Genomic DNA, 54,012 nt, shown 5'->3' with positions numbered 1-54,012 from the left:
CGATTAATGCAAAAATAAAACTGCTAGATTCAGGATCTTCGGAATCCCGATTTCTAGCAGTTTATTGTTTCGGAGATATCGGCTGTCAAAATTCACTATTTCCCGACAGCCCCTTTTTTAATGATGTAAATGCCTTATTTTAATGATCACATGATTTAACGAATGTTATGGTTGTTGGTGATACAACGTTTCCCATTCATCCCGCAGGATCCCATAACTAACGGAATCATAGTATTCGCCCTTGACGATTCGCGCTTTGCGATAAACAGCTTCTTTTTTCAATCCCAGCTTTTCAGCTAATGCCATCATCCGCTGATTGCCGGACCATGTCGTTAAGCCGATTCTCACCAGTTTTTCGTTTGCCCGAAGTATTTCGTCAATCCAAAGTTTAAGCGCTTTATAACCAATGCCGTGTCCCCAGTAGTTTTCATTAAAAATAACGATCCCAACTTCCAGCCAGTTCGTTTCAATGGATTTCCAATACCAGTTAACTTGGCCAATCAGCGCATTTGTTTCGGCATCGACAATCAGTTTTTTATTTTGCAGTGCATTGTCATCGCCGGCAATTAGTCTTTCTTTTAATGTATTGATTGAAGCCTCGTGTTCTGATGCCGTGGCTTGCTTAAAATAGGGACCATTATACTGATGATAAGTGTTGGACGGATGTGTGCATTTGCGGTATGCTTCAAGGTCGTCAAGGGTTAAAGGTCTTAATAGCAATTTTACATGTGATTGCATGTTGGGGACTCTCCTTCTCTTATTTTCTACTGATTTTGGAACGCTTTTTAACAGTCGAATTTACATCTGCATGCTGTGCCACCGTTTCTTCTGTGCGTTTCAACATGCGGTAAGCAAATAAATAAATGAGCTGTATCGCGGCGACACTTGCGAGCCAAAACATGGTAAAGCGCATAAAGAATTCAAGGGGCATCATCTGGAGCAGCCGGTCTTTGGACGGATCGAGCAGCCAAAGATCATTGTAAAAGAGCATCTCATGAAATTTAACAAATGCCCAGTTAAAGTCCATAAAGTACATTGCGCCGAGTGATAATAAGCTTAGCAGTGCTGCGCCAACGCTGATTGGCAGAAAGCGATAACGTGCTTTGCCTTTTAAAAAGATGATATTGAGAATTAACACTGCAAAAAAAGCGGTCTTAAGTTGTTTGAGCAATTTTCGCGCATGTCGGATGAGATTCATAATATCGGTGAGATGTGCTTGTTCTTTCGCGTTAAAATACTCGACCTCGCTGTCATTAATGGTCACTTTGACATGTAAATCACCTGAGGCATCATCAATATAGGTGACCAGTGCATGGGTGACGCGAACCAGATCTTCATCTGAAATATGAACGATATCTTGAACGTTGTAGGTTTGAAAACCCGTTATAAAGAAAGACTCGTTGAGTGCAAATCCTTCGAAGAGCATCATAAAGGTGAGTAGGGTTAATAAAATGCCTGTGACGGTTGAGAGACATAAAGGCAGTATACGTTTGATCATATGAGACTCCTTTGGCTGTATTTATAGCAGATATTGATGAATAATAAACAGTATCGTGATATGAACGGGATAAAAAGCATAAAAGAGGTAACGCGGTAGAGCTGGAGGTCCCTGCTTGCCATTGTAGCGACTGAGCAGCGGCAAAGTGAGTAATGCAAAGAGCTGAACCCAGAGATGAAATCCCTGAGGACCGCCTGGGGTTCCGGCTGCCATAAGTGTCATAGCCTCAATGACGATATAAACCAAAAGCATGTTGAGCGATGCCATGCGAAAGTGATTACGGTGTTTATGAAAGCCAAAGATTAGCAAGACGACGATAAACTGTCCGTCAAACTGTAGATACGTTGCGATCAGCATTGGAACTAAGAGCGCGAGGATACGCGTCAAAGAAGTCGTTGCACGATCGGTGAGAACAATGGCGATAAGGCCTGCAAGCAGGGAAAACATAATATTAAAGGGGCCGTAACCAAAATAAGCATTGTAGGGCCACATGGTCAGCAGCCCGAAAAATAAAAGCCTGAGCATATATTTTTTAACGTCTTTTGTGTAGTGATAGCCCTCTGCGATGAAATAGGCCATGATGGGCATTGTTAATCTGCCAATGATTCGATACAGTGCAACTGACGGGAAAAAAACGGCGCCAATATGGTCAATTACCATGGCAAATATGGCAATCAGTTTGAGCTGATTGCCGGAAAGACTAAATGAAGATGGCATATTGCCTCCTGAGGTGTGTGACTTTAACGGAACCATTATAACATATTGAAGGGTTTGGTACGCAATATTTTCGCAGGTAACAGCAGGTAATCTTTGATATAATGGAGAGAGCATCAGAAAGAGGTGAACCATGTTAAAAATACTCATTGGGGAAGCGAAAACAGGAAAGAGTTACCGAATTTATGAAGAATTGATAGAAGCTGTCCGAGCGGGACGCGGACATGAATGCATGCTTATTGTACCGGAGCAGTTCACGCTTGAGGCAGAGAAGCAATTGCTTGAGCAGGGAGCGCTGAACGGTTTTATCGGACTCGAAATATTGAGTATCAAGCGTTTAACACATTTTGTATTTGACGAACTTGGAGGAGCCCGGGAAACCGTCATCACAGCACTTGGTCAGATGATGCTGCTAAAACAAATTTTTGAAACCGAAAAACAGGCACTGACTTATTATCGCCGTGCTTTTGATAAGCGCGGGATGCTTCAAAGGTGTTTTGATTTTATAGAAGAGTTAAAACAAAATCGCATTGAACCGCATCAGTTGACGGAAGCGGTTGAAACGGTTCAGAACGATCCGCTTTTAAGTGCAAAACTAGCAGACTTGGCATTCATTTTTAATGCCTATGAAGCAGCGAAGACATCGCAGTATTTCGATGGTGCCGATGTGTATGAACACTTGCTGACAAAGCTGCCGCAGTCACAGAATTTAAAACAAAAGCAGATTTGGATTGACGGTTTTGATAGCTTTACCGTGCAGGAACTGGCGGTCATTGAAGGATTGTGCCGAACGGCGAAGCACGTTACCGTAACGTTGACGGCATTGCCGGATGCGCCGATGGAAACGTTTGCCCATACGCAGTCTGTGTTCCAAAAGCTAATGCATTTTGAAAATGTGACGGCAGAAGTTGAAGCGATGAAAAACGTCTACATGCACGACGATCTGCGTCATTTCAGTTTGCATGCGATGACGTACCCCATTACGCCATATAAAGCGCCGGCTGATCATATTGCAATTCATGGTGCACAATCCCAAGCATCCGAAATTGTATGGATTGCAGAAACACTTTTAAAACACATGCGAACGGGTCAATACAATTGGCGCGATTTCGCGGTGCTCACCAATGATCTCGACGGCTATCAAATGACGGTTCATCGTATTTTTGAACAATACGGCATACCGCACTTTATCGATGTCAAGCGGCCTATTCTCAATCATCCGGTCGTTCATTTCATGACGAATATCTTTGAAGCTTTTCAAATGAATTTTAGACAGGATACCGTGATAAAATTGCTGAAGACGGGGTTCTTTGAATGGTCAGCGACAGAGACAGCGGTATTTGAACACTATATTGTTGAACACGGTATTTATGGGAAACGCCTGTTTCAGCCATTTGAAAAAGTGTTGTCTGAGCAATATAATCTTGAGATGCTAAATGCACTGAGATTAAAACTGACAGAACCACTTGATCAATATCGAAAGCAGTTAAAAAATGCTGAAACCGTTCGACAGCAGTTAAAGCTGCTCTTTGAACTGATGCAGCTGCTGGCGATACCGGACAAGATTCAAAATGCGGTACAAGTCTTTACTGACAAAGGGGATTTAGAACAGGCACAAATCTTTGCGCAGGTATGGAATGCGGTGATTAACGTCTTTGAACAGTTGGATTCGCTGATTGGCAGTGAAACGATGGCGCCTTCTGCACTATGGGAACGATTGGAAGTCGGCCTGGAAAATGTTGAAATCGGCCTTCTGCCGCTTTCAGAACAGCATGTGCTCATTGGCTCACTTGATCGTTCTCGTACACATCCCGTATCCATACAATTTCTTGCCGGGATTAACGACGGCATATTGCCGGAGGCAGGTGCGGATCAGCAACTGTTGCAGGAACACGAAAAACAGCGCGTCAACGACATCGGACTGCGCTGGCTCTCAGATCAGCAGATGTTTATCAAAAAAGAAAATTTCAATATTTACCAAGCGTTGACGAGACCTTCGGAAAAGCTGTATTTAAGCTATGCACTGGCGGATAAAAAAGGTGCTGCCCTAAGGCCTTCTTATTTGATTGCAAAGTTCAAATCGCTCCTGCCTCTGTGTGAGCAGACCTCAGAGCCTTATGGTCATCTTAAGACGCTCGATAATATTGCATCACCAGAAGGAACTTACGGCGTACTCGCTGAGCAAATGCGACTGCATTTAGATGGACAGACGATTGATCCCGTTTGGTATAAAGTCATGGGCTGGTACCGTCAAAATGCCCCCAATGTCTCAGAAAGACTTTTAGAAGCGGCTGCACACCATCATCACGTCCAGAAGTTGGCGGATGATGAAATAAAGCTGCTCTATGAGCAACCGTTGAAGAGCAGTGTTTCGGGACTGGAGCAATATGTTGCATGTCCTTTTAAATATTTTGTCGATCAAGGCCTTAAGCCAAAGCGTATTAAGCCATTTGAAATTACGTATCCCGATGTTGGGATACTCTTTCATAAGGCGCTTGAGCGATTTGGAAAAACGGTTTATGATCAAAAACTAATTTGGGAGCAGCTTTCACAGGCGCAATGTGATCAGATGATTGATGCAATTATCGGCGAAATGGTCTCGGCAGAAATTTACCAATCAAAATTTCAGTACAAAGCTCTGATTCGAAAACTCGGTCGTGTGGCAAAACGCGCTGTTTGGACATTGACGACGCAGTTAAAACAAGGGACGTTTAAACCTGCGGCTTTTGAACTCGCGTTTACAGATGCGGCTTTTGGCGTACCGCCAATTGTTATTGAACTGTCCAATCACGAAAAGATCATGCTCAGAGGCGTCGTCGATCGCGTCGACATATTGGATGAAGATGGTGTTCAATACATTAAAATTATTGATTATAAATCAGGTGCTAAACAGTTAAGCCTTGAAGATATTTATTATGGGCTGCAAATGCAGCTCTGCGTCTATATGTACGCATGTTTATCGAATCCATCCTATTTTAGAACTTCTGCGCTGCGCCCCGGCGGTTTTTACTATTACCGCATAGACGATCCGCTGCTGGATACGGTTCAGGAAGATTTGTCGACACTGGAACAGACACTGCTCGATAAACTTAAGTTAGACGGGATATCACTTGATGACGAGCGCGTGTTATCGGCACTGGATATGACGATTATTGAGCGTGATACCTCATCGGTTGTACAAGTAAAGCGCAAGAAAGACGGCAGTTATACAAAGGATTCGAAAGTATTAAACGAGACGCAGTTTCGTGCATTGATGACACATGTAACCGGTAAAATTACGTCGATTGGAGACAAAATTCTGGGCGGCGATATTGACATCACGCCTTGCCGCATGAAGAATGGCCTCAGCTGTGATTATTGTGAATTCAGCGGTATTTGTCAGTTTGAAATTAAATTTGACTATGCTGATGTAAGACGATTGCCAAAAATGAGCAATGAGGACGTCGTTCAGTGTATTGAAGCGACGTATGGAGGTGAACACGATGACGAAGTGGACGATTGAACAGCAGGCTGCGATTGAATTGAGGGGATGCGAACTACTGGTATCGGCAGCCGCGGGTTCGGGCAAGACCGCTGTACTCGTAGAACGTATAACGCGAATGGTTATCGACGATCACATTCCCATTGATGAAATGCTCATCGTCACTTATACGAATGCAGCTGCAGGCGAAATGCGTGCGCGGATTGAGACGGCGCTTTCAAATGCGATGCAGACTTCAAATGGTGATAAAAGCTTCCTACAGGAACAGCTTAAACGTTTGAATCGTGCACATATTAAGACTTTTCATGCTTTTTGCCTTGATGTCGTCAGGCAGCATTTTCAAAAACTAGAGATTGATCCGGCGTTTCGAATGGCCAATGAGAGTGAACTTCAAGTACTCGTATTTCAAGCACTTGAAGAGACGCTGGAACTGTTTTATGAAGCGGAAACGCCTGCATTTATCCAACTGGTAGAAAGTTATTCCGGCAATCGTGATGATGTCAAACTGAGAGAACTGATCCTATCGCTCTATCGATTTATACAGAGTCAGGCTTATCCGATAAAATGGTTGGCTGAACAGGTTGAACAATACGCGAGTTCAGGCGAGAAAATTTGCACCAAATGGTTTAGTGATATGGAGACCTATCATAAATGGATGCTGCAAAGTGGTATCGAACTGCTTGTGTATGCAATTCGCATTTGTGATGATACACCGGGACTTGAGGGTTATCGTGAGACACTTACGATGGATCTGCAAGCTTTCGAGCGCATGTGTGCTTTAGAAGGCGACGCTTTTCAAGCCGCTATTACCCAATTTGAGTTTTCTAGGCTGAAACCATTAAAGAAAGAGATGAAAGCGCAGATCGACCCTGCCGTTATAGATGAAGTCAAAGGAGAGATTCGCGATAAAGTTATTAAAAAACAGATTTTTGAGAAGATAAAACAGTTTTACAATTATAAAACGGCGGCGCGCTATCAAGCAGAGATTGTCGACCAAGGACCTTTATTTGGCACGATGCTTGAAATTATTCGTACGTTCACTGTGCGATTTGATACCTTAAAGCGTAAGCGTAATGTATTGGATTTTGGAGATCTAGAGCACTTTGCTGTCCAGCTGCTGGATGATGATAGCATTGCATCGCGCTACCGCGAGCATTTTCAATTTATCTTTGTTGACGAATACCAAGATGCCAGCGGTATTCAAGAGCAGATTATCAAGAGCATTAAACGCAAAAATGCGCTGTTCATGGTGGGCGACCTCAAACAGAGTATTTACAAGTTCAGACTTGCCGATCCGCAGATATTCGTTTCAAAGTATAATCGTTTTCATAAGTTAAGTGCATTTGGCATCGATTCGGTATCGGCGATTGCCGATTTGAATCAATCTTTTGCAGAAACAGCTGCGCATACTGAGCATTTGGTTCGGGTAGATCTGAAGCAGAACTTCAGAACACGTGATGTTATACTCGATTCGGTTAATGTTATTTTCAGCGCTGTTATGCAGCCGCCACTCGGAGAAATTGCTTATGATGACGATGCAAAGCTCTATCCCGGCATGACTTTTGAGCCCGCAATGGATTCGAAAGTGGAAGTGAATTTGATTTCAAAGGCATTGCTCGAAAATGAAGAACGTGATTTATCGACAGCTCTTGCCAGTAATGATGCATCTGATGGCAGTCAAGAGACGCTTGAATCGTATTTTGAAGATATGAAAAACGATGAAATTGAGGCGAGGGCTGCTGTGCTCAAGATTAAGACAATACTGGGAACGCCCATTTATCATCCTAAACAAAAAATAACGGCGCCTTGCACCTATAAGGATATTGTTTTACTGATTCGAAGTGTCCGGTCGTGGACTCCCATTTTCGAAACCGTCTTTATGGAAGAGGGATTGCCGCTCTTTGCAGATAACCCAACGGGTTATTTTGATACCCTTGAAATTAAATTTATCCTGTCGCTCTTAAAGGTTATTGCAGATCCTTATGACGATATTGCACTGTTGACAGTATTGAGATCGCCGATTGTAGGGTTGGGGATTTCCGAATTGATTGGCGTTAAAAAAGCAGCAGATAGGGCACATTATCTCTATGATGGTGTTCAAGCCGGCCATGATGCTGATACAGAAACCGGCAAAAAACTGAAGGGTTTTACCGAACGGCTTGAAACATGGCGTCAAGCTTCTACGTATATGATGCTGGATGAATTCCTTTGGATGCTCTTACGTGATTCGGGGCTTTATCATTATTGTATTGCCATGCCCGGCGGTTCAGCTAGAGCGGCGAATCTAACACTGCTCATTGATCGTGCATCAGAACTGCGCCAATCCCAGATTATTTCACTAAATCAGTTTATACAGTTTATTGAAGCGCTGCATAATGCTTCGGGAGATATGGGGGTGGCCAAGACAATTGGCGAAAATGACAATGTGATTCGACTGATGAGTATTCATAAGTCAAAGGGGCTCGAATTTCCGGTTGTTTTGTTGCTCGGATTGGGACGGCGCATTAACCTCATGGATTCTTACGGTGATTTGCTGATGCATAAAGATGAAGGCATCGCACTGGCGTATGTCGATCTCGATAAGCGAACACGCAGTAAATCGCTGCCGCAGTGGGTGATCAAAAATCGTATTCAATGGGAGACTTATGCCGAGGAACTACGCGTACTATACGTTGCGCTGACGCGTCCGGTGGATCGCTTAATCCTTTTTGGCACTTATGCGGCACTGCCTAAAAAAATGCGTGTATGGCGTCGTGGTGCCAGTCGACAGCTGTTTTGGAACCCACAGGGACTGATGGACTGGATTATGCCTAATTGGTTGGATCTTCCGCAGGTGAAAGTGAACTGTTTAGATGCTGCACATTTTGAGATGGAGGCTGTAGATCAGCACCGAGACTGGATGCAGCGGCTATTGCAGTGGCGTGAAAGCAGGCGGGAAACGTCACCGGATGATGTGATGGTTCAAGCACAGTTTCCGGATAGAACAGAAGCAATCAAATCAGAGCAGGGGACAGAAGGCGAAATCGTTGAAAAGATTCTATCGTATCAATATCCAAAAGTGCTTGATGGACTGCCTGCAAAGACCTCTGTCACGAGTATGCAGACAGCTTATAAGCCGCCAACGCTGTCAGAAGTGCCAACGTTTTCAGATACGTCTCAAATCAGCGGCGCCGAACGTGGTACGTTGACACATGCATTTTTAGAACGACTTGATTTTCATAAAATACAAACGCCTGAAACGCTAAAAGAACAGCTTCATCAATATACTTCATCTGGTATCTTTACTGAAGATGAAGCGGATGTGATTGATCTTCAAAAGATTAGCGTGTTTTTAGCCTCGCCTTTGGGTATGAAATTGAGAGCGATTGAAAAACATCATCATGAGATCCCTTTTATACACAGAATAGAAACGCAAATGGTACAAGGGATTATCGATTTCTATGCAGAGCTGCCGTCTGAATTGCTACTCGTTGATTTTAAAACGGATTACCGCGTACCTGACTCGGACGATTTAATGTGGCAAAAGTATCGACAGCAAATTGATTATTACCGTATAGCGCTTGAAGCATTAACAGGTAAAAAAGTGACAGCAGCTTATCTAGTTTTTTTAATGGCCGGTGAAGTGATCGCCGTATCTCGCAGTGAAAACAGTGAAAACATATGATAAGATAAATAGAGATTAGTAGCAATTGAAAGGGGGGCGATTATGGTCTATCGTACCGAACTCGACGTCGCCATAAAGGCGGCGGCTTTAGCAGGCGAACGGATTCTGAAAGTGTACGATGAAGCCTTTGAAGTAGCGTATAAAGAGGATTCATCACCTGTAACGGAAGCGGATGTTTCTGCTGGACTTGCGATTGAAAAGTTTATTAAAGCGCATTTTCCCGAGGATGGCTTTCTTTCTGAAGAGATGGAAGATGACGGCAGTCGCCATCAAAAGACGCGCTTTTGGGTCATTGATCCTTTAGACGGTACTAAGGAATTTGTTAAAAAAAATGATGAATTTGCGGTTAACATCGGTCTTGTTGATCGCGGTAAAGTCGTATTGGGCGTGGTCTATATTCCGGTGACAGGAACTATCTATTACGCTGTTAGCGGGCAGGGCGCGTATCGGCAAAGTGCCGATAAACTGGAACAGTTAAGTGTCTCTCATAGACGCAATCCCGTTAGGCTGCTCATTAGTCGTTCTCATCCTTCGCCGCGAACGAGTGAGCTCATCGACCTACTGAAATCACGTATTGAATGTATCCAGGAAATGGGGAGTTCTATTAAGGGGTGTCTCATAGCAGCAGGTGAATTTGATATTTATTATAATTTTGGCACCAGCATGAAATGGGATACCTGTGCACTTGATTGTATTGTTAAGGAAGCCGGCGGGATCATGAAACGCTTGGATGGTGAACCCATTAACTATATGGAAAGCAGTCCTTATAACCGGGGGTTTTACATTGTAAATGATTCTGCTAACGAAGTGAAGCTTTCATAAACGGTTTGCATAAACGATGGCAAAACGAGAACAGCATATTGCTGGGGAGAATTATATGACGCATATTTACACGGGAAACGGAAAGGGTAAATCGACAGCGGCATTTGGTCTGGCTGTAAGGGCCGCTATGGCAGATTTAAAAGTCTATATCGTTCAGTTTGCCAAGACGGAAAAGTATCATGAAACGCGGATTGAATCTTATGTAAAATGGATTCACATTGAGCAGTGGGGAACCCCTGAAAAGATGGCGAGCGGACTAAAACAGCTATGGCAAAACGTCGCAGCACATGGGGATGATGTGGTCATATTAGATGAAATAACCATCGCGCTCATGATGAATCACATTACACTTGATTCAGTGATTACACTGATTAAGGCAAAGCCTAAAAATGTAGAATTGGTTTTAACGGGCATTAATTGCCCCAAGCCGCTATACGAATATGCTGATGTTGTGACAGAGATGACGCAGATTAAACACTATTACCAAAAGGGCATTACATCAAGAGCGGGCTTTGATTGTTAAAATCCTCGCAAAATTCTTTAAAACTCCATAAGAACTACACAATTCACCTCTAAGATAAAGAAAAAACTTAGAGGTGAAATTATGTTTAAGCATCTGAAAAAAAGACATTTGCTGCAATTGTTTTTCTTCGTGCTCATTGGGATTATTGCCGTTAATCACACGCTGGCAGAAAGCGGCGGGGGAATCACATGGCTTTCGTCGGCATCATTACATGCCATTTGTCCATTTGGCGGCGTTGTAACGCTTTACCAATTGGTGACACTGGGAACCTTTGTACAGAAAATTCATATTTCTTCCGTTATTTTAATGGGGCTCGTTTTTTTACTGGCGGTACTCTTTGGCCCCGTGTTTTGCGGCTGGGTTTGCCCGCTAGGCTCCATACAGGAATGGTTTGGGAAAATCGGCAAGAAGATATTTAAAAAGCGCTATAATCAATTTATCCCTAAACGCGTTGATAGAGTACTCAGATGGCTTCGTTATGTGATTCTTGCAAGGGTGCTTTATATGACGGCGATGTCGGGCTATCTGGTCTTTGCAGAGATTGATCCATATCATGCACTTTACAATTTCTGGTCCAGCGAAACAGCAATACTCAGTATAATCGTTCTCTTAGTGGTACTCGTCATGAGCTTGTTTGTCGAGCGACCGTGGTGCAAGTACGCATGTCCATACGGTGCCGTACTCAGCATCACCAATAAAATCAGTATTTTTAAACTTAAACGGACTGAATCCAATTGTATAAACTGTAAAAAATGTGATGATGTGTGTCCGATGAATATTGAAGTCTCAGGCAAAGACGTCATTACGGACCTTAGTTGTATCAGATGTATGCAATGTACCTCGGAGAACAGCTGCCCAGTTTCTGATACCGTAACAATAGAACCCGTTCAATTTCAAGGAGGCCGAAAATGATGAAGCGCATACGTGAGCAAACCATTCTCATTGCCATACTCGTCATTATACTCGGCGGTATCGGTGTGACCATGGCGACGGGTATATGGTCGACGGAATCGACAAAAGTCCCCGTAAAATTCGAGACAGGTGATTTTGAAGGCGAGTACAATCCGGAAGACATTAGAGGTTCTTATACACTTGCTGAAATAGCATCTATATTTGAAATTCCCGAATCGATTTTAAAGACGGCTTTTGGCATTGATGAGAGTGTTTCAGCAGATTCTTTTAAGAGCAAAGACCTTGAAACGCTGTACCCTGAAGAGGTAGAGATTGGGAATGACGCAATGAAGGCGTTTGTATCACTCTATAAGGGGATTCCATATGAGTTAACAGGGCTAATACTGCCGGATGCAGCGGTTGATATTATTCTCAGTCAGTCGTATGACTTCGATGAGCCGCTGCGAAGTGCTATTGAGAGAACGCGTTACAGCATCTTTGAAGCACAGGCGTCTGCTGATGGTGATACACCAGATGGTGAGAACAACACTCTGACGGGAACAATCGATAATGAAACCACCGAATTCGTGAATGACGCATCGGATGCTGTTGAGAATGAGACTGCTCATGAAACGACAGAAGATGAACCAGTGATCAACGGCAATACAACTTTTATGCAGGCGTTGGATGCCGGTCTCTCAATATCAGATATCGAAGCGGTTATTGGCGGCGAAATACCCTCGACTGCGATGACGATAAAAGATTTTTGTGTGAACAGCGGATTGAGCTTTTCAACTGTTAAAACAACATTGACGGCTAAGATTGAGGCGCTCAAATAACAGATGGTGCATTTGATGCTGTTTTCGCAGTAGGCGTTTGCCTCCTCGGCATGCTTAAGATATAATGAGCATAATGAGGAGGCTTTATGTTGATATTCAAAAGGATCGCTTATATGCCTGAAACGATGCTGAACGAGCGGCGTTATGCTTTTGAAGCTTTGTCTGAGATGGATGTTGTCGCAGAAGTCTTGGTAACGGTGCCCAGTCTACAGGCATTGGCATCGGCGCAAATGGTGCCGGAGGATAAAAAATTAGAGTATGGGACCATTGAAGTGTTAAAATGGTATGAAGCGCCAAGTCGCTTTGCAGATGAAATCTACCGAACGGTATGTTATAAGTTCCCAAATGTCGGTGTCTGGCGTCATGCACTGACACTGGATGAAACAACGACGCTATTGTCATCTTCTGCATCTCAGTTGACGAGCTTGCGCGTTGTTCTGCTGGATTTGGATAATACCTTTTTCAATTATGACGCAGGTGAAAAGCAAGCTTTTGATGAAACGATGTCGGCTTTTGATTTGCCGTCGTCATCCTACCCGATCTATCAGCAGATCAACAAAGCGTACTGGGAAAAGCTTGAACGCGGTGAAATTACAAAGTCAGCGCTGCGCATACAGCGTTTTGAGGATTTCTTAAAACAAATAGGCAGCGACCTGATTCCAAAAGAGGTCGCGGATATTTACCTCGAAAATCTTTCAAAGGCCTGTATTCTCTATGATGACAGTCTTGACGTGCTCAAGCAGCTGAAGGCGCAGTATTTAGTGGCAGCTGTGTCAAACGGCATTGAGTCCGTGCAGCTCAGCAGACTTAAACTGGCTGGGATCGAATCGCTTTTTGATGCAGTGATTATATCCGAACAAGTAGGCGTTAATAAACCCGATCCTGCAATATTTGAAGCGGCGTTAAAGCGCGTAGATTATCATGGCCCAATGGGATCTGTCTTGATGGTCGGTGATAATTTAAATGCAGATATTCTGGGGGCAAAAGCCTTGGGGATGCGAACTTGTTGGATGAATTATGATATCCGGCTTGCTGGTGCATCCGCATCGGCAGACTTTGAAATACATCGCATAGGAGAACTGCTGTCAATCGTTGGCGGGTTGTCCACTGACGGCAAATAGAGGGTTGAAATTGGGATTAAAAGGAGAGGTGTAAATGGAGGTTTTGGTAGAAAAGTTACAGCAGGCATTTCAATTAACCAGTGATTTGGTAGAAGGACTTGAAGCATCACAGTTATCACTTGGACTTGGGGAGCTTCCATCCAATCGAATCGGTGAGCAGCTTTGGTGTGTCGTTGGCGCAAGAGAGAGTTATTTTAAGGCGATCCAGAAAAGTGAGTGGGCAGGCTTTAACTGTTCATTGATTAATGTTGCCAGCAAGCCGGAGATTATTGAACGGCTGCAGCTGACACAATCCGATATCATTGCCTTTTTAAGCGGCAAAACGCTCTCAGATAAGCAAGTTGATTTGGTTATTGATTTATTGACACATGAGATTCAGCATCATGGTCAACTCATTCGCTATCTGTATGGCAACGGCATTAAATTTCCAAAGAGCTGGCGTCAAAAGTATTCACTTTGATTAATTGTTTTGCTGAACGAGCAATATTGAATGCGCTATAATTTACATGAATTTAAAGAATAATGGTATAAATCAATGTTCATATTCGATACAATAGAATTGTATCAAAATGTGAACATTTTTTTGCATGGACATCCCTTTTGATAGAGCATATAATAATGCAAGGGTTCATTATGCGCTATGATTGGACATTCAGAATGAGATTGGAGGCATTTCATGAAGTATCGCATCATTGATCGACAACAGCATAAGTATCGTGAATGGTCCGGCGGCAAAAGTACCGAATTGTATATTTATCCAGAGGACGCCAATTATTTGGAACGACACTTTTTATGGCGCGTGAGTTATGCTACCGTAGATGCCGATAAAACGAGTTTTACGCCGCTCTATGGTGTTAAAAGATGGATTATGCCGCTTGAATCACCGCTTCTGCTCATGCACAAGAACGATATGCAGCCGCTTTATGACATTTCAGTTAAGCCCTATGAGGCGCATTGCTTTAAAGGGGAATGGGAAACGGTCAGTTACGGTAAGACAAATGACTTTAATTTAATGTTAAAAGAAGGCGCTTATGGTATTTTGAAACATTATAAAGTGCCTTCAGATCAGGAAATTGTGCTTAGCAAGATATTTCCCGAGAGTTTTGATGAACGTCTCCCGCTTTACCAGCGACGGCTTTCAATGGGGATCTATTGCATTGAAGAACCCATTGAAATATTGCACCCGGAAGGATTGCTGATTTTACCAAAAGAACAGCTCTTTTTAATGGATTATCAATATGAAGAGGGATATCAGCTTGCCAATTTTCTCATTAGACATCAAGCGGAGCGCAGCGTTAATATTGTTTTGTTCTTTGTAAGCTATTGAAAAGGTAATAATGCAATTTTTTCAAATAAATGTGATGATTCATTTTTGATGGTTTGAAAATATGAATGCGCGATTATGGGCAATAGATGATTACCGGATTAATTAGGAACGATATTACTTGATTTTTTAAGGACTTTTTTTTACACTAATCATATCAATGTGGATAGCCTCATGTGAACACATGGGGTTTTTAATTGAAAAAGGCTGTAGCTGGGATATTGACAAAAAGTCTAGCAAAACAGAAAACTTTGCGTCAATGAGTATACATCATACATCACACACTATACACTGCGAGAAATTGCATCATTTATAATAAATGGAGGCATCGAAAAGATGGAGAAATTAAAAAATATATTGGATACAAGCGGTCATAAGCCGAAACATGGGATACGCGAAATGCTTGGCTATATTGGACCGGGATTATTGGTAACTGTTGGGTTTATCGATCCGGGAAACTGGGCATCCAATATAGCTGCGGGAAGCGATTATGGTTATAAACTCTTATGGATGGTGACACTTTCAACCATTATGCTCATTCTTCTACAACACAATGTAGCTCATTTGGGCATTGTGACTGGCGATTGCCTTTCGGAAGCGGCGCAGAAGCATCTAAAACCGTGGTTGTCGAGAAGTGTTTTGGGGACCGGTATGATTGCTGCTGTGTCAACAGCGCTGGCGGAAATTTTAGGAGGGGCAATTGCCTTGGAGCTGCTCTTCGGCATACCGATCAAGGTTGGCTCTGTGCTGGTATTGCTGTTGATCTTGTTTTTCTTGTTTTCAAATACTTATAAGAAACTGGAAAAATGGATCGTTGGCTTTGTATCAATTATAGGGATAGCGTTTCTCTATGAGCTGCATATGGTTGATATACAATGGGGGGCTGTGATTAAAGGCTGGACGACCATTCAATTTCCAGCGAATTCCATGCCGATTATCATGTCTGTTTTAGGTGCTGTCGTCATGCCGCACAATTTGTTTTTGCACTCTGAAATTATTCAGAGTAGGCAGTGGCAGCTTGAAGATGACGTTGTCATTAAGCGACAGTTGAAATACGAGTTTGCAGATACGCTCTTTTCAATGATTATTGGCTGGGCGATTAACAGTGCCATGATTATTCTGGCGGCGACGACTTTCTTTACAGCGCATGTTTCCGTCGACGAATTATCGCAGGCACAGCAAATGCTCGTACCGCTGGTTGGTAATATGGCAGCACTGGTGTTTGGCGTTGCATTGCTTTTTTCCGGTATTGCGTCGACAATGACGGCAGGGATGGCAGGCGGCTCAATATTTGCAGGTATTTTTGGCGAGCCTTATGATATAGCAGACCGGCATACCAAAGTTGGTGTCGTCGGTGTTTTAGGTTTGGCAACGGTGCTAATCTTTGCAATTTCTGATCCTTTTCAAGGCCTTATCTACAGTCAAATGCTGCTGAGTATTCAATTGCCGATTACGGTATTTCTACAAATTTACTTGACATCATCAGAGAAGGTGATGGGCAAGTTTAAGAATACACTGCTTCACAACGTCGAACTCGGTGCAGTGGCCATAGTGCTGACGATTCTAAACCTCATGCTATTTGCGAGTTATTTCCAGTAGTTTGTTAAGGCATACCAATGGTTAGTTCTCATCCATTCCATTTGCTATCTTGATGAAGGTATTTTCTGAGTGTTGATTGTTGTTCGCTTTGAACGGGGCTATGCCCATAAGCGAAAACCCCCTTGTACTGAGTTGCCGTGGATTACTTTTAAGTGCCGCGGGCTCAGTACAAGGGGGTTGTTTATTTGAAGATAGGTCAAGCGATCGCTTGCAAATGAGGTATGCGTTTGCGGTTAAAGGCCGTTTTCACCGGCAGGGGTTTGCATCGGCAGCATTAATGTAAATGTCGTACCCTGATTGAGATCGCTTTCGACGATTATTTGGCCGCCGTGCTGTTCGATAATGATCTTGGCAATGGAAAGACCGAGTCCCGTACCGCCATGCTGTGCGTCTTTAAGTTTTGTTCTAGATTTGTCAGCACGATAGAAGCGATCGAAAATATGCGGAAGGTCTTCTTTTGAAATGCCAATGCCGTTATCGGCAATTGTTAGAACGTTATACGGGGGTTTAGGCGTCAGGTCAATGTTTATTTTTCCGTTTTCAGGGGTGTATTTGATGCTGTTGTCGATAAAGATGCGGCAGGCTTGTTTCAGCTTATCGATGGAGCCATATTGAATAAGTCGCTCTGTGATGTTTTCAGAGATATCATGCTGTGTATCAATGAGTCGCGTTTCTTTGACAATTTCCTGAATGAGTTCGGATAAGCTAAAAGTCAGCATATCCATCTTTAGTGTACCTTTGTCGTTTCGTGCGATAAAGAGCAGACTCTCAACAAGGGAGTGCATGTTTTCTGTTTCACCTAAAATCGCCTGAATACTCTCTTCGAGAATAGCAGGATCATCTTTTCCCCAACGGTTTAACATGCCGGCATAGCCTTTGATAACGGCAATCGGTGTCCGAAGTTCATGGGAGGCATCGGAAACGAACTGCTTTTCGCGTTCATAGCTTTGCTGAATATCGTCCAGCATTTTATTGAATGTCATCGCGAGGTCTTTGAGTTCATCTTTAGTACCACTGACGTTGAGTCGTGTACTGATTGACATTTCCTGTACTTGCTGCGTCATGGTGTGAATCGGGCGGAGTTGTTTATTCGCCATATGTGAAGCGGCTCGTATTGAAGAAAGCATAAAGACGATTGCCAGAACAATGGCAATTGGGAATGTCGTCTCAAGAATACTGCGCGTATAGCTCATATCCTTTTGAAGCGCCAGTGTATGGACAGTAGTGGTGCCGTCAACTACGGCAACCGTCCATAAATCCGGCAGATTTGGAAAATCGGCAAGATCGAATGTTACCGGTGCGACAATTTGATTTAAAACAGGTGCGGTTTCGTCAATGCTTTCATAAAGGAGTACTTCGCTTTGATCGTATAGGTATAGTTTTAAGTGATCTTGTGCTAAATAAGCTTGAAACAGTGGTGCGTCGTAGGCGGTGCCGTCTTGAATCATCGCTTGAATATAACTGAGGTTTTCATCCAGCCGTTTTTCGCCTGTATAGAACAAATAGTACGAAAAAGCGGCATAGATAAGGGCTAACAAAAGAACAAAGATAAAGAGAAGGCGAAAGGCATAGCCAATGGTCAATTTAAAAGTGATATTAAAACGAAGCAGGGATAAGAGCTGATTAATGCGCTGACCGATATAAGACCGTTCTCTTTCAAAAGCAGCATGCCGTTCAATTGATATATCACTGGCTTTAGGTGTTGCGTGCTTTTGCTGAATACTTTTGCTTTCAGTTGATGCAGGCTTAGATGTGCGCTTGGGCGCAGAAGCCTTAGAAGGTGCCTGTTTAACTGGAGACTGCTGCTTTGAAACAATAGATGCCGTCGATGTGACAGGTGAAAGCGATTGCGTAGATTCTGCCTTCGGCATTGACTTCAACTTAGACTTCGACTCGCTTTTCTGCCATTGTTTTTTTTCGCGCCGTTTGCGTTTAATATTCTCACGACGACGACGCTCATCCTCGATGTGCTGAAGACGCATTTTTCGCTTTCGGGCTTCTGCCTCCGCTTTTTTTTCAGATTTAGTCAGCGGTTTTGGTTCGCTAGTCACGAGTTTTACAGCGACATCACGTTTTTTCTTAGGCGCCTTGGGCGGTTCGCTATGGAGTTCTTCAATGCGATCCTTACTTATGATCTTCATCTTTAAATAGGTAACCTACCCCTCTAACGGTGTGAATAAATTTGGTTTGAAAGACATCATCAATTTTGCTGCGAAGGTATCTGATGTAAACATCGACGATTTTTGTTTCGCCAAAGTAATCATATCCCCAGACTTTATCTAGAATTTGTTCGCGGGAAAGCGCAATGTTTTTATTTTCTGCAAGGTAGTGCAAAAGGTCGAATTCTGTTTTGGTTAATTCGATGGGATGGTTATCATAGGTGACATTGTATTGATTGTAATCAATTTTAAGATTCCCGGATATAAAACAATTGGCTTGTACAGTGGGGACGGCAACTGTTTTTCGAAAAATACGACGAATTCGCGCCAGCAATTCTTCAATGGCAAAAGGCTTGGTCATATAGTCATCGGCGCCAAAATCAAGTCCCATGACTTTATCCATCGTATCATCTTTTGCTGTAAGCATAATGATGGGAATTTCGGAATTCAGGCGAATGCGCCGACAAACTTCCATACCGTTGAGTCCTGGGAGCATGATGTCTAAAATAATGAGATCGAATCCGCCTTCGAGTCCCATTTCAAGACCGGTACGGCCATCGTTTGCCGTTGAGACTTCAAAACCTTCATGCTTTAATTCCAATTCGATAAACCGTGCTATTTTGAGATCGTCTTCTACGACTAATATCTTGTGCATATATCCTCCCATACGATACTTTTTAATCTTAATATAGCATTTCAACCATTGAAATAAAAGCCTTTGCGTAAAAAAGGGTGAAATGCCTAAGCATTCACCCTTTCGTCTTTACGTTATTCGTAACGGTCTTCGTCAACAGGTGTTTCCTGTTTTGGTGCCATTTCATCGAATTTGAACTTGCTGCCGTCTGCGTTGAGAATTCGGATTTGGTAACCGAAGAAGTATGGCAGAATGAGCAGGAATAGCGATGCTGGCAATGTTACGAGGATAATGATGCCGGCGACTGTTAATGGAATGTCCAAAAGGCGTCTATCTTTTTTTGAAACGATGAAACTGGTTTTATGAAGTTTTTGGACAAATCCTTTGATGTCTTCAAAGATGTCTCTGTTTTGTGTTCTGCGCTGTTGTCTGCGTTGTTCTCTGTGTTCACGTGGATGTCTGCTTACGGTGTGTTTTGCAGTTTTCTGATTGGATTCGAGGTAGATAAGGGCTTCCACCATGTCGCCGTCGAATTTTTCGAGGGCTTCTTTAGCTTCTTTATAACTGATATTCGCTCTTTCCATAAGCATATCGATTTTTTCTAAACTCACTGACATTGTACGTTCCTCCTTTAATCGTAACGGTTAATTTCATTATACGCACGCTTTCTTAATAAGGTGCAAAAGCATGGTTAAAATTTGGAAAGAATCTTTTTCGACTGTTTCGCCGTCGAATGGCGGATCACTTTTGATGAACTTTGGATGATTTCATTATAGGCCGTCAGCATTAGAACAACACCAAAGCAAGGTTAGAAAACAAATAGAAAACGATTAGCATCCAGTGGGGGCACAAGGATATTTTGACAGCAATCGAATGCATAAAAAAAGCTGAAGTGATTGTAAAATGCGCGTTCTTTGATTAAAGGCAAAAAAGTGGGTGATGATGACTTGACTTTAAAGGGCGATCTGATATGATAAATATATAAACAAAATTATCCTATATAAACAAATGTTTATTAATTGAGGTGGCTATGACAGAACGCGAGCGTGAAATTCTAAGATTAATTGAAGGCGAACCGCTGATTACGCAGGAAATGTTGGCAGAACGGCTGGGCATTCAGCGATCATCCGTTGCCGTTCACATTTCGAATCTCATGAAAAAAGGCTACATTAAAGGGCGCGGCTATATTGTCGATTCGTCTCCGTATATTGTCGTTATCGGCGGCAGCAACATGGACATTATTGGAACACCCGATAAAAAGCTTATTCCGCGGGATTCGAATATTGGGACGGTGATGACGCGTGCCGGCGGCGTTGGTCGCAATATTGCTGAAAATCTTTCGGCACTGGGGCATCCGGTTCACTTTATTTCGGCGGTTGGTCAAGATGATTTTGGGCGAAAGCTTTTAGAAGCGCTCAACCAAAAGGGAATCCACACCGCAGGCGTTATGATGCATTCGTCGCTGCCGACATCGACCTACCTTTGCATTAACGATGTCGATCATGATATGGCGATGGCGATTTCACAGATGCACATTGCAGATGCCATTGACGTCAATTATTTGATGCAATGGGGGAAATTGATTGAAGGTGCTCGGCTGTTGGTACTTGATACGAACTTAAGTGAAGCGGCAATTCAATATCTTTTAACCGTGTATTCAGATCGACGTATTTGCATTGATCCGGTATCCACGGCAAAAGCGGCTAAATTAAAAGGCCATTTGGATAAAATTCATTTTTTAAAGCCTAATCTGATCGAAGCGGCATTACTGACGGAGATGGAACAGATGGCAGATGAATCGGAACGCGATTATGCAACAAGGCTGTGCGAGGCGCTTGTATCACTTGGCATTGGGGAAGTAGCACTGACGCTGGGTGCTGATGGCGTCGTTGTCGGCAATCATCGAGAAGTGCGTTTTTTTGAAAGTCATCGCGTAGCCGTTCAAAATACAACTGGTGCGGGAGATGCATTTTTTGCAGGTTATGTTCATGGCATTTTTTTCGATGTACCGTTGGAAACACGTGTTAACATGGCGTTAAGGTGTGCGTCACATCAAATATCTCAGCCACAGATGCCGCTGTCTGAAGCGATTGCATCATTGTAGAGGATGTGCTTAGCGCTCCAATGAGAGCGCCAATAAATTTCAAAGTGTTGAAACCGCGCAGGGGATGCGCAGTGAGGAAAGGATGAAATCATATGAATCAAGCCTATTTAAAGCATGTATTATACATTAAACCTGAAGTTAAAGAAGCGCTGGCAGCCGGCAAGCCCGTTGTCGCACTGGAATCGACGATTATCAGTCATGGTATGCCTTATCCTGAAAATGTGGCGACGGCCCGTGAAGTAGAGTCGATTATTCGTCGCGAGGGTGCCGTGCCGGCGACGATTGCCATTTTGAACGGTGTTATTAAAGTGGGGCTTACAGATGATGAACTTGAATATTTAGGGCAGGCACAAAACGTCGTTAAAGTTTCCAGACGAGATTTCCCAATTGTGATCGCAAATAAGCAAAACGGTGCGACGACAGTGGCGGCGACGATGATCTGCGCAGCGCTCGCTGGGATTGCCGTCTTTGTGACAGGCGGCATTGGAGGTGTTCACAGAGGTGCTCAAGAGACCTTTGACATTTCTGCGGATTTGACGGAATTGGGACAGACTTCTGTTGCCGTCGTTTGTGCCGGTGCGAAGTCAATACTCGATTTGGGACTGACCCTTGAACACCTCGAGACGCTGGGGGTTCCCGTTATTGGTTATGGCACTGAGGAACTGCCTGCCTTTTATACGCGTTCAAGCGGCTTTAATGTGGATTATCGTATGGACACGCCGGAGGATGTCGCTGCTGCGATACATCATAAATGGAATCTTGGACTGAATGGCGGACTGGTGATTGCCAATCCTATTCCGGCAGAAGATCAACTGGACAAACAATTTATCGACGGTATTATTGAATCGGCTTTAAAACATGCAGCTGAACGCGGTATTAAAGGTAAGGAGACGACGCCGTATCTATTGTCCGAAATTAAACGTTTAACGGAGGGGACGAGTTTAGCGGCAAATATTCAACTCATTTACAACAATGCTAGAGTAGGTGCCAATATTGCCAAAGCATATGCGCTATTACAGAAGTACTGATTTTTCTTTAACAAAGTTTAACAATATTAAAGCATTTATTAATAGAAACTTAATTGACTGTCAAGCTTGGATTTGATATCATTAAGCACACGTTAAATTTCTTTTTAAACATTTACATTTCCCCCTTTTATTCGAATGTAAATGGATTTCACACATCTCTAATTTGGCAGGAGGTGTGTTTTTTTTATTTTTTGAAGACAATCAAAGTGATGTGCCTGTTTTGGTTCTTGAAACACTGATAAAATAATGTTGACTGTATTGTTAACCTCGATTGACAACCAAGTTTACGTAAACTGTTGACAATTACTTGGTTGACATTTAAAATAGAATTATTCAAATAGGATTGGGAGGAAATTTCATGAAGACGAGAGATATGGTCATTATTGCTATTTTTGCCGCATTGACGGCGATTGGAGCGTTTATCAAAATACAGATCGGCGTTGTGCCCTTTACATTTCAGTTCTTTTTCTGCGCACTTTCCGGGGCTTTACTCGGTGCTAAACGCGGTGTGTTGTCGCAACTGCTTTATGTCGGCATGGGTCTGATCGGCATCCCGGTTTTTACAAACGGCGGCGGGCCAACTTATATTTTTCAGCCAACATTTGGTTACCTTTTAGGCTTTATCATATGCGCCTATATCATTGGTTGGGCGACTGAACGCATGTCGGAGGTTTCACTGCCCAAAGTATTGGCGGCGACAGTAGCGGGTCTGATGGTCGTTTATATTGTCGGTGTTCCTTATTTATATTTAATTGTCAGAGTCTATTTGGCAACGGGAACTTATACATTCATGAATGCCGTCGTAGGCGGTTTTGTACCTTTTATAGGACCTGATCTGATTATGAGTGTTATTACGGCATCCGTTGCCGCTATTATTCTGCCGCGACTTAGACAAATGGGCTATACGAAAGCTTACCGTGTACGATAGGGGGATGCCGCTGATGGAATGGAAAGAGGCTTTACAGGAAGAAACGGCAGTGGCTTCATGGTCGTATGAAGCGGTTTGCCATCTTGCAGAGAATCCCATGGTTCAAACGGAGGATTTGATGATGGGAGCAGATGCTGTACGACGTCAATTTAAGGGAACGCAAACATCGCTGTGCACCATTGTCAATGGCAGGAGCGGCAAGTGCAGTGAAGATTGTAAATTTTGTGCGCAGTCAAAATATTATCCGACAGATGTGACGACTTATGGCATGATGCCAACGGAGGACATCTTAAAGGCTGCAAAAACAGCAGAAGAATCAGGCGTTCATTGTTTTTCGATTGTGACAAGCGGTGGGTATCTGAGCGATTCGCTGCTGGAAGCACTTGAACCGGTTTACAGACGGCTGAAAGCAGAAACGCAACTTTCGCTCTGCGCTTCACATGGCATGCTGACGGCTTTACAAGCGCAAAGGCTGAAAGCGGTCGGTGTTACAACTTATCATCACAATCTGGAAACGTCGAGAAAATTTTATCCGACGATCTGTACGACACATGCCTATGATGAGCGTATTGAAACCGTGAAAGTATGTCAATCAGCAGGCTTGAATGTCTGCTGCGGAGGGATCATGGGACTTGGTGAGACGATGGCAGACCGCATTTCCCTCGCTTTTGAAATCAAGGCGCTTGGCATACAATCTGTTCCCATGAACATACTGATGCCGATTGAAGGAACGCCAATGGCGATGAATGCCCCACTTTCTACGGATGAGATTTTAAGAACACTTGCGATGTTTCGCCTGATTTTACCGGAGGCGGATATTCGCATTGCAGGTGGGAGAGCCAAGCTGGGAAGACACGTTGAAAACGCGCTGACAGGTGGTGTCAACGCGTTAATGGTAGGCAATTATTTGACGACGATTGGCAGTGTGGTCGAAGCGGATTTAAAAATGATGGCGGCATTGGGCTATCAGCTTTAGACCGCAAATAGCGTCAGAAAATACTTGTATTAAGGAAAGGGCATCATTGCTTCATTTCACTTGTGTTTCTGTTTCATTAGCCGGAAAGACGAGATCAATTTCAGATGCAAGTTCACGATAGAGCGCGTGGTGCCGAATAGGTGCCAGGCGCTTTAATACGGCGTGATAGTACCATGACTGCTGCTCGAATCCCGCGTTGAATTTTGTCCACAGCGTATCGCCCATTTCACTGAGGTGTCTGTGGATACTCTTCAAGTTTGTAAGCTTGTCAACACAGACGATAAACCTCACTTCATCTGAAACGGTTTCGAGATGCGCCAAGTAACGTTTTTTACGTGTTTGCCAGTCGAGTGATTTATCCTGCTCGGTACAGTCATTGACAAGGTCTGCAACGTGTTTGCCGAATGCTTTTATGAGATCGTCATAAATGAGTGGTGTATCTTCGAGGGTATCGTGAAGAATCCCCGCACAGATGACATCGTCTGAAAAGCCATATTTCGACAAGATCATCCCCACTTCAATTGGATGTGCCGCATAGAGATCGAGATCCAATTTGCGTATTTGGCCGTCGTGTGCTTTTAAGGCTGTATGTATCGCTTGGTATAAGATCATGGTATCGCCTCCCATCTATTCCTATTTTAGCATAATGAAGCTAGAGACGATAGCACCAGGACATAGGTCCCATGAAAAAAACATAAAAAAAACATCGGCACCCTAACAAGATATTGTGTATAATTGATATGGATATACTGTATGTAGCAAGAGGAGGGGATCGCATGCAAATGAATGTTGAAAAGCGCAATGGCGCACTCGTCGCCTTTGACAGGAAAAAAATAGAACAGGCGATTTTAAAGGCTTTGGCCGCAACAAAACCTGATCGGCTTAGAAAAGACATGGTAAAACTTTCAGAAGTGATCACGGATTATGTTGTCATTACACTTGAAAAAGCTGAAAAACCGACAGTTGAATCCATTCAGGACGTCGTTGAAAATACATTGATGCAGATGGGCGAGTATCAAACGGCAAAAAATTATATCAAATACCGTTATGAGCATAAGAAAAAGCGTGCGCATCGTCAGACGGCAATGGATATTTTATCGCTCTTTGACGATTATCTAGGCCAAAACGACTGGCTCGTCAAAGAAAACTCCAACATGGGTTTTTCCCTGCAAGGACTCAACAACCATATCATTTCAAAAGCTTCAAAATCATTTTGGCTAAATGAAGTTTATGATGAAAAAATTGCAGATGCACATGAATCGGGTGCACTGCATATTCATGATTTGGGGTTGCTTTCTACCTATTGCTGCGGCTGGAGCCTCGAAGATTTGCTGTTGAAAGGATTCGGCGGCGTGGCGGGGAAAGTTGAAGCAGCGCCTGCAAAGCATTTTGATACGGCACTCCTTCAAATTGTCAACTTTATTTATACGGTGCAGGGCGAAGCGGCCGGCGCGCAGGCAATTTCAAATTTTGATACACTGCTCGCCCCTTTTGTCGCGCAGGACGGTCTTGATTATAATACCGTGAAACATTATATGAAAACGTTTATCTTCAATATGAATATCGCGACGCGCGTTGGTTTTCAAACGCCGTTTTTCAATATCACCATGGATAAAGAAGTGCCGATTACGCATCGTGATTTGCCGATTATCGTCGACGGCAAACATGATTTCAATAAAACCTATGCACAATTTCAAACGGAAATGGACATGATTAATAGAGCATTTTGCGAAGTGATGATGGCTGGAGATGCAAAAGGACGTATTTTTACATTTCCGATACCGACCTACAATATTACAGATGACTGGAATTGGCAAAATGAAGTGACAGATATCATTATGGAAATGACGGCTAAATACGGTACGCCGTATTTTAGTAATTTTGTCAATTCAGACCTTAATCCGGAAGATGTCCGCAGCATGTGCTGTCGCTTGAGACTTGATAACAAAGCGCTCATCAGAAGAGGCGGCGGATTGTTTGGCGCTAATCCGAAGACGGGCTCCATTGGCGTTGTAACCATTAATATGGCGCGGCTTGGCTATATGAATCATACGATGGAAGGGCTTTTCGACAGCCTCGAAAGACTGATGGATATTGCAAAACAATCGCTCGAATCCAAGCGGAAAATTCTCGAAGAAAATATGCAGCGCGGGCTTTATCCCTACTCGAGATATTACCTTCAAGATGTTTACGATACCCAGGGCGAATACTGGCACAATCACTTTGCTACCATTGGGCCAAACGGCATGAATGAATGTATTCAAAACTTCACCGGGAGCCGTGAGAGCATCTTAACGGTTAAAGGGAAGCAAATGGCAGAGGCTATCCTGGATTATATGAACGAAGTGCTTCTGAAATTTCAGCTCGAAACCGGCCATCTCTACAATTTGGAAGCAAGTCCTGCTGAAGGCGCTGCTTACCGATTTGCTAAAATTGACAAGGCGATGTTCCCGGATATCGTCACAGCAGGCGTCGGAGCACCTTACTATACGAATTCGACACAGCTTCCGGTTGGCTATACAGAAGATTTATTTGAAGCGTTAAATGCACAGGACTCATTGCAGACGAAATACACTGGCGGCACAGTGTTTCACGGCTTTATTCCCGAGCGAATTGAGGATGTGGAAATCGTAAAGACGATTTTAAAAGATGTGACCCAGCAGTATCGACTGCCGTATTTTACGATCACGCCGACTTTTAGCATTTGTGAAGACCATAAGTATATTGCTGGGGAACATGCAACCTGTCCAACATGCGGTAAGACCACGGAAATCTGGTCGCGCGTCGTCGGTTACCATCGACCGATCCAGTCGTGGAATGTTGGTAAGCAGTCTGAATTTATTGATCGAAAAGCCTTTGTCGTTAGATAATGGCAGCGTAAAGAAAAACAGCTATGATCTATGTTGTGCAAAATAAGATAACGCAATAATAAACCCTAATAATGACTGTATTAAAGGAGCAACAACGTTTTGAACATCGGCGGCTTTTTAAAAACATCTTATAGTGATTTCCCAGGCCATTTGTCTAGTGTTATATTCACCAATGGCTGCAATTTTAAATGCCCATATTGTCACAATGGGGACTTGGCAAGTGGAAGAGCCCCCGCGACAGAGACATTTGATACGATATTAACTAAGCTTGATCAAAGACGACAGCACATTCGTGCTGTCGTTATTTCGGGTGGGGAACCAACACTTTACCGTGATTTGCCGGATTGTATTCGAATGCTGAAAAATGAAGGCTATGCAGTCAAGCTGGATACGAATGGTTCAAATCCAGAGATGCTTGAACACCTGCTTCGAGAATCGCTGCTTGATTATGTTGCCATGGACTATAAATGGTTGATTTCGGATTATGCACCTTTTATAGCAGATCCGGTCTTGGCGGCGTCGACTGCATGGCTGAATGCTTCAATTGACTTGACTATTGGGAGCGGAATTGATCATGAATTTAGAACCACTGTATTGTCTCCGTACCATCGAGAGGATGTTCTCGAAAAAATGGGCAGGCGAATTGCAGGTGCACAGGCTTGGTCGCTGCAACAGTACCAGTACACGGCAAACCAGCTTGAAGATTGTCATTTTGAAACGTATTCAAAATCGGTTCTGGAGGCTTTTGCAAATTGTCATGCAAAAGCATTTCCGAAAATGAAAATTCGTGTTCGTGCAAAGGTTTAGCGGGGGTTAGCATCATTGACGAATAACTATATTCGAAGTATAATGTGTACGATTATGTGTAATGGAGCGTGATGAAATGGGATTGATCGGCAATGGTGTCGATTTATTGGAAATTGAGCGAATAGTGGCAATTCTCAAAAAGCGGCCGCATTTTATTGAACGCTATTTTACAGAAAATGAACGCGTTTATTTTGAGCTAAAACATATGAAGGCAGAAACAATTGCTGCGACATTTGCGGCAAAAGAAGCTGTTTCAAAGTGCTTTGGCACAGGTGTGCGCGGATTTGAACTCAAGGAAATTGAAGTGCTCAGAGATGAACTGGGCAAACCTTATATTATATTGCACGGGAAGGCCAAAACGCTGGCAGAATCTTTGAAGATCACTGAACTTCAGCTTTCATTGTCACACAGTAAAAAAATGGTCGTCGCGTTTGTCATCGCAATTGGGGGGCATTAGGGTGAAAATTGCATTAGAACAAGATATACGAAAAATTGATCACACAGCTTCAAAAAAATATCATGTACCATCTATTGTGTTAATGGAGAATTCGGGTATTGCATTGGCTGAGGAAGTCCAAAAACAATACCATTCGCCAAAACAGCGGATTATCATCGTCGTGGGCATGGGAAACAACGGCGGTGACGGCATGGTCTGTGCGCGGCACTTGTTCAATCAGGGGAAAACAGTCATTGTTTTTCTCGTGGGTAATACGAAAAAATTATCGCCGGATGCAGCATTGAATTATGAGATGTTGAAACCGCTTGATATTCGAATGGAAGCAATCAACGAAATCAATGGCGTCAAAAAAATGGGCAAGATGATTTGGCCGGATGATATTGTCGTCGACTGTTTGTTCGGTATTGGACTAAAACGAGATGTTGACGGCGTCTGCGAATTTGTAATCAATGAAATTAACCAGTCTCAGGGCTATGTCATTGCCTGTGATATACCAAGCGGCATTAATGCCAGTGATGGCAGTGTTATGAAGACGGCAGTCCGTGCGGATAAAACCGTTGCCATTTGTCTGCCGAAAGTTGGCAATATCATGTTTCCGGGTGCTGATTATAATGGTGAACTCGTGGTGAAGCGCATTGGCCTCTCCGATAAATTGATTGGTGAAATGGGCATTCCATATCAGACGATTTCTGAAAGTGATGTCAGACGCATTATACCAAAGCGGCAAATGAATTCGCATAAAGGTACCTATGGCAAAGCGAGCCTGATTGCCGGTTCTTTTGGCATGACAGGGGCGGCAATTTTGGCAGCAAAGGCTTCGCTCCGATCGGGAATCGGGTTGCTTAAGCTCGTTATACCGGAAAGTCTTCATACCATTATAACGACGAATGTTCCGGAGGTGGTTACGGTACCGCTGATGGAAACCAGACGCGGCGTCTTTGGTATTAACCAAGTGGAGAAGCTTATTCAGAACTGTAAAGGCTCTGATGTCGTTGCCATTGGACCTGGCTGTGGACAGAATGCAGAAATGATTGAGGTCGTTAGGCAATTGATCACACAAGTGGACAAACCGCTGGTGATTGATGCAGACGGGCTCAATACGCTGTCGAAAAATGTTGAACTGCTCGCCAACCGTGTCAATGGTATCGTTATTACGCCGCATCCGGGAGAAATGAGCCGATTAACGGGTTTGACCATAGAAGCGATTAACCAGCATCCCATTGATACGGCGACCGAATTTGCCGTGAAGTGGCAGATCGTCGTCGTTTTAAAAGGCGCTAGGACCGTTGTGGCATTGCCCGATGGCTCTGTTTATGTTAATCTAACAGGCAATCCGGGTATGGCAACTGCTGGCAGCGGTGATGTACTGACCGGCATTATCACGAGTTTGATTGCACAGGGAATGACATTGGCAAATGCTGCGATTGCAGGTGTTTTCCTGCATGGTTACTCCGGTGATATTATGGCGGTTCAAAGAGGTGAACACGGATTGATTGCCGGTGATTTAATAGAAGGGATTACACAGGCATTCAATGCACTTTTAAAGCAGTCTATATAGATGCGATCGGTGCTGCCGGCTATTATAAAGATTGCTGATATTGGAAAAATATATTAAAGAAAGATTAGATGAAAGCATCGATTTAAAAAGTTATTTTAAGTCGGTGCTTTAAGACGTCGTATAACATCGTATGATACACGACTGTCGTTTAAGCCGTATAAAGTTGAAGCAATAGGTACTGTGTAGGGGGCAAGACAATGGCATATGAATATCGTCCGGCATGGATGGAAATTGATTTAGGAGCGTTGGCACACAATTATAAGCAATTAGCAGACCTTTACGGCGGCACGAAAATCTGTGCCGTGGTGAAAGCAGATGCCTATGGACATGGCATGATACCCGTGGCAAAAAAATTACACGCGCTGGGCGTTGATTTTTTTGCAGTTGCAACCATTATTGAAGCGCAGACCCTTAGGGCGGCACTGCCGGATGTCGATATTCTCATTCTTGGCTATTCACCAATAGAGGCAGCGGATGTTCTAATCGAAAAGAATTTGATTCAAACACTCTATGATGTTGAACAGGGAAAAGCGTTTCACCTTGCAGGGTTAAAACACGATAGGCCTTTGCGTGTTCATGTAAAAGTCGATACGGGTATGCGTCGACTGGGTTTTTCTGCTAATGCGGCAGGCGTGAATGCGATAGAAAACCTTCACGGCTTAAAGGGACTTGCAGTTGAAGGGATCTATTCGCACTTTGCAAGAGCTGATGAAATTGATGCAAGCGCCGTCCATGCACAAGGGCAGTTGTTTATTGCTGTACTTGAAGCACTGTCGATTCGCGGTGTGACTTTTAAACTTCGCCATATTTGCAATAGTGCTGCCTCAGCAAGGTTTCCTGAATATTATTTTGATATGGTTAGACCGGGGATTGTCCTGTACGGACAGCCGCCATCAGAAGCAGTTGCACTGGAAGCACTTGAACTTCGTGAAGTGATGTGCGTTAAAGCCAACATTGCCATGGTAAAATCAGTGGACAAGGGTGATGGTGTCAGTTACGGCCACCGATACCATTTGCCGGAAACCATGAATATTGCAACGATTCCCGTGGGCTATGCCGATGGATTGCTAAGAGGATTAAGCGGTAAAGCGCATGTGCTGGTGGATGGTGAGCCGTGTCCAATTATCGGTTCTATCTGTATGGATCAGTGCATGGTCGCCGTTGGAGAAAAAACACCTAAAATGGGTGATGAAGTCGTTGTGTTAGGTGGCAACGTACATCCAATGGTGTCTGTGGCAGCGTATGCGAAAGCACTGGGAACGATTAGCTATGAGATTACATGTCAATTTTCACTGCGTTTGCACCGACAATATACTGAATAACGTGTATAACACTGCAAAATGCGCCATAAGACGGCTATGCGTTTTTATGGTATTGGCTTCGCTTTTATGGTAAAATAGTGTTATTAGCTCGTAGACAGAGAGAAGAGCACAGGTTGATACTACATATTTGACATCTGCAATGGCATTAGGTAGATGTGTATTGGGTAAGGTGATACTTTAAAAGGGATGCAATATTTTTTTATCTGTGAAACGTCGGAGGTTTCAAAGATGCGTGCATGTGTTTACAGCATGCCAATGGGTTGACACTTTACACGAAGGTACACATAAAATACGACATCAAGCGGTTTTACATCAGTGATGATATGCGAAAAGGCTATGAGCGAATGGCAGCAATCAACTTAAATCTTTCAGTAATGAGACTTTTCGATAACTTATCGACCTTATCTAATTAAAAGCGCTTTTGAATGGAGATGATAATTGAAGTGAATATTAAAAGAGGCGACGTTTTTTTCGCAGACTTGTCACCGGTTAGGGGATCAGAACAGGGTGGTCAAAGACCTGTTTTGATTATTCAGAATGACGTTGGCAATCGGTACAGCCCAACCGTCATCGTCGCTGCAATAACGGCAAAAATCGCTAAAGCCAAGTTGCCGACCCATGTTGAAGTCGAAGCGAGCACAGTGGGTCTATTAAAGGATTCCGTTGTTTTGATGGAACAGGTTCGGACAATTGATAAGACGCGTCTTATCCAGAAACTTGGTCATTTGGATGCAGGTGTTATGAAACGCGTTGATCATGCCCTTGTCATAAGTTTAGGGCTAAGTGAAGAAGCATAAAAACTGCTGGGAGGTTACTCATCAGGTTGTTTTATGCTTATTTTTTTTTTCAGATATTTATGTTAAAATGGGTGTTGAAGGTGTGACAGGAGGCGCTTATGAAGCATATTAATTTGGATAAATTTAGTTATACGGCACTCGGCATCGTTATTGGCGTTGCACTGAGTTTTGGCATATCGGGAGCGGATAATACAGCGGGTACATCCAATGATCCACTGGTAACGCTCAGTTACTTCAATCAGCAAATGTCGGCACTTGAGGCTCGGATGACTGGTGATGTCAATGAAAAGATCAGCGAAATGGATGTGAGTGGCCCCGCTTTATTTGAGGTAATCAATGTACCGAATGGCACCACGCTTTACTTTGGTGCCAGTACAGAATTTATTCTGAGAGTGGGGACTGCCGTCGTTGTTGATCCCAATGATGTCGGAATACCCGATTTGACCTCCGGCTTAAAAGTGGATGACAAAGGTGTTGTACCGGTCGATCATCATATGCTCGTACCGAGTGACGATGGTCGGGGTATTCAGCTGACATCAGACTGCTGGCTGATGGTAAAGGGAACTTATACCACAGCTGATCAGTAATTAAAAGCATACAATTGCATACTCGCTATATTGATGGAGGCCATATGAATTTAAAGCGAAAAATTTATCTGGCAGTATTTCTCGTGAGCTTAATCGGCACGGGATTTCTGCTGTTTAATCGCATAGAGGTTGAAAACCAATCGAAATCTGCTGAGATTGTTGCAGATTATGAAGAATTTGTTGAATTCGGCAGACAGCTTGATATGACGCCGGGTGAAACGTTTGAAGCATTAAAAGAGGCTCATTTTACATCCGTAGCCATTAAGGAAGATTCGCTTTATGACCTTGTGGTCAATGGGGAACCTGTTGAATATGCGTTATTTAAAAACATCAAGCATGACATTGACTGGGATAAAAAGTATAGCGACGAGGCGGTGGATTATCTTACTTCTATGGCGTCGGACTATGACGTCGTCATGCGCACGAGGGACACGGCACTCTTTGACCGCTTAAAAGAAGGTGTCAAAGCACGCTATGATGAAGCGTTTTATCAGTTTTTTGAATCGTCAGAGGTTAAAACGATGGTTTTTAAAGGGACGATTGACGATATTTACTATACTGAGGATACGCGGTATGTCGACGTACTCACCAAGGGTGTTAAAGCACCGCGGGAAGTGGCATCATCCGCCATTGAAGATATGGGACTCGGCTATGATCCGGCGAAGGTCGAAGCGGTACAGTCTGCTGGTCTCACCGTGAACTTAAGGCCTTCAAATTATTACAAATACAATGAAAAACTCGTTGATGTGTATTTTGACGAGGTTTCAAAATACAATGCCAGTACAAATGCCATTATTTTTAACGGCAGGGAAATTTTGAGCTATTCAAAAGATACGGGTAATTATAAACAGGCACTGTATGATGTAATGCGTGCGCGCGATATACCGGTGGGCATGATTGAATCCAGTGTGCAAAGAGGCTATACGGAGCAAAAGGGCATTGAACAGCTGGCTGAAGACTTAGAATATAACGTCGTGCGTGTATTTCCGGTAATTGAATACATTCAGCAGCGCTACAATTACCTAGGCTATTATGAAGGGCCAATTGAGATTGAAAATACGCTTTACCGTGCGATCACGGAGCGGAATATTCGATCTATTTACTTTAGGCCTTTTAAAGACAGTAGTTATACGTATTATGATCATATCGATGAATACAAAACGATGTTTGAAGATTTGGCACGACGGCTGGAACCGCATGGGATAACGCTTGGCGATGCTTCAGTTATGCCGTATAATGCCGTATCCCCACATTTGGTTATCCTTTCAGCTTGGGGACTGCTGGTACTGGGACTCGTTATTCTAAAATTGGTCTTTGACATCGCTGAGACCTTTGAGTGGATTCTGTTTGGGGTTGGCATCGTCGGTATCGCCGGCATTAATTTTCTCGCGCCAAATTTGAGCATTGAGCTCTTTGCATTAGCAGGCGCATTGATTTATCCAGTACTGGCGATTATATTTCTCATTGAATATCTGAAAGATATGCGGCTTAGCCAAAAAGTTTACAGTTTTAAAGATATCGTCATTAAAGCAGTTGTCGCGCTCTGTGCAACCGGTTTCATCAGCCTGATGGGGGGATTGACAGTGGCGGCTATTATGTCGCGGGCGGATTATCTTGTAGAAATGAGTTATTATCGTGGGGTTAAGGTTAGCTTAATTGCTCCGATTATCATATTTGTCGTCGTGTATCTCATAAAATTGGGTTATAAACGCGATGTTAACGAACTTAGAGAAAATACGTTTTTTATTCAGGACGTGAAACATTTTCTGCTGGAAGATATTAAGATGTACTACTTTTTTATTGCCATTATCGTTGCTGTCGTCGGCTATATTTACATTGGGCGTTCGGGGCATGAATCTGGTGTCGAAGCGCTGAATATAGAACTGATCTTCCGTAATTTTCTAGAAAATGTGTTGCTTGCGCGACCGAGGACAAAAGAAATCCTTATGGCTTTTCCGGCACTCTCGGCAGCTGTCTTCTTTGCAGCGAGATTCTACAACCGCCTAATTTTTCCGGCGGCACTAGTAGCATCACTGGGATTTACATCAATCGTCAACACCTTTTGCCATGCGAGAAGTCCGATTTATCTGTCGACAGTTCGTACATTCCTGTCATTGGGAATCGGCATTATTATCAGTATTGTCGTCTTGGCAATCCTGAATATTCTGAGCAGAATTTACGTTGCTTATTTTGGGAGCAGTAAGTATGAATAAAATCGTAATCTCGGGTTTCTACGGTTTTCACAATATTGGCGATGAGGCAATATTGCGAACGCTGACGACCCAACTTAGAGCCATTGACCCTGCGGTTCAAATCACGGTTCTGTCCAATCATCCGGAGGAGACGCGCCAGAAGTTTAATGTGCGCGCCGTCGATCGCAGCAATGCCTTTCGCGTCTTTACGGAGATTATGAAGTGCAGTATGCTCATCAGCGGCGGCGGCAGTCTACTGCAGGATGTTACCAGTGCTCGAAGTATTCACTACTACCTGAGTATTATACGTGCAGGTATTTTCTTTCGAAAGCGCGTCATACTGTTAAGCCATGGTGTAGGACCGCTTATAAGGCCCAAAAACAGACACCGTGTGCGCAGTGTCCTCAATCGCGTAAATGTCATAACGGTCAGAGATGTTAAGTCAGCAGAATTACTGGAAAGTATAGGCGTTGATATGAAACGCGTCAGCATTACCACCGATCCCGTCATGGGGATGCCAATGGCTGATCCGGAAATTGGGAGCGCTATTCTGAAGAGGATCGGTGCGTGGGAGACATCGCGAAAGCGCGTGGCGATTGCGATTAGACAAAAAGATTTTCGAAATGAAGAAAGGCGTACCAAGCTGTTGACATTAACAGATGCACTCGCGAAGCAGTATGAAGTTTACTATTTGCCTTTTTATTATAAAAATGATACGAAAATATATGATGACCTGCACGATAAAGTCGGCGAACACGTTCATTTTGTCGTCGAAAAGTATCAGTCGCAGGAATTTATGAGCCTCGTACAAAACATGGATTTGCTCATTGGCGCAAGACTGCACTCACTTATTTTTGCACTAGTGGCAGAGGTGCCATTTATCGGCATTAGTTATGATCCGAAAATTGACAACTTTTTAGAGACCATTTCGCAGAATGCTGTTTGCGGTATTGAGGATTTTAATCCTGAAGCGGTATTGTCACATGTTGAATCCATTTTTGAACACTATGATGAATCACGCCGGATTGTTCAAAATGAAAAAGCGATGCTAAAAGCAAGACTCACCATCAATGAAACTATTCTAAATCAATTGTTGAGATCGGAGGGTCAATGAATCACATTAGAGGCAAAACAACTGTAAAAATACTGGGGGTCAAATTCGATAAGCTCGATTTTGATGATGCCTATCAGCGTTTTACAACGTTCATGATGCAGGATGAGACGAAAATGATCTTTACACCGAACTCAGAACTCGTCATGATGGCGCAGGATGATGATGCTTTCAGACAGATCCTCAATGAAGGCGATCTTACAGTTCCCGATGGGATCGGTATTATTCTAGCCTCGCGTATTCACCATTTAGAACTTACTGAGCGTATACCGGGCATTGATCTGATGGCGAAAATGCTGGCATATGCCAACCGCTCTAATAAATCCATCTTTTTATTTGGCGCCAAGCCGGGTGTGGCTGAAAAAGCAGCTCAAAAAATCGCTGAGCAATATGGCAACATTAAAATCGTGGGCGTTCAGGATGGCTATTATGATGAACGGGATGAACTGCGTATATTAGATAAAATTAATGAAGTGAAGCCGGATATCCTCTTTGTGGCACTGGGAGCGCCAAAGCAGGAAAAATGGATCTACAAATATCGAAAACTGTTAAATGTAAAGGTTGCCATGGGAGTGGGCGGTTCCATAGATGTATGGGCTGGAACGGCTAAAAGAGCACCGAGAATATTTCAGAAGATGGGACTCGAATGGTTCTATCGATTGATTAAGGAACCGACGCGCATTGGGCGTATGATGATTCTGCCGAAATTTCTCATTAAGGTAATTTTTACAAAAGCGCAAGCGAGTGATGAATAAAAACAAAAGATGTACAATGATGACGCAAAGGTGTGAACAAAGGAGGAAGACATGGAAGAAAAAGAAACAATGGCAGCGGCACTGGCTGAAATGGATCAGCTTGAATCGTTGCAAACCGGGGATATTGTCAAAGGCACAGTCATGAGTGTCAATGAAGAAGAAGCGATTGTAAATCTTAATTACATGGCTGACGGTATCCTATCAAAAGAAGAAATAGAAGGCGGCAGCACCGCTGAAATCGCCGTTGGCGACACTGTTGACGTCTATATCGTCAAAACCAATGATGGAGAGGGCAATGTTAAGCTTTCTCTAAAAAAGGCTGAAGCACAAATGGTTTGGGAAGAACTTCAAGGGCTTGTCAATGCGAATCAGCCTTTGAATTTAAAAGTAAAGGAAGCCGTTAAAGGCGGTGTTGTGGGCATGTATAAAGGCGCACGCATTTTTATTCCGGCATCTCAGGTGGCACTGCACTACGTTGAAGATTTAACGGTTTATGCGGGCACGAGCTTTGAGGTGAAAATTATCGAACTCGATATGGATAAAAAGCGAGTGGTTGCTTCAAGAAGAGCCATTGAAGAAGTTGAAAGGGCGAAACGAAAAGCAGATACACTGGCGAGACTGGCACCAAAAGACAAATTAAAGGGAACCGTTGTGAGACTGGCCAATTATGGTGCTTTTGTAGATTTAGGAGATGTTGACGGCCTCGTTCACGTGTCTCAAATGTCTTGGCGACGTGTCAAACACCCTTCTGAAGTCGTTAAAGAAGGGGATGTCGTTGAAGTTGAAGTGTTAAGCGTAGACCGTGAAAAAGAAAAAATTTCACTGAAATTGGCGACGGTTGAAGAAAGTCCATGGCAAAATATTGATGCCCATTATCAAGTTGACGATATCGTTATGGGAAAAGTGGTGCGCATTACGAATTTTGGTGCGTTCGTAGCCCTTGAAGAAGGGATCGAAGGACTCGTTCATATTTCGGAATTGTCAACAGATCACGTTGCAAAAGTTAGCGACGTCGTTAATGAAGGCGATGAGGTTGAGGTATTGGTCCTCTCAATTGATGCTGCTAAAGAAAAAATCAGCTTAAGTATGAAGGCCGTGGCATTCATTGATGAAACGGAAACTTTTGAAGTGGCTAAAGAAGAGGCACCTCAAGCGGCGACACTCAGCGATCTCTTTGGTGACAAATTAAAAAATTTAAAATTTTAATGAAAGCTGCGCATGTTCTTTTTGAATGTGCGCTTTTTTTTTGAAAAAAAAGGGTATGAACGATTTGTGTAGAATATAAGTGTAGAATAGCAATGATCAAAATGAATAAGAACACGCATGGTATAGCAGGCATTAAGGAGGCAAAGATGAATCATCTAAAACTAAAACCAGAACAACTCAGCAATCGCTGTGATCCAAATCAATTCACTTTTGTAACTACTGAAGAATTGCCCCCTATGCGCGGAATCATCGGGCAGGAGCGCGCTAAGCAGGCACTCCGTTTTGGATTGAATGTCACGCAAAAGGGCTATAACATTTATGTATCAGGACAATGGGGTACCGGTCGCAACAGTTTTGTCAACATGCTCGCCGAAGAGCAGGCGATTAAGATGCCGGCACCTTCTGACTGGCTGTATGTCAATAATTTTAAGGACACTTATCATCCGCTGGCGATCAAGATTGCGCACGGACAAGGCAAGGTATTTATCAAATATGTCGATCGGGCTATTCGCTTCCTCCGCAAGGGCATTCTCGAGGTATTTTCGAGTCGGGATTATGAGAATGCAAGACAAAAACTCATTGAAGACTACAATGTCAGCACGAATGAAATCATTGCTAGTCTCAATGATGTGGCGCAGAATTATAACTTCATGTTTACCATGACGGAAAAGGGAATTATGAGCATTCCCCTCCAGGATGGTCAACCGCTTAATGAAGAACAATATAAGTCATTATCAAAGGAAGCTTATGAAGGGATCGTTGCCAATTCACAGCGATTGAATCTTGAAACCATTGACTATTTTAATAAACTGCGTATTGAAGAAGATAACCTGCGCATTAAAATGAAAAGCTTGGATGAACAGATGGTGCGCCATCTCGTTCGTTTTCATCTTGATGCCATTCGTGACAAATACAAAGAAAATGAGGATGTTAAACAGTATTTGCAATTGCTTGAAGAAGATATTGTCGAGAATCTGGATAATTTTAAACAGGAAGAACCGGAGACAGACGAACAGAATCCATTGGCGATGCTGGCAGTGGGGTCGCATAATCCGGAAGCTTTTTTTGAACGTTACCGTATTAATCTCTTCGTGGACAATGCTGAACTCAAGTCGGCACCTGTGGTGTTTGAATCGAATCCGACGTATTTTAATTTAGCAGGCAGTATTGAATACCAGAATGAAATGGGTGTTATGAAAACGGACTTTACCATGATTCGCCCCGGCGCACTGCACAAGGCAAATGGCGGTTATTTGATTTTGCTGGCAAAGGATATTTTGAGCAATCCATATGCATGGAAGAGTTTAAAACGCTCACTGCTGGATGAAGCAGTAGCCATAGACAGCCGCATTTCTTTTTCAGGTGCGCTGATTTCTCAAACGATTAGGCCACAGCCGATACCGATTGACGTCAAGGTCATCGTCATTGGTGATTATTATACGTATTCTGTCCTGTCAGCCTATGATGAAGAATTCCAGAAACTTTTTAAAGTCATGGCAGATTTTGATGAAGACATGTCGCGAAACAATGAAAATATTGAAAAGTTTACACGATTTATATCAACCAAATGTCAAATGGAGAACTTGGGGCATTTTACATCGGATGCCGTGGCATTACTTGTAGAGCATGCCACAAGACTGGCGGATGATCAATCGAAACTCACGGCGCATTTAAAGACGCTCGGCGATATTATCATTGAGTCAGATGCATGGGCAAAGTATTATAAACACGATACGGTTGGCGTTGAGCACGTTAAAAAAGCGCTTGCGGAGCGCAAACACCGAGCTGACAAATTTGAAGAAAATACCATGTCGTTTTTTGAAGAAGGCACCTATCTGTTGGATGTAGAAGGTTATAAAGTTGGTGAAATCAACGGGCTGGCAGTTGTTGGCGCCGGGCAGTACAGTTTTGGAAAACCTTCGAAGATTACGGTCTCAACTTATCAGGGACGGCAAGGCATTATTAATATTGAACGTGAAGCGCGCACTAGCGGTAAAATCCATGACAAAGGGGTTATGATTTTAACGGGGTATCTCGGTAAAATGTTTGCACAGGATAAACCGCTTGCACTCACGGCGAGCATCGTCTTTGAACAGCTTTACTCTGGTGTGGACGGTGATAGTGCCTCCAGTACTGAGCTCTATGCACTCTTGTCAGATCTGTCAGGTGTACCGATTAATCAAGCCATTGCGGTGACGGGTTCTGTCAATCAACGCGGCTATATACAGCCAATTGGCGGTATTAACGAAAAGATTGAGGGGTATTTTAAAGTATGTAAGATGAAGGGATTCAATGGTGAGCAAGGGATCATTATGCCGCATCAGAACGTTAAAAACCTCATGCTCGACCAAGAGATTGTCGAAGCGGTCAGTCAAGGGCAATTCCATATTTGGGCAATTAGTCATGTCGATGAGGGGATTGAAATACTCACGGGCAAAAAGGCGGGGAAACGCACGAAATCAGGTGGATTCGAACGCGGCAGTATTTATGCCTATGTTGATAAGCGCTTAAAAACACTGGCGATGACACCCGAAGAAAAAGCGGCAAAAGCAAAACCTAAAAAACTGAAAGTTGATGAACTCGATGCGCCTAAACCGCCTAAAAAGACGCCGGTAAAAGAACCGGAACCTGATGAAACACCTGATACAGATGAGAGTGATGGCGACTTTGATGAATAATGAATAGGGACGATCGCGTATCAAATGCAGAGATAAAATGACTGCTTTGATCAGTAAAAACAGTGATTTCAAATACTGGTATTTTAAATGCCCCCTCAAGTTTTATAAAATCTTGAGGGGGCGTCTTATATTTGTTTCAATTAGAGAATTATCGCCGAGTAACCGCACTTTTTCGGACAGCGTCAATGTGCTAATGTTAAAACATAGCATGAAGTATTAAAAAGCGTACTGATTTTTTGCGCTGTATGGCTATTAATTGAGGCTGAGGGGGAACATACCGTGAATCAAGCGATTGAATCAAAGAGTGGACGGCTAACATCACTCATGGAAGCAGCTGAAATGTTTTTAGATCTGTTTCCACTGGACTGCTGTGTTGTCATTGGTGACAGCGAGGGCATTATTCGAAAATACATACCGGGCAATACATTTGACATCGGTTTGAAAGAGGGGAATCGCGCGACGCCAAACAGTGCTGTCGATAAGATTATCACGACAAAAAAATCGCTGATGCATCTTGTACCGCCGGAACGATTTGGCATACCGGTTAAGTCTATCGGACAGCCGATTATTGAAGATGGCGTGCTGACGGGTGCCATTGTGCTTGTAATGACTCAAGAAGTACAAAAAACACTGAATACATCCGCACAGGCGATTACACAGGGAACAGAACGAACGACGGCGATGATGCAGGAACTATCGGCTTCGGCTAAAATACTTTCAGGCAATATCGGCATGCTCAGTGATAAGGGTAATCGCGTTATTGATGCCATTAATAAAACAGATGAAATTTTAAAATTTGTCAGTGCAGTGGCAAGTAATTCGAACTTATTAGGGCTTAATGCTGCAATCGAAGCAGCGCGTGCAGGTGAACAGGGAAGAGGTTTTGCCGTCGTTGCACAGGAAATTCGTAAAATGGCAGATGACAGCGCTTTGGCTGTCGATGATATTAAAAATACATTGCGAACAATTCGCAGTGAAACAGACGGTATTATCAAGGATATTGAACAGGCTTATTCACTGGGCGAACAGCAGCAAAAAGCTTCGGAAGAAGTTGCCGAAGACATGGAGGCGCTTATACACACAGCTTATGAAGTTGAACGTATTGCTAACTTTATGTAATTTACAAACGGTATCGAAGAATCGGCAAGGGTTGAGAACAAGAAAGGTGAGTGCCATCTCATTGAGAACAATTGAATAGCATCATAATGTTTTTTGATACTGCTTATCATAAAGCGCGTTTCCCCATTTGGCTTGGTATGTGCACCAAGTCAATACGATTGGGAAGCGCGCTTTGTGCTATGGTCTATATGGTGATGACTGGATTAAAGCCGTTTTCTGTTACATACCCGTGGAGACGTATGTCATGAGGCTCAACCGGGATAGATTGAACGATTTGGAGGTCAAAAGCGAGCCCGATGCGTAGAACGTCTTCGCCAAGTGATTGGAAAAAGCGATCGTAATAGCCGCCGCCATAGCCAAGGCGATAACCATCGCGCGTAAAAGCGACACCTGGAGTGAGTACCAAGGTGAGCTGGCTGAGATCCCCCAAGACGCATTTTTGAGGATCTGGTTCCATAATGCCTAAACGGCTCTTGACTAGATGTGCCAATGAATCAACCTGATAAAAGTGCATTTGCGTCCCATCGTCGCTTATTCTCGGAAGCATTAATGGCGTTGACTTATTCAACAGATGCTGCAATATCGGTTCCATCTGCACTTCGTTTCGAAAATCTACAAATCCGGCAACAGCGCGTGCCGTGTTGAAAAAGACCAAATTGGATAGGTGCTGTGCAATGCTGAGACTATATGTGCTCAGGGTATTGGCATCAAGTGTATTTCGCTTTTTTATCATTTGCTGTCGCAATTGCTTTTTATCCATAAAAGTCTCCGTTCGGTTAATACAGTGATGATATCAGCAGCTGAGGACAGAGCATGTCATTTTTGATCATTTGAAAAGATGTGTTAAAAAAAACGAAAAAATAGGAGACAGCGTTATCGTCTTTCTCCTATTTTTTACTGATAACAAGCAAGTCAAATCGTGAGATCGGGTTTGTCCGCGGGAGGTAGTATTTTTGACAGATGTCAAAAACCGCTTTTCAAACCGCTTACGACTAAAAAACGTTTTTCATAGCGGTGGTAGGATCACGTTTTTAGTTGAAAATAAGTACGGCGCACCACCGAATGCGCCATACTTTTAAAATGATGCTAAAAATGCCTGTGGTATACATTTTCAGCAGTTGTTGACTAGTATTTTTGTTCGACGAGGTTCATGAATTTATCAAGTTCTGCTTCATTCATGCTCCAGCCATGTTCCTGAGCAGGATAAACTTCATTTTTAACTTCTGTATCAAAAGTTGTAAAGGCTTTAATGGATTCTCCAAGGAAAGAAGCGTAAGCTTTTGAATGCTTTGCAAGTGATTCTGGCGGCAAGAATCCGAGCAAGTCAAAAATGACGAGTTCAGAGCCGTCGGCAACGCCACCTGCTGCAACTTCGATGACAGGTATTCTGAGTTTTTTAGCGACCATATCGGTTAATTCTCTTGGTGCCATTTCAATCGTCATTCCAACCATGCCGTTTTCTTGATATTCATATGCTTGACGGAAGACGTTCATTGCATCTTCAGCCGTTTTACCGACGCGTCTGTAGCCGCCGAAACGACCTGTTTGCCATCCAGAAAGGCAGCCGACGTGACCAAAGACAGGAATATTGTTGTCTGACATAGCTTTTAGGACCTCGTTTGTAACGCCCATTGGGAGTACTGAGTCAGCACCGTCAGCCATAAGGGTAGATGCTTCTTTGACAGCAGTATATTTATCGCCGTATTGCTGTGTTTGCATGACGGCATTTAAACAAATATTTGGTGCCATTTTACGGATTGCACGTGTCCACCAAGCGATATTGTCTGCACGATGTTGGCTGGTTTCACCGGGTGCAGTATAGCGAACTAGATTGACGCCTGCTTTTTCACAGAGCATTGTAAAGATTGGATCCATATAAGCGGTTCCGACCATTGATATTTTTTTGCCTTCATCTTTCATTTTTTGCAGATGCCAAATCGTCTGTCTTTGCATCGAAATTGGTACCATTTCAATATTAGTTCCTTTGCCAGTTGCCATAACCAAATCTCCCTTCGTTTTTAACTATACGCTTAAATTTTGCCTAATGATCAGCAATAAAGCCTTCGTTTGAGAACAATGTATCTGATGACGTTTTTAGTATAACAACGAAAAAACCCGATTTAAATTCGTAAATTTGAGTATTTCTATGGCTGTTATGGCGGTCAAGAATACGCAAGTTTATGTATATATTTTCGTACTTAGGGGAAGATATAATTTAAATGAACGTATTTGAATATGTTGTAAAGTATTAAAAATTCACTTCTTATCTGAAAGGAGAAAACGATTATGGCAAAACCTATTGCAGCGATGAATCACATTGGATTATCTGTTGGCGACATTGACAAGGCGATCGATTTTTACAAAGAAGTATTTGGATGGTATCATATTGCAGGTCCATTTCCAATTAAGAGAGATGGCGGCCCATCCAGCCAATATTGCGATACACTCTATGCTCACGAAGGCCATGAATGGACGGGATTCCGTATTGCACACATGGTCGGAAGCAATGGCGTCGGTGTTGAACTATTGGAATTTGAAGGTGGATATGATCCTGAAGATGAATTTGAATTCAAAAAACATGGCCTTTTCCATTTCTCAGTCACTGTGCCTGATGTTGATGAATTTATGACTGTACTAAAGGAAAACGGCGGCGAAGAATACTGTGCTTACAGCCGACGAAAAATCAATGATGAAAATACCATTGTAACGGTCTATGGAAAAGATCCATTCGGCAATATTTTTGAAGTGCATTCACACAGTTATGAATACATGAACAAAATGTAGGCAAGGCATTAGGTAAGGGCAGCAATTTTTCGAAGAGATAGCCAGCAATCTTGCATCGTTTAAAATGCAATTGTCGCTGGCTTCTATTATCTTTAATGACATTGGCAGTCAAAAAGAAAAATGCTGCATGCTGTCATGATGCGTATTTAAAATGAGTTTGGGGGTTGAAGCAATGAAAGCGGCAATATATCAAGAGATGGGGCGCGTAACCATTGAAGAGATTGACAAACCTGTTTGCGGTCCCGATGACGTGATTGTAAAAACGATTAGAACTGGAATCTGTGGTTCCGATGTCAATGGCTATTTTAAGGGCAGTATGTTCTCGGGTACATTTAAAGGGGATCAATTTGGACATGAAACCGCAGGTTATATCACGGAAATCGGTGAAAATACAAGCGGCTTCAAAATTGGAATGCGCGTCTGGATCCAACCGATTACATCAACAAAGCCCGGACAATCCAATAATCTAGGTGGATTCTCAGAATATGTTCGTGTACCAAACGCAAAGCTTAATGTGAATTTATATGCGTTGCCAGATCAGGTGAGTTACGATGAAGCTGCACTCATTGAGCCTTTTGCAGTGGGAACGCACGGCAAAAATGTGCCTGGTGCAAAGCCGGGAGATCATGTCATTATCTATGGCGCCGGCACCATAGGCATTAGCTGCCTCAGCGGCATATGTGCTCAGGGAATTGTGCCGATTGTCATCGTCCGCAATAATCATAAGCGGGCGCTGATTGAAAAAATTGGCGGCATTGTTTGCAATATTAACGAAGTGGATCTGGTTGACTTTGTAAAAGAAAAATTTGGTGTCACCAAACATCGCATTGGTTATCCGGCGGTTGATGTCGATATTGTCATTGACTGTGCAGGCGCGTCTAATATTGTTGAAGACTTCATGAAGTTTTTAAAACCGAAATCAAAACTTTCCATTGTCGGCGTTACAACAGAGCCGATTCCCGTACCAATGGGACGTCTTATGAGTTCGGAGGTGATCATTCAAGGATCTTGTGGGTATGATCATGAGGATATTGTAGAAGTCATTGATAACCTTGCATCCAAGCGCACTTATATGTCTGAAATAATTACACACCATTATCCACTCACAGCTATTAATGAAGCAATTCAAATGGCCAATAGGCGAGATCAAGCAATAAAAGTTGTCATTGACATGGCTGAAGCATGAGGTGATGATATCGTCATGATCGATTAAGGGGGGAACAAAAAGGCTGCCGCATCTTCAACACCTAAAGTGTTGCGTTGCGGCAGCTTTTTAATGTGAATAAAGACAAATGATAGCGAAATGACGTTTAATTCGCGCGTTCGCTGTCCATGACAGCACAGACGGAAACGTCTTCTCTGTTAAGCTTATTGCCTGACATAAGCTTTATCAGAAGCTCCTGCTGGCTGGACACATTGAGTTTTTCATGAATATGTGAAATATGCTTATAAACCGTTGCCGTTGAAATGCAAAGCTTATCACCAATGTTGTTGGTTGAGGCACCCTGCATGAGCAGTTTTGCAATTTCACGCTCACGAGCTGTCAGCAGTGCAATATTCTTATTAACATTATCAAGGTTAAAATTTTTTGGAATTGGAACATAAAAATTTTTAAAAAGGTTCTCCAAATGCGGCAGGAGGATGTTTAGGATATTTAATTCATAATCTGAAAACCGAACGTTGGTCAGGCGGTCAATGATAAAAGTCGCTTTTGGCGAGTTATAAATATCGTGAAGCATAAAACCGGTGCTGTATTGAATGCCTTGTGGCCTCAGATAGTCTTTGATAAACTCATCGTTGTTACAGTTAGTCCAATCTCTGACGCGGTCTTCCGCTTTTGGGAGGTTGCAAATTTTGCCGTTACGCATTGAACGTCCAAATGGAGAATAGCGTCCGCCTCCGACGTTGGCATAGTATTCAAAATACATTTTAGTCCAGCGCTTGTTGACGCCAAATAATACTTCATCATATACTTTTCGATTGTCGTTGAGAAAATAAATGCGCGCTTGATCATAAGCGATAAACGTATCGAGGTGCTTCATAAGGTATGTACAAAATTCTTTTGAATCTCTTATGCTGCCGCATTCAAGCAAAAAGGCATTGATTTCATTCCAAGGTGTACTGACACGATTCATATATTACTCCTATATCTATGCATTATAAGGTAATGAGACAACAAATTATAGAACCCAATAATAATTTGAAAATCATACAACATATTTTACAGACGAATAGGGAATTCTACTTTGCCAGACGGGCCATTGACGCACTCAATAGAATGAATTGCCATAAACCTTCAAAAATTGAGCGTCTCTTAAGTTTGGTTCATCAAAACACTTAGTTTTTACCAATTCAACACCTCCATTATTTCATTACTGCGTATCAAAACGAATGTCCTCTAATGACATTGTAATACATTTCGATAGTACACGCATTCTATATGATTGATTCTATTAAAAGATTGTACAAAAAAAAATACCTAATATTGAGAATTTGTATGAATACCGTACCATGATAAACTTCAATTGTGAGCGCGTTCACACTGTAAACATTAAATATCCGGCTGTTTTAAATCATTGGACAGCGAGATTGCAGCTTTGCTGAAGGAACTTAGGCTTTTGGCTTCACTGCATTTTCGGATCGTATTGCCAGATGCTGCTATTGGTGAACGGTCTTTTGCGATCAGTGATTTTAATGTTGCATTGATAAAAGACGAAAGAGGAGGAACTGTATGAAGGAAAAAGTTTATATCGTCATCGGTGGTGAACGCGGGATCGGTTTATCGGTTTCAGAACAACTTTCCAAAAAAGGTACCATCGTGATGTCCGGTTTGGAAGAAAGCGATGTCGCCAAAGGGACAAGTGCGTTAAAGGCAAAAGGTATTGACGTCACTTCAATGGTGGTTGATATCAGAAAAGACGAGGATATTGATAAAATTTTGCAGGTGGCAAATGAAAAAGGTAAAATTGAAGGCGTTGTCCTCGTTGCCGGGTTAACACCTGCCTGTGGCGACTGGAAGGCTATTTTTGAAGTCGATTTTCTATCACATATCAAGGCGATGAAAGCGATTAAGCCGCACATGATGCCTGGTACATCTTTCGTATTATTTGCATCGTCATCACCATATCAGCTGCCGACACAAATGCTGCAGCCGATTAATGATGCGCTGTGGCATGCGGATGAAAATCCTGAGGCAATGTGGCAAGCGGTTGAGCCAATGGTAATGGCAAGAGGGGAACAAGTCGCACCGGGAATAGCGTATTCCATTGCCAAAAAGGGGACGATGATCGCCGCACAAAAATATGCAGTACTCTTTGGCGAAGATGGTGTGCGGGTTAACTCCGTATCACCGGGGATTGCTGAGACAGAGAATAATAAAGTAGAACTGGAAAAGAGCAAACTTAATACTGAAAACAGAATGTGGAGTATGATTAATGTCTTGACGCCCGCAAAGCGCATGGGGACGACAATGGAAATGGCTACCGTCGTCGACTTTTTAATGAGTGAGCAAGCATCTTTTATATCCGGAATCGACATCCTTGTAGATGGCGGTTGTATGGCTAATATGAGAATGCAAAAAATGATTCCATAAAACATTCTTTAAAACACTAAAGCCTTACTCAAAGTGTATCTGGATGACAATCTTTTACTTTTGAAGGGGTGAATGTTGTGTCAAAAGGAAAACAAATAATGGTTGCACTTATACTCGCGCTATTTAATTTTGTTGTTATGATTCCCTATTTAGGACCGGCGGCAATGCTTTCAACAATTATGGGCGATCTTCATGTTTCTGTCAGTATGGGCGGTATTGTTGTATCCATCTACCTGATTATGTGCGGTCTATGCATGTTTGTCGGCAGTATTATTTGTAATCGAATTGGTTTTCGGGAAACGTTTATACTCGGTGCTGCGCTGATTACCTTGGGATTGTTGGCATCGGCATCGGCGGGAAGTTTTGGATTGTATTTGCTTGGCAGAACAATCTCTGGCGTCGGTTACGGATTAGCGCAAGCAGCACTTTTCCCAATTGCTTCTATATGGTTCAAAGGCTCGCAGTTTGCAACCATGCAAACAATCATCACAGCCTGTTCGTGTCTTGGGGTTGCATTGGCCTATATCGTATTCCCTATGTTTGGGTCATGGCGTACAGCGACGTGGACTTTTACGGTGATTACACTTATCTATACGATTGCTTCATTTGCATGGCTTCAATATCCAGAAGGTGTTGGCGCGCAAATGAAACAAATGCGGGCAGATGTTAAAGCTGGAAAAGTGGCAAAGCAAAAAACGGAATTCGGTCGTGTCTTTCAATATAAGGATTTTGTGCTTATCTTAATCATTACAATTTTTTCGATGATTTCAAATACGATTTTATTAACTTATATGGTGACTTATTTTACAACAGAAGCAGGTATGTCAATGACTTTAGCGACAACGGTATCCAGTGTCTTGACATTGGTTCAAATTGTCGGTGCAATCGCTGGCGGGATCCTTTGCAATACAACTGGAAGGCGTAAACCGTTTATCGTCGCTTCTGTTGCCGTTTATGGAATCGCAAGTATTGGACTCGTTGCATTTGGCCAGTCAATTGTGCCGGTCATTGCTTGTGCGGTTCTTTCGGGAGCTGGTTACTTTTTAAGAATGCCTATCCTCGGCATGTACATGGTTGAGGAAACTGAAAAACCCGAGCCTCATTTTGTTGCACCGATATCGGCGATTATCAACGGCCTTCCAATGCTGCTGACATTGCCGGGCAGTGTGATTGGCGGCATTATGATAACACAAGTCGGTTCGGGAATGACAATTATCATTATGCATGTGATTGCATTGATAATGGTTATACCGGCATTAATGCTCAATGAAGTAGGTCCAAAATCCAAAAGAGCATCATCGAAACTTGTAAACGCTTAATTGATACGTATCGGCTAGATACCCAGGAAAGAGGGAGATAGAAATGAAACCTGAAACATTTAAAGCAGCAATCTACAGAGGCATCAAACAAGTTGAAGTTGAAGAACGCCCATATCCAGTTTGTGGTGACGACGATGTGATCGTTAAAAACTTAATCGCAGGCATTTGCGGGTCAGATATTTCTGCCTACTATAAAGGCGGTGATGCCAATATGATTTGGAAAGACTCAGAATTTGGTCATGAAGTCGTCAGCGAAGTGGTTGAGGTCGGCAAAAACGTAAAGGACATCCAATTGGGTGATCACGTTTTTCCAAATATGGGACAGGCAAAACGCGACAGAATGCGTATGGCCACTGTTGGCGGGTTTTCTGAATATATTCATATACCACAGTTTGAATTGGGCTACAGTGCTGTTAAAATTGATAAAAAGATTTCAACAGTATCGGCTTCTCTATTGGAACCATTCGTCGTGGGGACGAGAGGGGCAAAAAATGCAAATCCCGGACCGGGCAAGACTGCCATTGTCTTTGGTGCCGGTACCATCGGCATGTCTGCAGCGATTATGCTCAAATGGTATGGCTGTGACAAAGTGATGATTGTCGATATTTCTGATTATCGACTTGAAAATGCCAAAAAATATGATTTAATTGTCTGTAATCCCAAAAAAGATGATTTAAAAGATATGGCGATCGCAGAATTCGGTATGCAAAGATGCTATACAGGTGAAGCGTGCGGCGCCAATATCTTCATCGATGCAACGGGTATTCAAGCGACAATCGATGATTTCAAAGCGTTGGCGGGCAGAAATGCATTCCTTTCGGTCGTCGGTGTGCACAAAGACCCTGTAACGCTTGATTTTGTCAGTATTACTTATAATAACTGGTATATTAGCGGAAGCGGCAATGGTTCGTATGAAGAAGTTGCCGTCGATGTCTTGGCCATGATGGCTTCTGGTCAATATGATCTCGATCCGTTGGTATCTCATAAATTCAAACAAAGCGATATCTGTGAAGCAATCGAGATTGCTTCTAATTCAGAAGTCGCTCAGAAAGTTGTCATTCAGTACTAAAATATTTTGCAATGATTATGGAGGTTCAAATGGAATACAAAAGTGATATCGAAATTGCACAGGAAGCAAAAATGCTGCCGATTCGGGAAATCGCAGAAAAGATTGGCATTGGTGAAGAGACGCTTGAGCCCTATGGGAGAACCAAGGCGAAAGTGGATATTAACCATTTAAAAGATCAGCCGAGAAATGGAAAGCTCATCTTGGTAACGGCCATTAATCCGACGCCGGCAGGAGAGGGAAAGACGACGACCAGTGTTGGTCTGTCTGATGCGCTCTCAAAATTAGGGAAGAAAACCGTGCTTTGCCTGCGTGAACCTTCATTAGGGCCAGTTTTTGGTGTAAAGGGCGGTGCAGCCGGCGGCGGTTATTCGCAAGTTGTACCAATGGAAGACATTAACCTGCACTTCACAGGTGATTTTCATGCAATTGGCGCTGCAAACAATTTGCTGGCGGCAATGCTGGACAACCATATTCAACAGGGAAATGTACTTGATATTGATACGCGACAAATTGTGTGGCGACGTGCAGTGGATATGAACGACAGACAACTTCGAAACATCGTATGCGGGCTCGGGGGAAAAGCCAACGGCGTACCGAGAGAAGATGGGTTCGATATAACAGTAGCATCGGAAATCATGGCGGTACTTTGCCTGTCGACAAGTCTTAAAGACCTAAAAGAACGACTGGCGCGCATGGTTATCGCTTATACGCGTGACGGCAAACCTGTTACGGCAAGTGATCTTCGCGCTGAAGGGGCAATGACAGCACTCTTGAAGGATGCGCTCAAACCGAATCTCGTTCAAACACTTGAACATACACCTGCTTTTATTCACGGCGGGCCATTTGCAAATATTGCACACGGATGTAATTCAATTTCTGCAACAGAAACGGCGCTGAAACTTGGCGATTACGTCGTAACCGAAGCAGGTTTCGGTGCGGATTTAGGCGCTGAAAAATTCCTTGATATCAAATGCAGAGCAGGCGGTTTTGCACCAAATGCCGTCGTGGTTGTCGCTACGGTTCGCGCGCTTAAACATCACGGTGGGGTTCCGAAGGCTGAACTCAACAATGAAAATTTGGAAGGACTTGAAAAAGGTTTGCCAAACTTGCTTCAACACGTTGAAAATATTACGAAAGTCTTTGGGTTGCCATGCGTGGTAGCGATCAATGCCTTCCCAATGGATACCAAAGCAGAGCTGAACTTGGTAGAAGAACGCTGCAAAGCACTTGGCGTTAATGTCGCATTATCAGAAGTATGGGCCAAAGGCGGTGCAGGCGGCAAAGCGCTCGCTGAAGAAGTCCTTAAACTTTGTGATCAGCCGAGCCAATTCACTTACTGCTACGAAGCCGAGGATAGTATCGCAGATAAAATTAATGCGATTGCCACTAAAATTTACCATGCAGACGGCGTTGCCTTTACAGCAGGTGCCAAAAAACAAATGGATAAATTAGCGGCGTTAGGCTATGATAAGCTTCCAATCTGCATGGCTAAAACGCAATATTCATTCTCGGATGATGCTTCACTATTAGGTTCGCCAAGAGATTTTACGGTAACCGTGCGAAATGTTAAAGTTTCAGCTGGTGCAGGCTTCATTGTCGCATTAACAGGCGATATTATGACGATGCCCGGCTTGCCGAAAGTACCTTCAGCAGAAAAAATTGATGTCGATGAAAATGGCATGATCTCTGGATTGTTTTAGTTGAATGACGTGTTATATCCGATAGGAGCAGGGACAGCCTGTGCAGGAGAGCACAAATCTGTTCCTGCTTTTGTCAATCGCATTAAAGAGGAGGCATATGATGGCTAAAAAGATGTCAGAGACGACATGTGAAGATTTTGTAGGCGCACTGGCGGCAAAAACCTCGGTTCCCGGTGGTGGTGGCGCATCGGCGCTTGTTGGCGCAATTGGTGTTGCGCTGTGTTCCATGGTGGGCAACTTTACATTGGGACGAAAAAAATATGCGCATTTTGAAGCAGATGTTAATCGCATGCTGGGAGAGGGCGAATCAATTCAGAAAGATTTGCTCGCATTGATCGACGAAGATGCAAAAGCTTTTGAACCGCTTTCAAAAGCGTATGCGATTCCAAAAGATGATCCAAAGCGCGAGGTGATTATGGAAAAAGCGCTTATGGATGCCAGTATGGCGCCGTTGAATATTATGCGCAAGTGTTGTGAAGCAATTGACCTTTTGGAAGAAATGCTGGAAAAAGGCAGTGTCATGCTAATTTCTGATGTTGGCTGTGGTGCCTTGTTTGCAAAAGCGGCACTGTTGGGTGCCAGCTTAAATATTTACATTAACACGAAATCATTTAGCAATCGTGCAGAAGCAGAGAAAATAGAAGCTGAAGTAACGGCGATGATAGAATCTTATACGAAAAAAGCAGATCAGATTGCAGCAGCAGTTTCACTAAAGATACGAGGGGAGGCGTAAGTTTGGCAAAGCTATTAAAAGGTGCCGCAGTGACGGCAGCGTTAAACGAGCAGTTGAAAACACGCGTACAAAATTTGGAAAATAAAAGGATCACGCCTTGTCTGGCCATTTTAAGAATCGGAGAACGCGGCGATGATATTGCCTATGAGAAAGGCGCCGTTAAGCGTTGTGACAGCCTGGGCATTTTAGTTAAAAAGTTTTTATTGGAAGCAGATGCAGGACAGGATAAGCTCATGGAGACAATTGAGCTGATTAATCGCGATCCCGCCATTCACGGCTGTTTGATGTTCAGACCGTTGCCGAAGCACTACGATGAAGAAATGGCGCGTAATGCATTGGCACCTTCTAAGGATATTGACGGTATTACCAATGCGTCGTTGGCAGGTGTTTTTGGTGGAACCGACAGTGGATTTCCACCGTGTACAGCAGCGGCGGCAATGGAAATTCTATCACATTACGATATTGCATTAAAAGGAAAAAATGCAGTGGTGATTGGACGAAGTCTTGTCATTGGCAAACCGGTTGCCATGATGCTCATTAAAGAAAATGCAACGGTAACCATTTGTCATACAAAGACAGTCGATATGCCTGCTGTCTGTCAGCGGGCTGATGTGATCATCGCGGCAGCAGGGCGAGCGAAGATGATTGATAAAGCGTACTTAAATGAAAATCAAGTTGTGATAGATGTCGGTATCAATGTTGGTGAAGGCGGAAAATTATGTGGAGACGTTGACTTTGAAATAGCGGAACCGATTGTTTCGGCAATAACGCCTGTTCCCGGAGGGGTTGGAACAGTGACGACTTCAGTACTTGCGAAACATTTGGTAGAAGCTGCAGAAAGGACGGTTAGATGAATTTGTTTACACCCGCGGAATTCATAGAGAGTTACAGTGCAGCAGGCGAAAAAAAGGCGAATCAAGCATTTTTAAAACTATTCTTATTAGGTATTTTCGCAGGGGGATTTATTGCCCTTGGCGGTGCGGCATCCAGTACAGCAGCATTTGGTTATGACAATATTGCGCTTGTGAGAATGATTAGCGGACTGATTTTC

General features: G+C 43.2%; 45 protein-coding genes and 1 pseudogene (1 of these 46 cut by a window edge). 36 read left to right on the top strand and 10 right to left on the bottom strand.

Features of this window, described 5'->3' with window-relative positions; translation table 11 throughout:
• Positions 1-165 precede the first annotated feature (165 nt).
• From KHM83_RS10125 to KHM83_RS10115, 3 genes are read right to left on the bottom strand one after another with little or no spacing between them, the layout of a single operon-like run.
• The gene (locus tag KHM83_RS10125; RefSeq protein WP_213236898.1) at positions 166-738 is read right to left on the bottom strand and encodes a GNAT family N-acetyltransferase; all 573 of its coding nucleotides are present in this window, start codon (positions 736-738) and stop codon (positions 166-168) included.
• A gap of 19 nt (positions 739-757) precedes the next feature.
• Positions 758-1,498 (bottom strand): TIGR01906 family membrane protein, encoded by a 741-nt coding sequence (locus KHM83_RS10120; RefSeq protein ID WP_213236897.1) that lies wholly within the window; start codon positions 1,496-1,498, stop codon positions 758-760.
• Between the two features lie 21 nt (positions 1,499-1,519).
• The gene (locus KHM83_RS10115; RefSeq protein WP_213236896.1) at positions 1,520-2,215 is read right to left on the bottom strand and encodes a TraX family protein; all 696 of its coding nucleotides are present in this window, start codon (positions 2,213-2,215) and stop codon (positions 1,520-1,522) included.
• 130 nt (positions 2,216-2,345) lie between these two features.
• Between KHM83_RS10115 and KHM83_RS10110 the strand changes: the two genes are divergently transcribed.
• From KHM83_RS10110 to KHM83_RS10065, 10 genes are all read left to right on the top strand, one after another.
• A complete protein-coding gene (locus tag KHM83_RS10110; protein WP_213236895.1) occupies positions 2,346-5,714 on the top strand; it encodes a PD-(D/E)XK nuclease family protein in 3,369 nt (1,122 codons plus the stop codon).
• On the top strand, positions 5,695-9,357 hold the full coding sequence (locus KHM83_RS10105; RefSeq protein ID WP_213236894.1) for a UvrD-helicase domain-containing protein: 3,663 nt from the start codon (positions 5,695-5,697) through the stop codon (positions 9,355-9,357). The genes KHM83_RS10110 and KHM83_RS10105 overlap by 20 nt, the downstream gene beginning before the upstream one ends.
• Before the next feature lie 42 nt (positions 9,358-9,399).
• On the top strand, positions 9,400-10,179 hold the full coding sequence (locus tag KHM83_RS10100) for a 3'(2'),5'-bisphosphate nucleotidase CysQ family protein (protein WP_213236893.1): 780 nt from the start codon (positions 9,400-9,402) through the stop codon (positions 10,177-10,179).
• Positions 10,180-10,234: 55 nt separating this feature from the next.
• Positions 10,235-10,702 carry a cob(I)yrinic acid a,c-diamide adenosyltransferase gene (locus KHM83_RS10095; protein ID WP_213236892.1) on the top strand — a complete coding sequence of 156 codons (468 nt, stop codon included), beginning with the start codon at positions 10,235-10,237 and terminating at the stop codon, positions 10,700-10,702.
• A gap of 81 nt (positions 10,703-10,783) precedes the next feature.
• Positions 10,784-11,614, top strand: coding sequence for a 4Fe-4S binding protein (locus tag KHM83_RS10090; protein ID WP_213236891.1), 831 nt, complete (start codon positions 10,784-10,786; stop codon positions 11,612-11,614).
• Positions 11,611-12,432 carry a hypothetical protein gene (locus KHM83_RS10085; protein ID WP_213236890.1) on the top strand — a complete coding sequence of 274 codons (822 nt, stop codon included), beginning with the start codon at positions 11,611-11,613 and terminating at the stop codon, positions 12,430-12,432. Before KHM83_RS10090 ends, KHM83_RS10085 begins: the two co-directional genes overlap by 4 nt.
• Positions 12,433-12,518: 86 nt before the next feature.
• Positions 12,519-13,553 (top strand): YjjG family noncanonical pyrimidine nucleotidase, encoded by a 1,035-nt coding sequence (locus KHM83_RS10080; protein WP_213236889.1) that lies wholly within the window; start codon positions 12,519-12,521, stop codon positions 13,551-13,553.
• Between the two features lie 34 nt (positions 13,554-13,587).
• Positions 13,588-14,013, top strand: a complete 426-nt coding sequence (locus KHM83_RS10075; RefSeq protein ID WP_213236888.1) for a DinB family protein — start codon at positions 13,588-13,590, stop codon at positions 14,011-14,013.
• Positions 14,014-14,229: 216 nt separating this feature from the next.
• Positions 14,230-14,880, top strand: coding sequence for a HutD family protein (locus KHM83_RS10070; protein WP_213236887.1), 651 nt, complete (start codon positions 14,230-14,232; stop codon positions 14,878-14,880).
• A gap of 333 nt (positions 14,881-15,213) precedes the next feature.
• Positions 15,214-16,476: an Nramp family divalent metal transporter gene (locus KHM83_RS10065; RefSeq protein WP_213236886.1), complete on the top strand. Its 1,263-nt coding sequence runs from the start codon at positions 15,214-15,216 to the stop codon at positions 16,474-16,476.
• A 233-nt stretch (positions 16,477-16,709) separates the two neighbouring features.
• On the opposite strand, the gene KHM83_RS10060 is transcribed toward KHM83_RS10065, so the two are convergent.
• The 3 genes from KHM83_RS10060 to KHM83_RS10050 all read right to left on the bottom strand — a co-directional run bounded on the left by KHM83_RS10060 (position 16,710) and on the right by KHM83_RS10050 (position 19,886).
• The gene (locus tag KHM83_RS10060) at positions 16,710-18,617 is read right to left on the bottom strand and encodes a sensor histidine kinase (RefSeq protein WP_213236885.1); all 1,908 of its coding nucleotides are present in this window, start codon (positions 18,615-18,617) and stop codon (positions 16,710-16,712) included.
• Positions 18,601-19,290, bottom strand: coding sequence for a response regulator transcription factor (locus KHM83_RS10055; protein ID WP_213236884.1), 690 nt, complete (start codon positions 19,288-19,290; stop codon positions 18,601-18,603). The genes KHM83_RS10060 and KHM83_RS10055 overlap by 17 nt, the downstream gene beginning before the upstream one ends.
• Before the next feature lie 113 nt (positions 19,291-19,403).
• A complete protein-coding gene (locus KHM83_RS10050) occupies positions 19,404-19,886 on the bottom strand; it encodes a DUF4342 domain-containing protein (protein WP_213236883.1) in 483 nt (160 codons plus the stop codon).
• Positions 19,887-20,299: 413 nt separating this feature from the next.
• On the opposite strand from KHM83_RS10050, the gene KHM83_RS10045 reads away from it, so the two are divergent.
• The 4 genes from KHM83_RS10045 (at position 20,300) to bioB (ending at position 24,305) form a co-directional block, all read left to right on the top strand.
• Positions 20,300-21,373: a carbohydrate kinase gene (locus KHM83_RS10045; protein ID WP_213236882.1), complete on the top strand. Its 1,074-nt coding sequence runs from the start codon at positions 20,300-20,302 to the stop codon at positions 21,371-21,373.
• A 92-nt stretch (positions 21,374-21,465) separates the two neighbouring features.
• Positions 21,466-22,401 (top strand): pseudouridine-5'-phosphate glycosidase, encoded by a 936-nt coding sequence (locus tag KHM83_RS10040; protein WP_213236881.1) that lies wholly within the window; start codon positions 21,466-21,468, stop codon positions 22,399-22,401.
• A gap of 358 nt (positions 22,402-22,759) precedes the next feature.
• Positions 22,760-23,329, top strand: a complete 570-nt coding sequence (locus tag KHM83_RS10035) for a biotin transporter BioY (protein WP_213236880.1) — start codon at positions 22,760-22,762, stop codon at positions 23,327-23,329.
• Between the two features lie 13 nt (positions 23,330-23,342).
• Positions 23,343-24,305 carry a biotin synthase BioB gene (bioB, locus tag KHM83_RS10030; protein WP_213236879.1) on the top strand — a complete coding sequence of 321 codons (963 nt, stop codon included), beginning with the start codon at positions 23,343-23,345 and terminating at the stop codon, positions 24,303-24,305.
• A 51-nt stretch (positions 24,306-24,356) separates the two neighbouring features.
• Here bioB and KHM83_RS10025 read toward each other — a convergent pair whose 3' ends face one another.
• A complete protein-coding gene (locus tag KHM83_RS10025; protein WP_213236878.1) occupies positions 24,357-24,917 on the bottom strand; it encodes an HD domain-containing protein in 561 nt (186 codons plus the stop codon).
• Positions 24,918-25,081: 164 nt separating this feature from the next.
• Between KHM83_RS10025 and KHM83_RS10020 the strand changes: the two genes are divergently transcribed.
• The 13 genes and pseudogenes from KHM83_RS10020 to KHM83_RS20020 all read left to right on the top strand — a co-directional run.
• A complete protein-coding gene (locus tag KHM83_RS10020) occupies positions 25,082-27,175 on the top strand; it encodes a ribonucleoside triphosphate reductase (protein ID WP_213236877.1) in 2,094 nt (697 codons plus the stop codon).
• 99 nt (positions 27,176-27,274) lie between these two features.
• Entirely contained in the window at positions 27,275-27,982 is a 708-nt protein-coding gene (locus tag KHM83_RS10015; RefSeq protein ID WP_213236876.1) for an anaerobic ribonucleoside-triphosphate reductase activating protein, read from the top strand.
• 76 nt (positions 27,983-28,058) lie between these two features.
• Positions 28,059-28,439, top strand: a complete 381-nt coding sequence (gene acpS, locus KHM83_RS10010) for a holo-ACP synthase (RefSeq protein WP_213236875.1) — start codon at positions 28,059-28,061, stop codon at positions 28,437-28,439.
• Between the two features lies 1 nt (position 28,440).
• The gene (locus KHM83_RS10005) at positions 28,441-29,997 is read left to right on the top strand and encodes an NAD(P)H-hydrate dehydratase (RefSeq protein WP_213236874.1); all 1,557 of its coding nucleotides are present in this window, start codon (positions 28,441-28,443) and stop codon (positions 29,995-29,997) included.
• Between the two features lie 197 nt (positions 29,998-30,194).
• Entirely contained in the window at positions 30,195-31,319 is a 1,125-nt protein-coding gene (alr, locus tag KHM83_RS10000) for an alanine racemase (protein ID WP_213236873.1), read from the top strand.
• Between the two features lie 443 nt (positions 31,320-31,762).
• Positions 31,763-32,116 (top strand): type II toxin-antitoxin system PemK/MazF family toxin, encoded by a 354-nt coding sequence (locus KHM83_RS09995; protein WP_213236872.1) that lies wholly within the window; start codon positions 31,763-31,765, stop codon positions 32,114-32,116.
• Between the two features lie 98 nt (positions 32,117-32,214).
• Complete coding sequence (locus KHM83_RS09990) at positions 32,215-32,703, top strand: hypothetical protein (protein ID WP_213236871.1); 489 nt, start codon at positions 32,215-32,217, stop codon at positions 32,701-32,703.
• Positions 32,704-32,747: 44 nt separating this feature from the next.
• Positions 32,748-34,916 (top strand): DUF5693 family protein, encoded by a 2,169-nt coding sequence (locus KHM83_RS09985; protein WP_213236870.1) that lies wholly within the window; start codon positions 32,748-32,750, stop codon positions 34,914-34,916.
• The gene (gene csaB / locus KHM83_RS09980; RefSeq protein WP_213236869.1) at positions 34,909-36,009 is read left to right on the top strand and encodes a polysaccharide pyruvyl transferase CsaB; all 1,101 of its coding nucleotides are present in this window, start codon (positions 34,909-34,911) and stop codon (positions 36,007-36,009) included. Before KHM83_RS09985 ends, csaB begins: the two co-directional genes overlap by 8 nt.
• Positions 36,006-36,761 (top strand): WecB/TagA/CpsF family glycosyltransferase, encoded by a 756-nt coding sequence (locus tag KHM83_RS09975; RefSeq protein ID WP_213236868.1) that lies wholly within the window; start codon positions 36,006-36,008, stop codon positions 36,759-36,761. The genes csaB and KHM83_RS09975 overlap by 4 nt, the downstream gene beginning before the upstream one ends.
• Before the next feature lie 51 nt (positions 36,762-36,812).
• Positions 36,813-37,967 carry a 30S ribosomal protein S1 gene (rpsA, locus tag KHM83_RS09970; RefSeq protein WP_213236867.1) on the top strand — a complete coding sequence of 385 codons (1,155 nt, stop codon included), beginning with the start codon at positions 36,813-36,815 and terminating at the stop codon, positions 37,965-37,967.
• Between the two features lie 146 nt (positions 37,968-38,113).
• A complete protein-coding gene (locus KHM83_RS09965; RefSeq protein WP_213236866.1) occupies positions 38,114-40,645 on the top strand; it encodes a Lon protease family protein in 2,532 nt (843 codons plus the stop codon).
• 816 nt (positions 40,646-41,461) lie between these two features.
• Positions 41,462-41,764: pseudogene (locus KHM83_RS20020) on the top strand (methyl-accepting chemotaxis protein); the annotation flags it as partial.
• A gap of 184 nt (positions 41,765-41,948) precedes the next feature.
• Here the strand turns inward: KHM83_RS20020 and KHM83_RS09955 are convergent.
• Together KHM83_RS09955 and KHM83_RS09950 are read right to left on the bottom strand one after the other, a co-directional pair.
• A complete protein-coding gene (locus KHM83_RS09955) occupies positions 41,949-42,524 on the bottom strand; it encodes a 5-formyltetrahydrofolate cyclo-ligase (protein WP_213236864.1) in 576 nt (191 codons plus the stop codon).
• Between the two features lie 365 nt (positions 42,525-42,889).
• Positions 42,890-43,762 carry a 3-methyl-2-oxobutanoate hydroxymethyltransferase gene (locus tag KHM83_RS09950; RefSeq protein ID WP_213236863.1) on the bottom strand — a complete coding sequence of 291 codons (873 nt, stop codon included), beginning with the start codon at positions 43,760-43,762 and terminating at the stop codon, positions 42,890-42,892.
• Between the two features lie 288 nt (positions 43,763-44,050).
• Between KHM83_RS09950 and KHM83_RS09945 the strand changes: the two genes are divergently transcribed.
• Positions 44,051-44,548, top strand: a complete 498-nt coding sequence (locus KHM83_RS09945; protein WP_213236862.1) for a VOC family protein — start codon at positions 44,051-44,053, stop codon at positions 44,546-44,548.
• A 172-nt stretch (positions 44,549-44,720) separates the two neighbouring features.
• Entirely contained in the window at positions 44,721-45,734 is a 1,014-nt protein-coding gene (locus KHM83_RS09940) for a zinc-dependent alcohol dehydrogenase (protein WP_213236861.1), read from the top strand.
• A gap of 124 nt (positions 45,735-45,858) precedes the next feature.
• On the opposite strand, the gene KHM83_RS09935 is transcribed toward KHM83_RS09940, so the two are convergent.
• The gene (locus KHM83_RS09935) at positions 45,859-46,683 is read right to left on the bottom strand and encodes a response regulator transcription factor (protein WP_213236860.1); all 825 of its coding nucleotides are present in this window, start codon (positions 46,681-46,683) and stop codon (positions 45,859-45,861) included.
• A gap of 596 nt (positions 46,684-47,279) precedes the next feature.
• Here KHM83_RS09935 and KHM83_RS09930 point away from each other — a divergent pair.
• From KHM83_RS09930 to KHM83_RS09900, 7 genes are all read left to right on the top strand, one after another.
• Positions 47,280-48,140 (top strand): SDR family oxidoreductase, encoded by an 861-nt coding sequence (locus KHM83_RS09930; RefSeq protein ID WP_213236859.1) that lies wholly within the window; start codon positions 47,280-47,282, stop codon positions 48,138-48,140.
• Between the two features lie 77 nt (positions 48,141-48,217).
• Positions 48,218-49,459 (top strand): MFS transporter, encoded by a 1,242-nt coding sequence (locus KHM83_RS09925; protein WP_213236858.1) that lies wholly within the window; start codon positions 48,218-48,220, stop codon positions 49,457-49,459.
• A 43-nt stretch (positions 49,460-49,502) separates the two neighbouring features.
• Positions 49,503-50,528, top strand: coding sequence for a zinc-dependent alcohol dehydrogenase (locus KHM83_RS09920; RefSeq protein ID WP_213236857.1), 1,026 nt, complete (start codon positions 49,503-49,505; stop codon positions 50,526-50,528).
• Positions 50,529-50,557: 29 nt separating this feature from the next.
• Positions 50,558-52,228 (top strand): formate--tetrahydrofolate ligase, encoded by a 1,671-nt coding sequence (locus KHM83_RS09915; protein ID WP_213236856.1) that lies wholly within the window; start codon positions 50,558-50,560, stop codon positions 52,226-52,228.
• 100 nt (positions 52,229-52,328) lie between these two features.
• Positions 52,329-52,961 carry a cyclodeaminase/cyclohydrolase family protein gene (locus tag KHM83_RS09910; RefSeq protein WP_213236855.1) on the top strand — a complete coding sequence of 211 codons (633 nt, stop codon included), beginning with the start codon at positions 52,329-52,331 and terminating at the stop codon, positions 52,959-52,961.
• A 2-nt stretch (positions 52,962-52,963) separates the two neighbouring features.
• Positions 52,964-53,815 carry a bifunctional 5,10-methylenetetrahydrofolate dehydrogenase/5,10-methenyltetrahydrofolate cyclohydrolase gene (locus tag KHM83_RS09905; RefSeq protein ID WP_213236854.1) on the top strand — a complete coding sequence of 284 codons (852 nt, stop codon included), beginning with the start codon at positions 52,964-52,966 and terminating at the stop codon, positions 53,813-53,815.
• On the top strand, positions 53,812-54,012 hold the 5' end (the start) of the coding sequence (locus tag KHM83_RS09900; RefSeq protein ID WP_213236853.1) for a formate/nitrite transporter family protein. 615 nt of this gene lie beyond the right edge of the window; only the first 201 of its 816 coding nucleotides appear in the window; its start codon is at positions 53,812-53,814; its stop codon lies off the right edge, out of view. The genes KHM83_RS09905 and KHM83_RS09900 overlap by 4 nt, the downstream gene beginning before the upstream one ends.

Origin of the sequence: Fusibacter paucivorans, assembly GCF_018390735.1 — a bacterium.
GTDB lineage: Bacteria > Bacillota > Clostridia > Peptostreptococcales > Acidaminobacteraceae > Fusibacter > Fusibacter paucivorans.
This window is presented reverse-complemented; position numbering and strand designations above follow the sequence as displayed.

Excerpts from the sequence above, each read along its gene's own strand:
- KHM83_RS10125 (WP_213236898.1), bottom strand. The coding sequence starts at position 738 with ATGCAATCACATGTAAAATTGCTATTAAGACCTTTAACCCTTGACGAC.
- KHM83_RS10120 (WP_213236897.1), bottom strand. The coding sequence starts at position 1,498 with ATGATCAAACGTATACTGCCTTTATGTCTCTCAACCGTCACAGGCATT.
- KHM83_RS10115 (WP_213236896.1), bottom strand. The coding sequence starts at position 2,215 with ATGCCATCTTCATTTAGTCTTTCCGGCAATCAGCTCAAACTGATTGCC.
- KHM83_RS10110 (WP_213236895.1), top strand. The coding sequence starts at position 2,346 with ATGTTAAAAATACTCATTGGGGAAGCGAAAACAGGAAAGAGTTACCGA.
- KHM83_RS10105 (WP_213236894.1), top strand. The coding sequence starts at position 5,695 with ATGACGAAGTGGACGATTGAACAGCAGGCTGCGATTGAATTGAGGGGA.
- KHM83_RS10100 (WP_213236893.1), top strand. The coding sequence starts at position 9,400 with ATGGTCTATCGTACCGAACTCGACGTCGCCATAAAGGCGGCGGCTTTA.
- KHM83_RS10095 (WP_213236892.1), top strand. The coding sequence starts at position 10,235 with ATGACGCATATTTACACGGGAAACGGAAAGGGTAAATCGACAGCGGCA.
- KHM83_RS10090 (WP_213236891.1), top strand. The coding sequence starts at position 10,784 with ATGTTTAAGCATCTGAAAAAAAGACATTTGCTGCAATTGTTTTTCTTC.
- KHM83_RS10085 (WP_213236890.1), top strand. The coding sequence starts at position 11,611 with ATGATGAAGCGCATACGTGAGCAAACCATTCTCATTGCCATACTCGTC.
- KHM83_RS10080 (WP_213236889.1), top strand. The coding sequence starts at position 12,519 with ATGTTGATATTCAAAAGGATCGCTTATATGCCTGAAACGATGCTGAAC.
- KHM83_RS10075 (WP_213236888.1), top strand. The coding sequence starts at position 13,588 with ATGGAGGTTTTGGTAGAAAAGTTACAGCAGGCATTTCAATTAACCAGT.
- KHM83_RS10070 (WP_213236887.1), top strand. The coding sequence starts at position 14,230 with ATGAAGTATCGCATCATTGATCGACAACAGCATAAGTATCGTGAATGG.
- KHM83_RS10065 (WP_213236886.1), top strand. The coding sequence starts at position 15,214 with ATGGAGAAATTAAAAAATATATTGGATACAAGCGGTCATAAGCCGAAA.
- KHM83_RS10060 (WP_213236885.1), bottom strand. The coding sequence starts at position 18,617 with ATGAAGATCATAAGTAAGGATCGCATTGAAGAACTCCATAGCGAACCG.
- KHM83_RS10055 (WP_213236884.1), bottom strand. The coding sequence starts at position 19,290 with ATGCACAAGATATTAGTCGTAGAAGACGATCTCAAAATAGCACGGTTT.
- KHM83_RS10050 (WP_213236883.1), bottom strand. The coding sequence starts at position 19,886 with ATGTCAGTGAGTTTAGAAAAAATCGATATGCTTATGGAAAGAGCGAAT.
- KHM83_RS10045 (WP_213236882.1), top strand. The coding sequence starts at position 20,300 with ATGACAGAACGCGAGCGTGAAATTCTAAGATTAATTGAAGGCGAACCG.
- KHM83_RS10040 (WP_213236881.1), top strand. The coding sequence starts at position 21,466 with ATGAATCAAGCCTATTTAAAGCATGTATTATACATTAAACCTGAAGTT.
- KHM83_RS10035 (WP_213236880.1), top strand. The coding sequence starts at position 22,760 with ATGAAGACGAGAGATATGGTCATTATTGCTATTTTTGCCGCATTGACG.
- bioB (WP_213236879.1), top strand. The coding sequence starts at position 23,343 with ATGGAATGGAAAGAGGCTTTACAGGAAGAAACGGCAGTGGCTTCATGG.
- KHM83_RS10025 (WP_213236878.1), bottom strand. The coding sequence starts at position 24,917 with ATGATCTTATACCAAGCGATACATACAGCCTTAAAAGCACACGACGGC.
- KHM83_RS10020 (WP_213236877.1), top strand. The coding sequence starts at position 25,082 with ATGCAAATGAATGTTGAAAAGCGCAATGGCGCACTCGTCGCCTTTGAC.
- acpS (WP_213236875.1), top strand. The coding sequence starts at position 28,059 with ATGGGATTGATCGGCAATGGTGTCGATTTATTGGAAATTGAGCGAATA.
- alr (WP_213236873.1), top strand. The coding sequence starts at position 30,195 with ATGGCATATGAATATCGTCCGGCATGGATGGAAATTGATTTAGGAGCG.
- KHM83_RS09990 (WP_213236871.1), top strand. The coding sequence starts at position 32,215 with ATGAAGCATATTAATTTGGATAAATTTAGTTATACGGCACTCGGCATC.
- KHM83_RS09985 (WP_213236870.1), top strand. The coding sequence starts at position 32,748 with ATGAATTTAAAGCGAAAAATTTATCTGGCAGTATTTCTCGTGAGCTTA.
- csaB (WP_213236869.1), top strand. The coding sequence starts at position 34,909 with ATGAATAAAATCGTAATCTCGGGTTTCTACGGTTTTCACAATATTGGC.
- KHM83_RS09975 (WP_213236868.1), top strand. The coding sequence starts at position 36,006 with ATGAATCACATTAGAGGCAAAACAACTGTAAAAATACTGGGGGTCAAA.
- rpsA (WP_213236867.1), top strand. The coding sequence starts at position 36,813 with ATGGAAGAAAAAGAAACAATGGCAGCGGCACTGGCTGAAATGGATCAG.
- KHM83_RS09965 (WP_213236866.1), top strand. The coding sequence starts at position 38,114 with ATGAATCATCTAAAACTAAAACCAGAACAACTCAGCAATCGCTGTGAT.
- KHM83_RS09955 (WP_213236864.1), bottom strand. The coding sequence starts at position 42,524 with ATGGATAAAAAGCAATTGCGACAGCAAATGATAAAAAAGCGAAATACA.
- KHM83_RS09950 (WP_213236863.1), bottom strand. The coding sequence starts at position 43,762 with ATGGCAACTGGCAAAGGAACTAATATTGAAATGGTACCAATTTCGATG.
- KHM83_RS09945 (WP_213236862.1), top strand. The coding sequence starts at position 44,051 with ATGGCAAAACCTATTGCAGCGATGAATCACATTGGATTATCTGTTGGC.
- KHM83_RS09940 (WP_213236861.1), top strand. The coding sequence starts at position 44,721 with ATGAAAGCGGCAATATATCAAGAGATGGGGCGCGTAACCATTGAAGAG.
- KHM83_RS09935 (WP_213236860.1), bottom strand. The coding sequence starts at position 46,683 with ATGAATCGTGTCAGTACACCTTGGAATGAAATCAATGCCTTTTTGCTT.
- KHM83_RS09930 (WP_213236859.1), top strand. The coding sequence starts at position 47,280 with ATGAAGGAAAAAGTTTATATCGTCATCGGTGGTGAACGCGGGATCGGT.
- KHM83_RS09920 (WP_213236857.1), top strand. The coding sequence starts at position 49,503 with ATGAAACCTGAAACATTTAAAGCAGCAATCTACAGAGGCATCAAACAA.
- KHM83_RS09915 (WP_213236856.1), top strand. The coding sequence starts at position 50,558 with ATGGAATACAAAAGTGATATCGAAATTGCACAGGAAGCAAAAATGCTG.
- KHM83_RS09910 (WP_213236855.1), top strand. The coding sequence starts at position 52,329 with ATGGCTAAAAAGATGTCAGAGACGACATGTGAAGATTTTGTAGGCGCA.